This window comes from Methanohalophilus sp. (genome assembly GCF_030156785.1).
Classification (GTDB): Archaea; Halobacteriota; Methanosarcinia; order Methanosarcinales; family Methanosarcinaceae; genus Methanohalophilus.
This window is the reverse complement of the sequence record NZ_JASGLW010000007.1, coordinates 56,253-106,047: the sequence shown is the minus strand read 5'-3', so window position 1 is coordinate 106,047 and position 49,795 is coordinate 56,253. Positions and strand designations below refer to the sequence as shown.

General features: G+C 40.9%; 50 protein-coding genes and 4 tRNA genes (1 of these 54 running past the window's edge). 34 read left to right on the top strand and 20 right to left on the bottom strand.

What is annotated here, in order from left to right:
* Nucleotides 1-12 precede the first annotated feature (12 nt).
* On the top strand, nucleotides 13-177 hold the full coding sequence (locus tag PWQ49_RS08315) for a cation transporting ATPase C-terminal domain-containing protein (RefSeq protein ID WP_363321815.1): 165 nt from the start codon (nucleotides 13-15) through the stop codon (nucleotides 175-177).
* A 204-nt stretch (nucleotides 178-381) separates the two neighbouring features.
* Here PWQ49_RS08315 and PWQ49_RS05490 read toward each other — a convergent pair.
* Nucleotides 382-456: transfer RNA gene (locus tag PWQ49_RS05490), tRNA-Arg, on the bottom strand.
* A gap of 151 nt (nucleotides 457-607) precedes the next feature.
* Here PWQ49_RS05490 and ilvE point away from each other — a divergent pair.
* The 7 genes from ilvE (at nucleotide 608) to PWQ49_RS05455 (ending at nucleotide 6,701) form a co-directional block, all read left to right on the top strand.
* Nucleotides 608-1,483 carry a branched-chain-amino-acid transaminase gene (ilvE, locus tag PWQ49_RS05485; RefSeq protein WP_300608791.1) on the top strand — a complete coding sequence of 292 codons (876 nt, stop codon included), beginning with the start codon at nucleotides 608-610 and terminating at the stop codon, nucleotides 1,481-1,483.
* A 39-nt stretch (nucleotides 1,484-1,522) separates the two neighbouring features.
* Nucleotides 1,523-2,731 (top strand): gephyrin-like molybdotransferase Glp, encoded by a 1,209-nt coding sequence (glp, locus tag PWQ49_RS05480; protein WP_300608789.1) that lies wholly within the window; start codon nucleotides 1,523-1,525, stop codon nucleotides 2,729-2,731.
* Between the two features lie 122 nt (nucleotides 2,732-2,853).
* A complete protein-coding gene (gene modA, locus PWQ49_RS05475) occupies nucleotides 2,854-3,645 on the top strand; it encodes a molybdate ABC transporter substrate-binding protein (protein ID WP_300608787.1) in 792 nt (263 codons plus the stop codon).
* On the top strand, nucleotides 3,645-4,313 hold the full coding sequence (gene modB, locus PWQ49_RS05470; protein ID WP_300608785.1) for a molybdate ABC transporter permease subunit: 669 nt from the start codon (nucleotides 3,645-3,647) through the stop codon (nucleotides 4,311-4,313). Before modA ends, modB begins: the two co-directional genes overlap by 1 nt.
* A 4-nt stretch (nucleotides 4,314-4,317) precedes the next feature.
* Nucleotides 4,318-5,418 carry an ABC transporter ATP-binding protein gene (locus tag PWQ49_RS05465; RefSeq protein ID WP_300608783.1) on the top strand — a complete coding sequence of 367 codons (1,101 nt, stop codon included), beginning with the start codon at nucleotides 4,318-4,320 and terminating at the stop codon, nucleotides 5,416-5,418.
* Nucleotides 5,419-5,476: 58 nt separating this feature from the next.
* Nucleotides 5,477-6,568, top strand: coding sequence for a GTP-binding protein (locus PWQ49_RS05460; RefSeq protein ID WP_300608781.1), 1,092 nt, complete (start codon nucleotides 5,477-5,479; stop codon nucleotides 6,566-6,568).
* 60 nt (nucleotides 6,569-6,628) lie between these two features.
* Nucleotides 6,629-6,701, top strand: a tRNA-Gln gene (locus PWQ49_RS05455).
* Nucleotides 6,702-6,819: 118 nt separating this feature from the next.
* Here PWQ49_RS05455 and PWQ49_RS05450 read toward each other — a convergent pair.
* The 7 genes from PWQ49_RS05450 to PWQ49_RS05420 all read right to left on the bottom strand — a co-directional run bounded on the left by PWQ49_RS05450 (nucleotide 6,820) and on the right by PWQ49_RS05420 (nucleotide 14,065).
* Entirely contained in the window at nucleotides 6,820-8,853 is a 2,034-nt protein-coding gene (locus tag PWQ49_RS05450; protein ID WP_300608779.1) for a phosphoadenosine phosphosulfate reductase family protein, read from the bottom strand.
* 27 nt (nucleotides 8,854-8,880) lie between these two features.
* Entirely contained in the window at nucleotides 8,881-10,272 is a 1,392-nt protein-coding gene (gene gltA, locus PWQ49_RS05445) for an NADPH-dependent glutamate synthase (RefSeq protein ID WP_300608777.1), read from the bottom strand.
* Nucleotides 10,263-11,117, bottom strand: a complete 855-nt coding sequence (locus PWQ49_RS05440) for a sulfide/dihydroorotate dehydrogenase-like FAD/NAD-binding protein (protein ID WP_300608775.1) — start codon at nucleotides 11,115-11,117, stop codon at nucleotides 10,263-10,265. Before PWQ49_RS05440 ends, gltA begins: the two co-directional genes overlap by 10 nt.
* A 372-nt stretch (nucleotides 11,118-11,489) precedes the next feature.
* Nucleotides 11,490-12,563 (bottom strand): DNA primase regulatory subunit PriL, encoded by a 1,074-nt coding sequence (gene priL, locus PWQ49_RS05435; RefSeq protein WP_300608773.1) that lies wholly within the window; start codon nucleotides 12,561-12,563, stop codon nucleotides 11,490-11,492.
* A 4-nt stretch (nucleotides 12,564-12,567) separates the two neighbouring features.
* Nucleotides 12,568-13,305 (bottom strand): DNA polymerase sliding clamp, encoded by a 738-nt coding sequence (locus PWQ49_RS05430; RefSeq protein WP_300608771.1) that lies wholly within the window; start codon nucleotides 13,303-13,305, stop codon nucleotides 12,568-12,570.
* Nucleotides 13,306-13,374: 69 nt separating this feature from the next.
* A complete protein-coding gene (locus PWQ49_RS05425) occupies nucleotides 13,375-13,692 on the bottom strand; it encodes a transcription factor S (protein ID WP_300608769.1) in 318 nt (105 codons plus the stop codon).
* Entirely contained in the window at nucleotides 13,670-14,065 is a 396-nt protein-coding gene (locus PWQ49_RS05420; protein WP_363321814.1) for an NUDIX hydrolase, read from the bottom strand. The genes PWQ49_RS05425 and PWQ49_RS05420 overlap by 23 nt, the downstream gene beginning before the upstream one ends.
* Nucleotides 14,066-14,148: 83 nt before the next feature.
* Here PWQ49_RS05420 and artA point away from each other — a divergent pair, with 83 nt between their 5' ends.
* Genes artA through PWQ49_RS05400 form a run of 4 tightly spaced genes read left to right on the top strand, consistent with a single transcriptional unit; the run spans nucleotide 14,149 to nucleotide 16,279 of the window.
* On the top strand, nucleotides 14,149-14,967 hold the full coding sequence (gene artA / locus PWQ49_RS05415; protein ID WP_300608767.1) for an archaeosortase A: 819 nt from the start codon (nucleotides 14,149-14,151) through the stop codon (nucleotides 14,965-14,967).
* Nucleotides 14,968-15,591 carry a phosphatidylserine decarboxylase gene (locus PWQ49_RS05410; protein ID WP_300608766.1) on the top strand — a complete coding sequence of 208 codons (624 nt, stop codon included), beginning with the start codon at nucleotides 14,968-14,970 and terminating at the stop codon, nucleotides 15,589-15,591. It abuts the gene before it with no gap.
* A 4-nt stretch (nucleotides 15,592-15,595) separates the two neighbouring features.
* Nucleotides 15,596-15,751: a hypothetical protein gene (locus tag PWQ49_RS05405; protein WP_300608764.1), complete on the top strand. Its 156-nt coding sequence runs from the start codon at nucleotides 15,596-15,598 to the stop codon at nucleotides 15,749-15,751.
* 9 nt (nucleotides 15,752-15,760) lie between these two features.
* The gene (locus PWQ49_RS05400; protein ID WP_300608762.1) at nucleotides 15,761-16,279 is read left to right on the top strand and encodes an archaetidylserine synthase; all 519 of its coding nucleotides are present in this window, start codon (nucleotides 15,761-15,763) and stop codon (nucleotides 16,277-16,279) included.
* A 240-nt stretch (nucleotides 16,280-16,519) separates the two neighbouring features.
* Here PWQ49_RS05400 and thiI read toward each other — a convergent pair whose 3' ends face one another.
* The gene (thiI, locus tag PWQ49_RS05395) at nucleotides 16,520-17,698 is read right to left on the bottom strand and encodes a tRNA uracil 4-sulfurtransferase ThiI (protein WP_300608803.1); all 1,179 of its coding nucleotides are present in this window, start codon (nucleotides 17,696-17,698) and stop codon (nucleotides 16,520-16,522) included.
* 179 nt (nucleotides 17,699-17,877) lie between these two features.
* Between thiI and PWQ49_RS05390 the strand changes: the two genes are divergently transcribed.
* The 10 genes from PWQ49_RS05390 to PWQ49_RS05345 all read left to right on the top strand — a co-directional run bounded on the left by PWQ49_RS05390 (nucleotide 17,878) and on the right by PWQ49_RS05345 (nucleotide 29,948).
* Nucleotides 17,878-19,536: an AarF/UbiB family protein gene (locus PWQ49_RS05390; RefSeq protein ID WP_300608760.1), complete on the top strand. Its 1,659-nt coding sequence runs from the start codon at nucleotides 17,878-17,880 to the stop codon at nucleotides 19,534-19,536.
* 406 nt (nucleotides 19,537-19,942) lie between these two features.
* A complete protein-coding gene (locus PWQ49_RS05385; RefSeq protein ID WP_300608758.1) occupies nucleotides 19,943-21,778 on the top strand; it encodes a PAS domain-containing hybrid sensor histidine kinase/response regulator in 1,836 nt (611 codons plus the stop codon).
* A gap of 328 nt (nucleotides 21,779-22,106) precedes the next feature.
* Nucleotides 22,107-22,406, top strand: a complete 300-nt coding sequence (locus PWQ49_RS05380) for a hypothetical protein (protein WP_300608756.1) — start codon at nucleotides 22,107-22,109, stop codon at nucleotides 22,404-22,406.
* A 146-nt stretch (nucleotides 22,407-22,552) separates the two neighbouring features.
* Nucleotides 22,553-23,344: a hydroxyethylthiazole kinase gene (thiM, locus tag PWQ49_RS05375; protein ID WP_300608754.1), complete on the top strand. Its 792-nt coding sequence runs from the start codon at nucleotides 22,553-22,555 to the stop codon at nucleotides 23,342-23,344.
* 20 nt (nucleotides 23,345-23,364) lie between these two features.
* A complete protein-coding gene (gene thiE / locus PWQ49_RS05370) occupies nucleotides 23,365-24,027 on the top strand; it encodes a thiamine phosphate synthase (protein WP_300608752.1) in 663 nt (220 codons plus the stop codon).
* Between the two features lie 480 nt (nucleotides 24,028-24,507).
* Nucleotides 24,508-25,233 carry a sugar phosphate isomerase/epimerase gene (locus PWQ49_RS05365; protein ID WP_300608750.1) on the top strand — a complete coding sequence of 242 codons (726 nt, stop codon included), beginning with the start codon at nucleotides 24,508-24,510 and terminating at the stop codon, nucleotides 25,231-25,233.
* 41 nt (nucleotides 25,234-25,274) lie between these two features.
* Entirely contained in the window at nucleotides 25,275-25,790 is a 516-nt protein-coding gene (locus PWQ49_RS05360; RefSeq protein ID WP_300608748.1) for a metalloregulator ArsR/SmtB family transcription factor, read from the top strand.
* A 71-nt stretch (nucleotides 25,791-25,861) separates the two neighbouring features.
* The gene (locus PWQ49_RS05355) at nucleotides 25,862-26,998 is read left to right on the top strand and encodes a radical SAM protein (protein WP_300608746.1); all 1,137 of its coding nucleotides are present in this window, start codon (nucleotides 25,862-25,864) and stop codon (nucleotides 26,996-26,998) included.
* A complete protein-coding gene (locus tag PWQ49_RS05350) occupies nucleotides 26,995-27,840 on the top strand; it encodes a DUF4130 domain-containing protein (protein WP_300608744.1) in 846 nt (281 codons plus the stop codon). The genes PWQ49_RS05355 and PWQ49_RS05350 overlap by 4 nt, the downstream gene beginning before the upstream one ends.
* Before the next feature lie 11 nt (nucleotides 27,841-27,851).
* Nucleotides 27,852-29,948 (top strand): helix-hairpin-helix domain-containing protein, encoded by a 2,097-nt coding sequence (locus tag PWQ49_RS05345; protein ID WP_300608742.1) that lies wholly within the window; start codon nucleotides 27,852-27,854, stop codon nucleotides 29,946-29,948.
* Here PWQ49_RS05345 and hisB read toward each other — a convergent pair whose 3' ends face one another.
* Genes hisB through hisG form a run of 3 tightly spaced genes read right to left on the bottom strand, consistent with a single transcriptional unit; the run spans nucleotide 29,949 to nucleotide 32,150 of the window.
* On the bottom strand, nucleotides 29,949-30,524 hold the full coding sequence (gene hisB / locus PWQ49_RS05340) for an imidazoleglycerol-phosphate dehydratase HisB (protein WP_300608740.1): 576 nt from the start codon (nucleotides 30,522-30,524) through the stop codon (nucleotides 29,949-29,951).
* Nucleotides 30,525-30,541: 17 nt separating this feature from the next.
* Entirely contained in the window at nucleotides 30,542-31,282 is a 741-nt protein-coding gene (gene hisA / locus PWQ49_RS05335; protein WP_300608738.1) for a 1-(5-phosphoribosyl)-5-[(5-phosphoribosylamino)methylideneamino]imidazole-4-carboxamide isomerase, read from the bottom strand.
* A 13-nt stretch (nucleotides 31,283-31,295) separates the two neighbouring features.
* Complete coding sequence (hisG, locus tag PWQ49_RS05330) at nucleotides 31,296-32,150, bottom strand: ATP phosphoribosyltransferase (protein WP_300608801.1); 855 nt, start codon at nucleotides 32,148-32,150, stop codon at nucleotides 31,296-31,298.
* Between the two features lie 226 nt (nucleotides 32,151-32,376).
* On the opposite strand from hisG, the gene PWQ49_RS05325 reads away from it, so the two are divergent.
* The 4 genes from PWQ49_RS05325 (at nucleotide 32,377) to PWQ49_RS05310 (ending at nucleotide 34,631) form a co-directional block, all read left to right on the top strand.
* Entirely contained in the window at nucleotides 32,377-33,591 is a 1,215-nt protein-coding gene (locus tag PWQ49_RS05325; protein ID WP_300608799.1) for a methionine adenosyltransferase, read from the top strand.
* A gap of 73 nt (nucleotides 33,592-33,664) precedes the next feature.
* Nucleotides 33,665-33,771, top strand: a tRNA-Tyr gene (locus PWQ49_RS05320).
* A gap of 92 nt (nucleotides 33,772-33,863) precedes the next feature.
* Nucleotides 33,864-33,936, top strand: a tRNA-Asp gene (locus PWQ49_RS05315).
* Between the two features lie 281 nt (nucleotides 33,937-34,217).
* Nucleotides 34,218-34,631: a hypothetical protein gene (locus PWQ49_RS05310; protein WP_300608736.1), complete on the top strand. Its 414-nt coding sequence runs from the start codon at nucleotides 34,218-34,220 to the stop codon at nucleotides 34,629-34,631.
* A 78-nt stretch (nucleotides 34,632-34,709) separates the two neighbouring features.
* On the opposite strand, the gene PWQ49_RS05305 is transcribed toward PWQ49_RS05310, so the two are convergent.
* Both PWQ49_RS05305 and PWQ49_RS05300 read right to left on the bottom strand, forming a co-directional pair.
* Nucleotides 34,710-35,216 (bottom strand): hypothetical protein, encoded by a 507-nt coding sequence (locus PWQ49_RS05305; RefSeq protein WP_300608734.1) that lies wholly within the window; start codon nucleotides 35,214-35,216, stop codon nucleotides 34,710-34,712.
* 14 nt (nucleotides 35,217-35,230) lie between these two features.
* Complete coding sequence (locus PWQ49_RS05300) at nucleotides 35,231-35,635, bottom strand: DUF22 domain-containing protein (protein ID WP_300608797.1); 405 nt, start codon at nucleotides 35,633-35,635, stop codon at nucleotides 35,231-35,233.
* Between the two features lie 209 nt (nucleotides 35,636-35,844).
* Here PWQ49_RS05300 and PWQ49_RS05295 point away from each other — a divergent pair, with 209 nt between their 5' ends.
* Entirely contained in the window at nucleotides 35,845-36,009 is a 165-nt protein-coding gene (locus tag PWQ49_RS05295) for a 4Fe-4S binding protein (RefSeq protein WP_300608732.1), read from the top strand.
* The gene (locus tag PWQ49_RS05290; protein WP_300608731.1) at nucleotides 36,006-37,274 is read left to right on the top strand and encodes an NAD(P)/FAD-dependent oxidoreductase; all 1,269 of its coding nucleotides are present in this window, start codon (nucleotides 36,006-36,008) and stop codon (nucleotides 37,272-37,274) included. The genes PWQ49_RS05295 and PWQ49_RS05290 overlap by 4 nt, the downstream gene beginning before the upstream one ends.
* 232 nt (nucleotides 37,275-37,506) lie before the next feature.
* On the opposite strand, the gene PWQ49_RS05285 is transcribed toward PWQ49_RS05290, so the two are convergent.
* Nucleotides 37,507-38,103 carry a Maf family nucleotide pyrophosphatase gene (locus tag PWQ49_RS05285; RefSeq protein WP_300608729.1) on the bottom strand — a complete coding sequence of 199 codons (597 nt, stop codon included), beginning with the start codon at nucleotides 38,101-38,103 and terminating at the stop codon, nucleotides 37,507-37,509.
* A gap of 110 nt (nucleotides 38,104-38,213) precedes the next feature.
* Here PWQ49_RS05285 and cofG point away from each other — a divergent pair, with 110 nt between their 5' ends.
* From cofG to PWQ49_RS05255, 6 genes are all read left to right on the top strand, one after another.
* On the top strand, nucleotides 38,214-39,197 hold the full coding sequence (gene cofG / locus PWQ49_RS05280) for a 7,8-didemethyl-8-hydroxy-5-deazariboflavin synthase subunit CofG (RefSeq protein ID WP_300608727.1): 984 nt from the start codon (nucleotides 38,214-38,216) through the stop codon (nucleotides 39,195-39,197).
* 14 nt (nucleotides 39,198-39,211) lie between these two features.
* Entirely contained in the window at nucleotides 39,212-40,291 is a 1,080-nt protein-coding gene (gene cofH, locus PWQ49_RS05275) for a 5-amino-6-(D-ribitylamino)uracil--L-tyrosine 4-hydroxyphenyl transferase CofH (RefSeq protein ID WP_300608725.1), read from the top strand.
* Complete coding sequence (gene cofH / locus PWQ49_RS05270) at nucleotides 40,288-41,358, top strand: 7,8-didemethyl-8-hydroxy-5-deazariboflavin synthase subunit CofH (protein ID WP_300608723.1); 1,071 nt, start codon at nucleotides 40,288-40,290, stop codon at nucleotides 41,356-41,358. Before cofH (PWQ49_RS05275) ends, cofH (PWQ49_RS05270) begins: the two co-directional genes overlap by 4 nt.
* Nucleotides 41,355-42,011 (top strand): 2-phospho-L-lactate guanylyltransferase, encoded by a 657-nt coding sequence (gene cofC, locus PWQ49_RS05265; protein ID WP_300608721.1) that lies wholly within the window; start codon nucleotides 41,355-41,357, stop codon nucleotides 42,009-42,011. Before cofH (PWQ49_RS05270) ends, cofC begins: the two co-directional genes overlap by 4 nt.
* A gap of 285 nt (nucleotides 42,012-42,296) precedes the next feature.
* On the top strand, nucleotides 42,297-42,470 hold the full coding sequence (locus PWQ49_RS05260) for a 4Fe-4S binding protein (protein WP_300608719.1): 174 nt from the start codon (nucleotides 42,297-42,299) through the stop codon (nucleotides 42,468-42,470).
* Nucleotides 42,467-43,666, top strand: a complete 1,200-nt coding sequence (locus PWQ49_RS05255; protein WP_300608717.1) for an NAD(P)/FAD-dependent oxidoreductase — start codon at nucleotides 42,467-42,469, stop codon at nucleotides 43,664-43,666. The genes PWQ49_RS05260 and PWQ49_RS05255 overlap by 4 nt, the downstream gene beginning before the upstream one ends.
* An 8-nt stretch (nucleotides 43,667-43,674) precedes the next feature.
* On the opposite strand, the gene PWQ49_RS05250 is transcribed toward PWQ49_RS05255, so the two are convergent.
* The 5 genes from PWQ49_RS05250 to PWQ49_RS05230 all read right to left on the bottom strand — a co-directional run.
* Nucleotides 43,675-45,111 carry a TrkH family potassium uptake protein gene (locus tag PWQ49_RS05250; protein WP_300608715.1) on the bottom strand — a complete coding sequence of 479 codons (1,437 nt, stop codon included), beginning with the start codon at nucleotides 45,109-45,111 and terminating at the stop codon, nucleotides 43,675-43,677.
* Nucleotides 45,112-45,126: 15 nt separating this feature from the next.
* A complete protein-coding gene (trkA, locus tag PWQ49_RS05245; RefSeq protein WP_300608713.1) occupies nucleotides 45,127-46,461 on the bottom strand; it encodes a Trk system potassium transporter TrkA in 1,335 nt (444 codons plus the stop codon).
* Nucleotides 46,462-46,699: 238 nt separating this feature from the next.
* Nucleotides 46,700-46,831 carry a hypothetical protein gene (locus PWQ49_RS05240; protein WP_300608711.1) on the bottom strand — a complete coding sequence of 44 codons (132 nt, stop codon included), beginning with the start codon at nucleotides 46,829-46,831 and terminating at the stop codon, nucleotides 46,700-46,702.
* A 12-nt stretch (nucleotides 46,832-46,843) separates the two neighbouring features.
* Complete coding sequence (locus tag PWQ49_RS05235; RefSeq protein WP_300608709.1) at nucleotides 46,844-48,847, bottom strand: cation:proton antiporter; 2,004 nt, start codon at nucleotides 48,845-48,847, stop codon at nucleotides 46,844-46,846.
* Nucleotides 48,848-48,929: 82 nt separating this feature from the next.
* On the bottom strand, nucleotides 48,930-49,795 hold the 3' portion of the coding sequence (locus PWQ49_RS05230; protein ID WP_300608707.1) for a hypothetical protein. The gene runs 268 nt beyond the window's last position; the window shows 866 of its 1,134 coding nt (coding positions 269-1,134); its start codon lies beyond the right edge, outside the window — the gene reads right to left on this strand; the stop codon is at nucleotides 48,930-48,932.

The following is a 49,795-nucleotide window of genomic DNA, read 5'->3' as shown; positions in this document are numbered from 1 at the left end:
GTTTTAGCGACCATCGGTTTGCAGATACTTGCAGTCTACACACCTTTCCTTCAGATGATGCTAAGTACAGTTCCCCTTGCGTTTGGTGACTGGCTTATGCTGTTTGTTATAGGAATGCCGCTGTTGGTTGCAGGCGAAGCGTACAAAAATGTCAAAAAACGATGGTATGAAATTTAATGTTAAATTAGAGTTTTGCGCACAATCGTAAATAAATAAGATTCCTATAGAGTCCTTATAGGAGGGTGGAGAATCATATATGGTTTTTGAAACTCTTCCAACGTTCTAATAAGTATCTAGTAAGGAATCAAAAAAGCAGTATGCTTGAGGGTGTGATTTCAACAAAATGAAGATGTGTAATCACAACTTTTTAAAATAACTTAGCGGACCCGGTGGGAGTTGAACCCACGACCCCCGGGTTAGAAGCCCGGTGCTATATCCTGGCTAAGCCACGGGCCCGCGTCGTGATGTATTATTTGAATCGGGGGTGAAGTAGGACATTGCATTTTATGCATAAAAGCCTTTTGTTAATTAACTAATAACGCATATATATTATAATCACGTCTCATTTGCAGAAACTTGTTATCTTAACAAAAGCGAGGATTTGATTATGACTGAATCACTTGTCTATACTAATGGTAAATTTGTGCCAAAATCCGAAGCAACCACATCGATATTTGATCATGGCTTCCTTTATGGAGATGGAGTTTTTGAAGGGATAAGAGCATATAACGGAAGGGTGTTCAAGTTAGCCGAGCATATTGATAGGTTATATGATTCTGCAAAAGCAATTGCAATGGACATTCCATTGTCTAAGGAAGAGATGACCGAAGCGGTTCTTGAGACCTTGAGACAAAATAATCTTACGGATGCATACATTCGTCCTATTGTTTCACGTGGAATAGGTGATCTGGGTCTTGATCCTCGCAAGTGCTTGAAATGCAATGTTTTCATTATATGCCAAGAGTGGGATGCAATGTATGGTGACCTCTATGAAAAAGGCTTGAAGGCTGTTACTGTTGCAGTTCGCCGCAATGCTCCGGATGCCCTTTCACCAAACATTAAATCCTTGAATTACCTGAACAACATCCTTGCAAAAATCGAGGCAAATGAGAAAGGTGGAGACGAGGCAATTTTCCTTGATAACAACGGTTATATTGCAGAAGGTTCCGGTGACAACATCTTTGTTATCAAGAACGGCAAGATATACACGCCACCCACGATTTCTAACCTTAAGGGAATTACTCGCGCCACAGCCATCGAACTTCTTCACGAGAGAAACTACGAAGTACTCGTGCAGAATATTGCAATGTTTGATCTCTACACAGCCGATGAGATCTTTGTTACAGGTACCGCTGCTGAAGCCGCTCCGATTACGAATGTAGATGGTAGGGTAATTGGTGACGGACAGATAGGTCCTGTGACGAGGGAAATGATAAAAGCATTTGAAGAAATTACCAGTACCACGGGTACTCCTATTTACTGATATTCTTGCACATTTACACATAGCCGGGTGTGTGGCAGGATGAGAAATATACTACGGGACTTGACACCGTTTGAGAGGGCCAGGCAAATTGTGCTTGGTCTCTCAGTTGGTTATAGTATGGAATCCCTGCCAATCTCCGACGCGGATGGGCTTGTGTTGGCAGAAGACATTGTTTCCGACATTAATGTACCACCATTTCCTAAGTCTCTTAAAGATGGCTACGCAGTACGTGCCTCTGACACAAATGATGCCTCTTCTAAGCATGCTAGCCTTATTCTGAAAGATTATATCCCTGCCGGAAGAGGCGACAAACTTTCTGTTAATTTAGGGGAAACTGTTGAGATCTCCACCGGGGCTCCTTTACCTGAAGGTGCTGACGCTGTTGTTATGGTTGAGGACACCGAATTGGAAGGTTCTAAAGTCATTATAAAAAAATCGGTCACTAAAGGGCAGAATGTGATTCCAGCTGGTACTGATATATCTTTAGGAACGCGTGTTTTGCGTGCTGGTCAGAGGTTGTCTCCTGTAAAGTTGGGGGTGCTTGCAGCTATTGGTAGAGATTCTGTTCCGGTCAGGATTCTCAAGGTGGGCATAATCGCAACAGGCGATGAGCTTAGAGAACCCGGGAATCCGCTTGAAGCGGGGAGCATTTACAATACCAATTCCTATACGCTTTCTGCAAGCATCCGGCGTCTGGGAGCAACTCCGGTATCCTATGGAATTGTGAAAGACAATTACATGGAGGTCGAGGATGTTTTCCTTCAGGCATTGGATGAGTGCGATGTTGTCCTGACCACAGGAAGTACTTCTGCTGGTACGGATGATTTCATGTATGATGTCATCGGACAATACGGGCGTATTCTGGTTCACGGGATGAATTTCAAACCCGGAAAACCGGTGATTATTGCGGAAGCTGATGGAATTCCGGTTATAGGTTTGCCGGGGAATCCAACAGCGGCTTTGATGGTTTTTAATGAACTGGTGGCTGTACTGATTTCCAATGGGCTAGGTACATCTCTCCCTATTCGAAAAAAAGTGAAAGGTAAATTAATGGCTGATATCTATTCTGACACTCGCCTTGATTTGTACGCTGTGCGAGTTGATCGGTATCTTGTATATCCTGCCGACAAAACATCTGCTTCCATCACAACTCTTGCTGACGCAGATGGCTTCATATCCATTGGTCCTGAAATTACGTATCTTCCGGCAGGTTCTGAAGTGGAAGTCACTCTTTTTGAAGACGCCTGAAACTTTTACAATAAAAACAAGTCTTTTTAGGATTTCATTAATAGTTCGGAACTTTTTTATAGTAGGATTGCGTTATGTATTGCCGTACATATCATTTAGATGTCTAAATGGAGGTTATTTATTTGAATAAATTTGCAGGTCTGCTCATCACACTAATTTTTCTGTTAATCGTGGTGATTTTTGCAGTTAATATTCCACAAGAAAGTGATTCCAAAACTGAAATTACAGTTTCAGCAGCTTCAAGTCTTACTGAATGCTTTACCGAGATGGAAAAGGAATTTGAGAAAGCAAATCCCGAAATTAATGTTCAGCTGAATCTTGCAAGTTCGGGTTCACTGAGGATGCAAATTGAAGGATTGGCTCCCATAGATGTTTTTGCTTCGGCTTCAAAGAAACATATGGATCTTCTTGAGCAACAAGGCTTAATAGATAACGATTCAAGACGTGACTTTGCTGAGAATTCCCTTGTGATGATCATTCCCACTAGCAGTGAAAACAGCATCATGTCCCCTGAAGATCTCATCAATGAAGCAATTAAGAAGGTGGCTATAGGTGACCCGGAGACGGCACCCGTGGGAAGATACGCAAAAGAAGCACTGGAAGTGGCTAACCTGTGGGATAACATAAGCGACAAGATTGTTTATGCTGAGAGTGTGAAACAGGTTCTTGTTTATGTTGAGAACGGTGAGGTGGAGGCAGGTTTTGTTTATATGACCGATGCAATGTCTGCAGATATGGATAAGATTCAGGTGGTTGCGGAAATTCCTGTAAGTACCCCTATCAGTTATCCAATTGCAGTAATAGCTTCATCAACTGAAAAAGAAGCTGCAGGAAATTTTGTTGATTTTGTCCTATCAGATGAAGGAAAAGCAATACTCAAAAAACACGGGTTTATAGTAGTGGATGAGAATTGATGCTTGAAGATGCCTGGGTACCTCTGTTAATTACATTGAAAGTGGCTAGTTTGTCCACTATTCTTGTAGCTGTGCTGGGGATTGTCATTTCGTATATTCTGGCAAGGAGGGAATTTCGGGGGAAATGGATTGCTGATATCCTGGTAACTCTTCCTCTTGTGCTGCCTCCCACAGTTACGGGTTACTTACTTGTGTTATTGCTGGGAAAAAACGGGATTATCGGGCAATTACTTTATGATATGACCGGATTTGCAGTGCTTTTTACATGGCAGGCTGCGGTAATAGCGGCTTTTGTGGTATCTCTTCCCCTTATGGTTAAAACGACAGCTGCCGCGATCAGCGGGGTTGATCGGGAACTTGAGTATGCAGCATATACTTTAGGTCACAGCGAATTGGAGACCATACTTTTCGTGACACTGCCTCTTGCAAAAAAAGGAATTCTTGCGGGGTTAGTGCTGAGTTTTGCAAGAGCTGTAGGCGAATTCGGTGCTACCCTAATGGTGGCAGGGAACATTCCCGGGCAGACAAATACGATGTCTTTGTCTATCTATACTGCATTCCAGTCTGGCAATGATGCACTTGCGAATATCCTTGTAGCAACTCTTGTTCTGGTTTCACTGCTTGCTATGGGGTTGACTGCAAAACTGGTTGATCGTTGGGGTGTTTGATTTTATGGGTATTGCGGTAAATATATCAAAAGAGTTCCATTCCCGCAGCAGGATGGGTAAGGATCAGGATAGGTTCCTGCTTGATATCAATTTTGAGGTAGGGGATGAGATGGTTGTGCTTTTTGGTCGTTCCGGTTCTGGGAAAACCACTACATTAAGATGCATTGCAGGGTTGGAAACACCGGATAGTGGGCATATCAATGTCAACGGACAGATCTATTACGACAGCAAATCCGGGACAAACCTGCAGCCTCAGTACCGGAGACCGGGTTATGTGTTCCAGAACTATGCTCTTTTTCCTCATATGGATGTGAAACAGAATATTATTTACGGGCTTAGAGGTTGGGACAAAAAAAAGAAAGAAGAAAGGCTATATGAGATGCTTCGGCTCCTTCATATAGAAGGTCTTGATGACAGATATCCTTCACAGCTTTCGGGCGGACAGAAACAAAGGGTTGCTCTTGCCCGTGCTCTTGCTCCCAAACCCGATGTTCTGTTACTGGACGAACCGTTTTCAGCTTTGGATATGGTTGTCAGGATGCGCCTGAGGGAGAGAATAAAAATAATTCAGAAGGAACTTGGTATTCCTGTGATTTTCATAACTCACAGCCCGGATGAGGCTTTTTCCCTTGCTGACAGAATTGTTGTTTTGCATGAGGGGAAAGTCCATCAGTCAGGCAGCCCCAAGGATGTGTTCTATTCACCGGCTGACAGGGCAGTGGCTGAACTTGTGGGAGTCAGTAATATTTTTGACAATGCAAAAGTATCTGGTTCTTCCTCAATGGGGACGGTTCTTGAGGGGAAGGGATTGCAGGTTGTTGCTGCTCAAGTTGTAGATTCTGAGTATGTATCATGGGGTGTCCGACCTGAGAACGTTCACTTGAAATCCTGTAATGAGACCATGTTTTCACAAAAGCCCAATACTTTTGTCGGCAACGTTATTGATGTTACTGATAAAGGAAGTAGTAAACTTTTGGCAGTTGAACTTGATAGTAGTCGTTTCATATTTCTTTGCGAAACCCCATCACGCTTCTCTGACGACATACCTTCTTCAAGATGCGCTGTTGAAATTGCCCCGGAAGATATACTTATTTTTGAGAAATGATTTTCCTGAAGAGTTTTCCGGAAAATCTTTTTTAATATTGAAGTGGTGTTTGATGCCAATGAGCATTGAGGATGAGATTGCAGCAATTGAAAAAGAAATTCGGGATACCCCGTACAATAAGGCTACTTCCCACCATATTGGTAAACTGAAAGCCAAGATTGCAAAACTCCGGGACGAGTTGCAGAAACGTGCTTCAGCAAAGGGTGGTGGAGAGGGTTATTCTGTCAAAAAATCAGGTCATGCCACAGTGACATTAGTTGGTTTTCCATCTGTGGGTAAATCTACGTTGCTCAACCAACTCACAGGTGCCAAATCCGAAATTGGTGCATATGAATTCACAACTCTTGATGTAATTCCCGGCGTTCTGGAGCACAATGGAGCAATCATCCAGATTCTTGATGTTCCGGGACTTGTGAGGGGTGCAGCAAGCGGCAGGGGTCGTGGTAAGGAAGTTATTGCAGTGGTTCGTAACAGCGACCTTGTGGTTTTTGTTTTGGATGTTTTTCAGACCCAGCACTATGAGGTTCTCAAGCAGGAATTGTACGATGCCGGTGTACGGCTTGATGCTACTCCGCCGGATGTTGTTATTAAAAAGAAGGACAGGGGAGGCATCTCTATCAGTGCCACCCAGGATCTTGACATACCCGATAACCTTATAAAAACCATATTGGGTGAATATAAGATTCACAATGCACATGTGCTAATCAGGGATAATATAGGTATTGACGAGCTTATTGATGTTATTATGGGCAACCGTGTGTATATCCCGTCGGTTGTTGTTATTAATAAGGTTGATCTGGCGGATGAGGAAACACTCCGCAAATGCAGGGAGAAATTCCCCGATGCTCTGTTTATAGCGGCCAACGAGGGGAAAAATGTTGAAGCTGTGAAGGATCTCATTTACAATTCTTTGGATTTCATCCGTGTATTCCTCAAACCGCAGGGTGAAGCTGCGGATATGGATGAGCCCCTTATCATAACAAAAGGCAGCACGGTGGGTGATGTTTGTGACCACCTGCACCGTGATTTCAGGGATAAGTTCAGGTATGCACAAATATGGGGCAACTCTGCCAAACATCCCGGGCAGCGTGCGGGGCTCGACCACGTGCTGGTAGATGGGGACATCCTAACTGTCATTATCCAGAAATAAACCGCAAATATCCGACTGGACGATAAAAATAAGTAGGATTATGCAGTTCCAGTTAAACGCAGTCCCGTAGGGTAGTGGTCAATCCTTTCGGCCTTTGGAGCCGAAGACGGTGGTTCGAATCCGCCCGGGACTATTAAAAATTGTTACTATGTTCTACAATTATTGTGGATTCATCTATTTTTTTCAGTAGTTTGCTTATATCCCCATCAGCATGAAAGCCCAATTTCAAATGGAAATTCAAACTGAAAATGTCAGCACCGTTGATGATTACATTTTTTAGAATCCGGGGCAAGATGTCTGGAATAGCGAATCACAACACATGAATCTGTACATTTGCCACAATGTGTACATGAATCAAGAATCTCAATTTTCCCTCCATCACCGATTACAATTGCATCTATCGAACAGGCATGGATACAAACACCGCATCCGGTACATTTTGCAATTCTTAATAACTGCTTCGATGCCCTGTGGTACAGTTTCTCAACATATTTTTTTGAACGCCCTGTAATCTTCACATTTCCAGAATTAAAGAATTTGAGAGTTGCATCTTTTGTTTTCAGCAAGGCAATTCCCAACTCTTCAGCGAGTACAACCTCACCAAGAACCTTCAAAACAGACGCTGCTTCATGTATCGACACTCCAGACACAGTGAGTTCCATGGAATAGCTCCCATTCTTGCATGGGGAATAGCCTGAAGCAACGTCTATGTTGAAATCGTCACCAGCCTCTTTTAAGGACGTTGAAATATTCATTTTTTCTGCAAGAATCCGCATCTTTGCAGGAAGCTCTTTCCACCTCCAAAGACCATATTTTACATAAGATTCAGACAACCCTTTTGATTTTGCCCATTCCTGAAGGTAATTATACCATCTGAAATAAAGATCAGGATGGGTTTCCTTTAACGTTTTAAATTCACTGGCAAGGGAAGAAGGACAAAGATAACATCCAACCCTTTCAAATCCCATGTCATAGAGAGGGTTGTAAGGAAGTTTTTTCCAGTAGATATACAGCCAGACTTCAAAAGCCCTCCAGTTGCGCAATGGAAAAATATTGAGCTGTCCCTGAACAAACGGATTCATTTCAGCGGCTTTTGTCTTTGAACGGGAAAATGATTCATATTGCCTTTTACCGTCGATTGTCAGGCATGTTTGATTCTTGTGACTGCATTTTTTCATCACTGCATTAGCAGGCCCAAGTTTACATACCTTGCAGCACCACCTAAAATCCTTTCCCGGTGGTCCGAATTGATCGACATTTTCCCAGAAGGCATCCTCTGCTTTTTCCTCGGTAAGAGAAATGCCGTGCCGGGTGCAGAAGTCATGTACGAATTCTATGGTTTCCGGGAATTCAAGACCTGTGTTAACAAAAAATGCTCTCAGTTTTTTCGTGGGCAATGCTTGCATGGCAAGGGATAGTGCAACCAAACTGTCCTTGCCACCACTAAAGGAAACATACACAGGAAGTTTACTGTATTTTCCCCTCCCTGCAACATCACGAATATCCCGGATTGCCTCGTTTTCAATATTTTCCAGATACGGGATATTGGCTCGTATAACATCTTCAAGCGAAGCGACTTTAGGGTTTAATTCCACTATTTTGGCCAGACCTTTGACCTTTATGACAGGTGATTTTGAAAACTTGAAGTCACAGGGATTCTTAAGTGCTATTCCCACACCCACTTTTGAACCCATGCATAAAATCACAGGAGAGTCTTTGTGGAAATCATTGGAATACGACTGAACCTCACTTAGCTGAAGTTTCTTTCCCCCAATCCTTTTCTTTGTAGGATATAGATGCACGGATCTTTTTGAAGTATATTTTGATAGGAACGATGCGCCTTCTGGTGTAGGTTCGAATGCATAGTCATTTGCAAGCAAATTAAAATAGAGAAAACCAACACGATATCCATCCACTATTATCTCATCGTTGCGATCGTCTCCTGGAACCTTGTTAAGAAGAATTATCCGTTTTCCAAATGGATCACAGGCATAGTCACGCAACAGTAAGTTACTCAGAACATTCCTTTCATATGGGGAGCAAAATCGGACATCTCCGGGCTTACCAAGCGAAATGTCTTGGCCAATACCACCGCATAAATTACATTTTTTTCCTATTAGGGGAAGATTACAGGTCTTACACCAGTAGATAATGTTTCCAAAATGCTTGCCGGATTTCCTGACATGGGATGGCGTCCTTCGCATTTTTCGATTGTGAGAAAAGTTGGATGGCTTTGAAGATGACGGAACAAGGTTAAATGAACCCTTTTTTGGTTGTTTTACCATTAATATACAATAAAGAAAAGAAGGGATTTAATCCTTTGTGGATTTTCCCTCTGTAATATACTTGTTAATCGTTACAGCAGCCTTTTTTCCGGCACCCATTGCACTTATTACTGTTGCAGCACCGGTTACGGCGTCACCGCCTGCACACACACCATTCACAGATGTCATCATAGTTTCTTCGTCTACTATGATAGTACCCCATGGAGTTATTTCAAGCTCTTTTGAATCTGCGAAAATAACCGGGTTTGGAGATGTGCCTATGGCTATTATAACAATGTCCGCTTCAACGACAAATTCACTTCCTTTAATTGCAACAGGTCTCCTCCTGCCGGAATCATCAGGTTCTCCGAGTTCCATCTTTATGCATTCGACTCCAACTACTTCATTGTTGTCACCACTAAGAATGCGTACAGGATTTGTAAGGAGCCTGAATACAATGCCTTCCTCTCTTGCGTGCTCTATCTCTTCACGGCGGGCAGGCATTTCTTCATCACTTCTGCGATAAACGATTGAAACTTCATCTGCACCAAGCCTCAGAGCACAGCGTGCAGCATCCATAGCAACATTTCCGCCGCCGACTACCACTACGTGATGTCCCTTTTTGATAGGAGTATCATATTCAGGGAACTTGTAGGCTTTCATTAGATTGACTCTTGTAAGAAATTCATTTGCGGAATAAACACCGTTTAGGTTCTCCCCTTCAATTCCCATAAATTTTGGGAGCCCAGCGCCAGTTCCTATGAAGACTGCATCAAACTCTTTTCTGAGGTAATCAAGGGTCTTTATCCTTCCGATTACGTAATTAACTTTAATGTCAACACCAAGGTGCTTGATGTATTCCACTTCTTCCTTTACTATTACTTTTGGAAGACGGAATTCCGGAATACCGTAGACAAGCACACCCCCGATTTCATGGAGTGCCTCAAAAATTGTTACTGCATGGCCTGCTTTTGCAAGGTCTGCAGCTGCAGTTAATCCTGCAGGACCTGATCCAACAACTGCAACTTTCTTGCCAGTGGGAGTGGGTTTTTTAGGGATGGGGACTCCCTTCTCACGTTCATAGTCTGCACAGAAGCGCTCAAGGCGCCCGATTGCAACAGGTTGGTTTTTCTTGCCAAGTACACAACGCTTCTCACACTGCTCTTCCTGTGGACAGACACGGCCGCAGACTGCTGGTAATGCATTGGATTCCTTGAGAACTTTTACAGCTTCATCAAGGTTACCAACCTTAATTTGTGATATGAATCCTGGAATATCAATGTTGACCGGACAGCCCTCCACACATTTGGGTTTTTTGCATTCGAGACATCTGCTAGCCTCGATGGCCGCTTCCTTGGCAGTGTAACCAAGAGCCACTTCATTGAAGTTCTTTATACGTTCTTCAGGCTTTTGTTCGGCCATCTTTTGCCTTACCGGCATTTGCATTCCCCCTCACAACACCTGTGTTCATACTCTTCGGCAGATTTCTTTTCTTCAGAATGGTAAAGAGACAAACGACTCATTAAAAGATCAAAATCAACTTTTGAAGCGTCAAATTCCGGTCCATCAATGCATGCAAACTTTGCTTCTCCACCAACGGAAACACGGCATCCACCACACATTCCTGTCCCGTCAATCATTATCGGATTCAGGCTGACAATAGTTTCAACACCATAAGGTTTGGTAACACCTGCAGCAACCTTCATCATAATAGGTGGCCCTATAACAACAATTCTTGCAATGTCTCTGCCGCTATCAAGAATTTCTTTTACGATATCAGTTACAAAACCATGGTGACCTTTGCTTCCATCATCGGTTGCAACATATAATTCATCACTCACGGCAGCCATTTCATCCTCGAGAATCAACAGATCTGCGCTGCGGGCACCAATGATTGAGATCACATAGTTACCTGCTTCCCTGTATGCTCTTGCCTGCGGATATATTGGAGCAATTCCTACTCCACCGCCAACAAGAATTACAGTGCCCAGTTTTTCAATATCTGAAGGAGTCCCGAGAGGACCTGCAAAGTCCTCAATTGAATCTCCTTCGGACATCTTCGAAAGCTGTTTTGTGGTTTTCCCCATTATCTGGAAAATAATAGTGACATGTCCTTCATTTGGATCATAATCTGCAATTGTAAGAGGAATGCGTTCCCCTCTTTCATCTATGCGAAGGATAATAAATTGTCCCGCTTTTGCAGCCTTTGCTACATCCTGTGCCTCAATTTTCATGAGATATGTATTTGGAACAAGTTCACGCTTCTCGAGTATCCTGTAAGGCATTTAATCACATCTACAGTTTTTGAAATTAAAGAAGTATTACGGGTTAACTACAATGATATCCGCTAATCTCAATCAATTCATGCTATTTGTACCTTATCCATGAGACGGAAAGCTGATTCCCATAAGTCTCATAATAAGATTTAGTCTGTAAAAACTAATTAGAAGGCCGCCATAAATCCCCCTGAACATTGAAATAGCGTTGTAAGCCCACCAATTATACCGTTCTTTTTATGACTTGAACTCTTACACCTAGGCAATTAATGCATTAATCTAAGCTTTTATACCACATAACCATGGTTAATTCCCAAAGACAATATTTTTAAATCCGATTGTTTTTCGAACATTGAGGATTTATACAGAACCAAAATATTATTATTCCGTCTTTTTTTTACTGGAATCCCTCTCCATCCTTTCTTTCCCGGGTTTTCCCTTCCTCTCTTTCATAAACCACATCTTCCGACGATAATAATTCAAAGGATGGTTAATCCGCTTGCAGAGATCATCGGCACCGTGGCAGTTCCCGTAGGTTTTCATCGTACTGCATGATGGAGGTGTATACTGTTCTCCCGAGGAACCTGCAATATGCTCAATCTGATATCTGGTTTTTTCCTCGTCAAAATCAGGTGAAACATTGAACAGATCAATAATTTCATCAATACTCATTCCGGCAGCCAGCAAAAAAGACGTCATTGCAAAACGCATTGAATGGGCAAGGTTGATCCCTCCACGGACATTTGCAATTGCATATTTGATGCAGGGGGGAAACTGTTCAACGCTCACTTCCCCAAATTCATTTCCTTCATAATCTCCTTTTTTCTCCTGCAACACTTTGCGAATCTCGGTGAGCTGTGAAGTGCAGTTTGTGCAAATTTCTTCAGGGACTTTGAGGGGCATAGAACCCAGAATATGTTTTTTCACAGCTTCTTGCAATAAGCGAATAAAGCCTCCTCTGGGAACAAATACCTCTCCGTGTTTTATTCTCTGGTTGATGAGTTTCCATTCGAGGGCTTTCAGGGAAGTGGAATATTTCAGGAAATCCGTAAAATGCATTTTGGCTTCCTCATCCTCAAACTCTGCATGAATATCAAACTCAGCTCCAAATTCGCGGAGGAAGCTATTATCTTCTTTCTTGAGGGTAGAATGAGCAGCTTCTGCTTCTGCCTGAGCGTATTTTCGAGTAAGATAAGGATCATTAAAACAGGATACGAGTATTCGCGCAAAAGGGTAGGAAAGAAGTTCGGTCAGGACTTTACCTTCGTCGGAGCTTGTGAGTGAGGGTTTTTCAATTTTCCCGTTGATTGATTGGATAACTCTTTCCTGGCCTCTTTTCCGTACAGCTTCAAAAGCCCTTGACTCAATTAACCTATCAAGGCTAAACCCCATATCCTGCACATATGTTGCTGCCTGGGGTACAAATGGGTAGAGTGCAAGGGCTGATTTTTTCATAGTTTTAGTCGGATTCAATACGTGGAGCAAGCAGGTATTCAATCTTCCCCTTTCCGCCGGCGATTGAGAATCCGATTTTCACAGGGAAGTCGTTTCCCAGTTGTAGTGTAACTTCACTTGCCTTGGAAGCGGGTTTAACAATATCGGAAAGATAGTCAAGTGAAAACAAAGAACGAGTGGATCCCGGGCGGATGCTTATAAGTTCCTTACGTCCCATTTCCTGTCGCATGCGATCAGTGTCACCTTCAGCTTCCATGAAGAAAGTCTCTCCCTCTATCCCGAGAGATATGTGATCGCTGATTTTCTCGGCGGCTTTGACGGCTTTCATAAGTTCCTTACCGTTGAGCGCAACCTCGGTGGGCAACTCCAGTTGTGGTATTCGTGGTTCTGCACGAATTGTAGAAGGATCGAGAAGGCTGAGTGTATAGGAGATTCCACCAATCTGGATTGCAAGTTTGCGGGATTCTTCATTGATTTGCATTTTTATCTGGTCTGATTTTTCCGCAACACCCAGAATATCTGTCAGTCTGGAAAGATCCAGTCCAATTTCCCCATCTTCAGCAGTGAACTCCTCAAAAGCATCTGCTTCAAGTTCAAAGCTCACCATTGCTACGTTTGCCGGATCAACAGCCCTCGCGGCGATTCCTTCAGGAGAAAGCCTTATCCTGGCTTCATCTACCAGTACAGTAAGTGATTCAATGGAATCCTTCAAAATAGTTGCATCTATCGTTGCCTCAAACATTTTGTTGCTCCGCCTGATTGTTTAGCTGAATTAGATTATGCTAAGGGGCTTATATAGGTTTTCATAATGTTAATCGTATTCTCTCCAAGTAGCTCCACATTTTGTACATTTGAAAAAACGGGTTTCTGATTCATCAGCAGATCTCAGCTGGCGCAACCACCAGTAAGCAAGATTATTCCCACATTCAGGGCACCTTGCTGTAGTGGTTGGGAGTCCCTGATCAAAATTATCTTCAAGAATTGTAACCTCTCTGTCGTCCTGCTTGGCTTTTGACACCATGTCTTCAGTGGCAGCTCCTTGTTCTTTTGTGTACCCACATTTCCTGCATTTTATCTTCCCTTTACCGCCTGGGTACATCATGCTCTTACATTTTGGACAGAATTCCATTAATCTTATCTCCTGCATCTCTTATGATTTTCCCGTGATCAAAGGCCAGTTCGGGCAAATGCTCCAGGGAAAACAAATAGACATCTTGCGCATCAGTACCCGCAGTGGGTTTACCTTCTCCAGTAGCAAGATATACAACTGAAACAGTATGTCCCCTCGGATCCCTCGAAGGATCTGAATATATACCAACAAGATCAATTATTTTGATAGAGATGCCTGTTTCTTCTTTTGCTTCCCTTTTTATTGCTTCCTCAGTGGTTTCTCCAAGTTCAACAAAACCTCCCGGGAGTGCATATCCGCCTTTGTACGGTTCGTTTTTTCTTCTAATAAGTACGAGTTTCCTGTTTAAGATTATTACGGCATCAACTGCCAGTTTTGGTGTTATTGGCTACATATTGATAAAACCTTTATATGATCGGTATTATATTTATGGATACTTATTAAGGTGTTTCCAAAATGATAGAATACGTTTTATGGCTTGCATTGGGAATGATGATTCTTTCTGCCATCATACCAAACTCCCGTTTTTTCAGAAAGCTGATTGGTGCTCTTGGATGGGTGTTTTTTGGCATACATTGGGCATATCAGCCCCTCCATTATCTTGAGATCCATGATTACTTCAATGTAGTTCTCACAATAGTGGTTGCTATTTTCTGTTTCTTCTTTGCATATACGATGGCAGATGAGTACAGGAGGCGTAATTTCGCCCTTGAATCTATCGATGTAACTTCAATGGTGACAGGTGTGGCGGCAATAGGATCACTTTTTTATTTTCCATTCCTGCAAATGGAATCACTAAACTACTGGATCATTTCAACAGTAACTGACAATGTAGTCCAGGTACTTCACATGCTTGGCTATCCGGTTGATTCAACATGGAACACTATATCACTTAATGGTTATTCCGTAGAAATTATTCTTGCATGTACTGCAATTGAGAGTATTGCTTTGTTCATTGGTCTGATTACATCTGTGAAGGCGCCTATGAAAAGGGTTGCATCCTCATTTATGGTATCTGTTCCGGTAATCTATGTCCTGAATATTTTCAGGGATGTATTTGTCGTCATAGCTTATACGCAACAGTGGTTTGGTCCTTCAAGCTTTGAGATTGCCCATCATGTAATTGCAAAATTCGGCTCTATGATTGCTTTATTTGTAATCGGATATGCTGTTTTGAGGATTCTCCCGGAATTATTTGATTTGATAGACGGCGTATATGAACTGGTGACAATCTGGATGAGAAATATCGCCGAAAAATTCTCAGGGATTAGATAAATGCTTGCAAAAGGCTCCTATCCTTGGATTATAAGTCCTGCACTTTGTGCAATGATCCTATTTGCCATTTATCTTTATACTCAGTTTAGTGCTTTGTTCTACTTGGCGGTTTTCTTCACTTTAATCACTGTTTTTTTCATAATATTTTTCAGAGATCCGATTCGAGATATTAAGGTTTGCAATAACTGCCTGTTATCACCAGCAGATGGGAAAGTAATAGACATTAGAGGAGATACAATCTGTATTTTCATGAATATTCATAATGTCCATGTTAACCGTGCTCCGTTTAGCGGGACGATTATTTCGGTGGAACATAAAAACGGAACCTTTTTGCCAGCATTTTCCAAGGATTCTTGGCGAAATGAAAGGACTGAAATATTAATGAGGACTGCGATGGGGGATATTTTTGTCACCCAGATTGCAGGAACACTTGTTAGAAGGATAGTTTCTTATGTAAAGGAGGGTGATGAAGTTATACAGGGTCAGAGAATTGGAATGATCCGTTTTGGTTCAAGAGTGGATGTCAAAGTTCCCGATAACTTTGAAATCACTCGTAAGATTGGTGATAGGGTCCTTGCAGGAAAGAGCCGGATCGCTACGGCAAAAGACTATTCGAAGGAATAAATGAATGAATATTTTCAGGATAATCGGAATACCCGATGTTGCTACAATGATCAATGCTTCGCTGGGCTTGTCTGCAATTTTCATAGCCCATGAGGGTGTCTACCCACTTGCTTTTATCCTGATTCTTATTGCAGCAGTTGCAGACGGTATTGATGGTTAGCTTGCCCGTTTGCAATCCAGTAGCTCAATTGGAGTATATCTTGATTCACTGGCTGACGCGGTTTCATTTGGTGTGGCTCCGGCCTGCATTATCTTTTTTCTCTATTGTAGAGAACTATGTATTCCGACTGCGTTGATCGCGGGAATTTACCTTTTGTGTGGTATCCTAAGACTTGCCCGTTTCAGCACAAAGCAGAAAAGTATTCCTGATTTTGAGGGGCTTCCCATTACCGCTTCGGCAGTGATTATTTCGTCATACATGCTGCTGTTCCCACGTTATGTTTACCCCTATGTACTTTTCGGGATGATGCTACTCCTTGCATACCTTATGATCAGCGAACACCCTTATCCTAAACTCAGAGGTACAAAAGCAATGGTTTTTGCAACAGTCCTTTTCTTTGCAACGATTATTTCATACTTACTGCCTGAGATTTTCTTGCACGTATTTTCTACAGTGCTGTTTCTTTCATTGATGCTGTATCTTGAATCCCCTATCATGAAGATTCCTAGGCAGTATTATGATGAATAAGAGACAGATGTTATTATATCATTGACGAGAGGAAACCAGACTAAGTGATTATTGCTCAAATGTAGCCGATGCGTGCATTTCCATGTCCCTATCTTCGAATATATACGCCTGAGATGCATTCTCGAACAGTTTTCTCGACGAAATCTAAAGAAATGAAGATCTCTCGTATAACTTGACCCCAATACCACGAGGATCCAGTTCTTACTAATTGGAGAGTAGAGCTGCAAGTCCACTGAGGATTTATTCATCTGCCAGGTTGTGTATCTTTGCCTTTGCCATTGATTCGGTCAATATTGAATCGATATCGAGTTTTTCGTCCTCTTCAGCACCAATTGTATAATGGGCGCGCACTTCTGGATGAACAGGAACCGCACCACAACTTGCCACTTTTTTAATGGAAATGTCATAGGTTCCAATTTTTTTCGCTATGTCTATGATATCAGTTTTATCCAGACCGATAAGCGGGTGATATATCGGGAAACCAAGTCCATGGGATTCTGCATACATGTTATAGGTAGTCTGGGAAGCAACCTGTCCCAGCGAAGAACCGGTTATAATTCCTGAAGCCTTCTCTTTATTCATAACTTCAAATCCAAGCCGATACATCATACGTTTGCACATGATGCATGTGTTTTTAACATTACATTTCTTAAGAACAGCTGTAAGATATGGACCATTTGGGACTTCATAAAACTTCATTTTATGACCAGGTGCCCACTTCTGAAGCAGACGTACACAATCCATTGTCCTCTCTTTAGCGGATTCATCGGCAAATGGTGAATTGTTTGCATAAACAGGGACTATTTCGACACCTCTTCGCATCATCATCCAGGCAGCCACCGGGGAATCTATACCACCCGAAATTAAAACTACCATTTTACCCTGTGTCCCGAGAGGTAAGCCACCTACTCCCTCGACAACTTCAGTAAAAACATAGGCTTTAGACTGACGCATCTCAACAAAAATTTCCTTATCTGGATTGGTAAGATTTACGGAAATGGACTTGCCTTGTGAATCCAATCGTTCATAAACCGCATCCCCACAACTTATACCAATATCCGAAGAGTGGAATTCATGATTCCCTGAACGACGAGGACGAATTGCAAATGATTCTCCACTCATAATCAGGTTTTCTGCAACTTTTGCACATGTGCTTGCTGCAGCTTCCAGAGTTGCTTCAACTGTTATTGCCGGGGAAGTTGAAACAACACCAAACACATTTGCAATTGTCTTAGCAGCATTCGGATCGCTTGTCTCTACAAATATGCGTCCCCACTCACGGCGGATGCTGGAATAGTCAATTTTTTCCTGATCCAGCATGGCTTCGATGTTAGAAACGAGTATTTGTTCGAACCTCTTTCTCACACCCGGGCTCTTGAGGGCTAGTTCTCCGTAACGCACAATCACAGTGTTAAACATCATGGGAAGCTCATAGGCTGGATAAATATAAACACTTTGTTGGAGACTATACAACAAAAAGTTCTACTTAATATCATGGATTTAATGTTTCATATTCTGGATTTACATGTCATAAACCCCTGACATTCAAATATAATGTAATACAATTGCTATTATAATAATAGTCGAGGAATCGTTAATTGGCGACTTTAGGGTTTTACAGGAAAATTCGAAGATATCTGGAAATCTTCCGCGTATTCGTAAAATACAACCTATTCAGTCTTCTGTATAAGGAAATCCAGAGAAACTACGTTTCCAACAATAAGGTTACATCATGTTACGCTGACGTGGAAAACCAGAAAAATGCCGAGAAATTACGGCTTGCATTCGAAGAACTGGGACCCACTTTTGTCAAACTTGGACAAATCATGAGCAAACGTCCTGATTTATTGCCACAAAGTTACATTCAGGAACTTTCCCATCTTCAGGATAAGGTAAAGCCTTTGGATTTTACCAGAATGATTGATTCTTTTGAAGGATTCCAGTGCACAATAGGAGGGATGGATGAAAAAAGCTCGAAAAGGTCTGCTGTAGATGTGGACTTCATCACAGGTGTCTTTGATGAATTTAACACAAAACCAATTGCAAGCGCATCTATTGCGCAGGTTTATGAAGCATCCATTGGAGGACAGAAAGTCGCAGTAAAGGTAGCACGTCCCGGCTTGATAGATAAAATAAATATCGACCTCTCAATAATTAATGATCTCAAGCCTATTATAGTCAAGGTTGGAGGCTTTGGAAAAAAGATCAATTTCGATGAGTTTCTTGATGAATTCCGGGAACTTCTGAACAAGGAACTGGATTTCAGGAATGAAGCCCGCAACCTAAAAAGATTCCATGAAAACTTTGCAGATATAGATGAAGTGCGAATACCTGCAGTCTACGAGGATTACTGTACCGAAAGTGTCCTTGTAATGGAATACATGGAGGGAACTCCTGCCAAGGAGCTTTCCAAAATAGATCCTGAGAAAAGATCGCATTATGCACATCTTATCAGTTCAAGTTACCTGAAACAGGTTTACCTTGATGGAGTGTACCATGCTGATCCCCATGCAGGAAATATCCTTATTCAAGAAGACGGAGGAATTGCATACATCGATTTCGGTGCGGTTGGGATTATTGACGGTGAACTGAGGCGCAACATGTTAAACCTCTTTTACGGAATTTACAAACAAAATGTCGATATTGCTTTCGAAGCCTTTCTGAAGATTGCAAACATAAACAAAGAAGAAATCAATGTTAGAAAATTCAAACTTGACCTTGATGATCTTATTGCCAAGCAAAACTATGGCATGGGGGAAAGACAGAACGACAACTATGCAAAGCTTGCCATGAAATACAATTTAGCCCTTCCAAGTGATTTCTCCACTCTTGAGAGAGCACTTGTTTTAATTGAAGGTGTTTGCCTCGAACTTGATCCAAAATTCAGTATTATAGACGATGCGAGACCTATAATTGCCAAAGTCATGTTGCAGCGGTATTCACCATTTAGGGCTGCAGAATACTTCCAGCTTGAAGGAGATAAATATCTCGAAATCTTCAAGAACCTTCCACAGGGAATTAACGATGTTATTGAAACAATCAGGGGATATCGGATAGAAAAAATCGAGGAAAAAAGCAGGCAATTAAGGCGTGCCAGGATAGTGGATTCCACCGCCAAATACGTTTTTGTTTCGATAATAATGGCAGCTTCAGCATACCTTGCAACCCAACCGGAAACCAGCATCTCAAACCTTGGAATTGCAGGATTTATCGTTGCACTTCTGCTTTTTGCCGCCCTGTTTATCAAAAACCAATAATTCATATGTTCTGTAAAAAACTTCATTTGAATAATTAATAAAAAATTATTCTACTTATATTATGAATTAGTGGTTTAAAATTAACTTTTTTACCCGATTTCTGTATTTTCGTGCTCGCAACTTCTTCCCATATTTTCTTTTTGCAATTAAATCTCTGATTTAATGGGAGTTCCAGATTTTTAATCTGGAACAAACACGGCCATCTCCTTGTGTTTTTGTTGGCAAACAGTCACAGGGGGCGACATCTTCTTATATAAAATGTAGTGACTCAGTTGTAGAGAAGAGGATTTTTACAGAGCAAAAAGATATATATATATATATATATATATATATATATATATATAAATAACTCTGCTATGAGTGTTTTTTTAAAGAGACACATCATTGTAGTTGGAAGTGTAATATATTGTCCTCAATTGAAAATAATGAAGATGAGTGTTTCACAAGCGATAATGCTCGATTTTATGAAGCGTTGTTTCAAAACAATTCAAACCCTATTGCGATTATTGATACACAGGGCAATTACATAGAGGCAAATGATGCGTTTTGCAATTTTGTTGAAGTTGCGTTTGAAGATCTTATAACAATGAATATTCGTGATTTCTTACCTCGAAATCAGGAAAATGTGAATTTAGAAGAACATTTTAGGTTATGGGAGACTGGTGGGACCATAGAAACACCATATCTGGTTCATGATGAAATTAAAATTCTTGAACTTACACTTACACCAATAAAATACAGGGGACAGAAATGTGTTATAGGTGTAGGTCATGACATAACTTTACAAAAAAGGGCATATGATAATCTACAAAAAAGTGAAGAAAAATATCGCAATTTGATCGAATCTTCAGATGCCATTTTTTGGGAATATGATATTGTGAAAGATAAGTGGACTTACATTTCTCCTCAAGTAACAACAAAATTGGGATTTCCACCAGAAAAATGGACTAATCTACAATTTTGGATAGATCATTTACATCCAGAAGATCAAGAATGGGCATCTAGATACTGTGCTGAATGTACAGAGCATGGTGAAAATCATATTTTTGAGTATCGTTTTGTAAAAAAGAATGGAGATGTAATCTGGATTCGAGATGTTGTAAATGTTGAAACGAAAAATGGACGCCCCTATTTCCTACGTGGCTTGATGGTAGATATAACGGATTTAAAGAAAAGTGAAGCAAGAAATAAATCCATCAACAAAGCTTTGCCAGATTTGATTTTTGAGATAGATACAAAAGGAAATGTCATAGACTATAATGCACCTGATGATAATGATTTACTGCTATCACCGGATGCTTTTCTAAACAAAAACATAAAGGATCTATTTCCTGATAATATTGCATCTATTACAATGGAAAATATTAAAAAAACCCTTCATGAAAAACGGATTCATATATATGAATATGAGGTTGAGATGAATGGGGTTCAAAAAACATTTGAAGCTCGAATGGTACCAAAAGAAGACACTACCGTATTGGTAATTGTTCGGGATATAACTGAAAGGAAGGAATTAGAGGATTCACTTATTCAACAAAAAATTGCTGCAGAAGAAGCAAATAGGTACAAAAGTCAGTTTCTGGCAACCATGAGTCATGAACTACGTACGCCATTAAATCCAGTAATAGGATATTCCGATTTATTGCTGACTGAAATTAAGGGAGAGCTCAATGATTCGCAGAAAAAATATGTGTCAAATATATCCAAAAGTGGTAGGCATCTTCTTAATCTTATAAATGACATTTTGGATCTTTCGAAGATAGAAACCGGTAAAATAGAACTTGTTTGTGAATATTTCAATCTGGGAGATCTGTTTTCTGAGATCAAAGCTATCATTTTACCACAGGCACAGAGTAAATCCATTGATCTTGAAATACCCAATAACATCGATATAGAAGTCAGGGCTGATAAAATTAAGATCAAGCAGATCGTTTTTAATTTATTGAGCAATGCTATAAAATTCACTGATGATAATGGTAAAATCTCGGTGACTGTCAGAAAAGTTGATCGAGATCGGGTGGAAATAGCGGTTAAAGATGCAGGGATTGGTATTCCGGAAGACAAAATTGACAAAATCTTTGTTCCTTTCGTACAGGCAGATTCTTCTACAACTCGCAAATACGGAGGAACTGGGCTGGGACTTTCCATTTCCAAAAAATATGTGGAGATGCATGGCGGAAAAATCTGGGTTGAGAGTGAGGTTGGAGTTGGCAGTACCTTTACTTTTACAATCCCAATTTAGAATTAAGAAGTCAATTAAGCCCATCAAATAAAATCTTCAAGACTTCTTATCCCAACATTTCTCCGAATTTTGTGGTTTTCACACCGATAAATAGCTACGTCTCTCATGTTTATCCCTCACCCAAGTCTTATCTTGCTCCTGTGTTTTGCATACATGGCATAATCCATGTAAACGGGGTTTGCAAGCAATTCTGCTGACTGTATGATGTCCTTGCCGGCAGAATTCATTTTTTGGTTTTTGTAAAACGCAACCTTTTAATTAATATATCCCAAAATTGAAGTTATGGCTCGTAAACTAGACGAAACAGATATAAATTTACTGAGAAAGCTTGCACCTGAGTGCAGTGATTTTGAATGCAACAGTTCAGGTGTCAATTTCAAATCAATCCTGCCAAGCGGTTGCAAACCATTTTTCCAGAGACATATCTGATTTTTCTCGTCGTCTGAAGTCACTTTTAGAGAAAGAACTGGAATATCCGCTGGATCTGATAAAAGATGGGAGGGAAAGCCTTGGTTGTTTGAGACCTAATTATTTAATGGCTTTTCGGGAAATTGTTGCCAGTAGGGTGGGAGAGGAACAGGCTGGTGAAATTGTCAGGATTTATACTGCTAATAACGTATGTGAATAAATTGTAAAATAGCAATAAAGCTGTAAACTTGGTATTTTGTCTTAATTCTTTTTTAATTCATCAGGCGATGTAAGGTTTATTAAATATTATGCAACATCTATTCACGATTGTGAAAAACATTGATGGGAATTTTACGGAGGAAGACAATGAAGGATGCATTAAAAAAACTGAGAGAAACGAAACCATTGATCCATCATATTACGAACTGGGTTACAATCTATGACTGTGCAAATATAACAAGGGCTTTTGGCGCTCTTCCCGTCATGTCTCATGCTGTAGAAGAATGTGCTGATATGACCAAAATATCCTCTGCCCTTGTACTTAACATCGGAACTCTGACATCTGAACTTATCGAATCTATGATAATTTCTGCAAAGGCTGCAAATGAAAAACAAATTCCTGTGGTACTCGATATCGTAGGAGTGGGTGCAACTCAATTCAGAAATCAAATGGCTGCAAAGATCCTTGACAGTGCTCATGTTGATATCATTAAAGGCAACTATTCTGAGATTGCAAAACTGGCAGGTGAAAATGCCCATACAAAAGGAGTTGAAGCAACTTTTATTGATGCAGATCCCTGCTTGCTTGCAAAGAATTTGGCAAAATCAAGGTCATGTACTGTTGTGATGACCGGTAAAGAAGATATAGTCAGTGATGGTTCAAGGATATTTTCTATTAAAAACGGTCATGCAGAAATGGGTTCAATTGTTGGTACCGGTTGTATGGCGGCTTCAATAATTGGTTCATTTGCAGCTCTGAACGATGATTTCTGTGATGCAGCAATAGATGCTTTGTCTTTCTTTGGTATTGCCGGAGAATTGGCTGCCGCCAAATCAACAGGCAGTGGCAGTTTCAAGATGCATTTGTATGATGAAGTATCCGGGCTTACTGATGAAAAAGCAGCACCTCTGATCAATGTTGAGAGTATTGAAAGCTGAATTTATGGGGGTCTGCATTTATGTCATTATGCAAATCTTTGCTTAAAAATATTGATTTCTACCTTGTGACCGATTCCGGCCTATCCAGAAAAGGTACATTGTCCGATGTGAAATCTGCAGTAGAGGCTGGATGTAAGATTGTTCAGTACCGAGAGAAAGCCAAGAGCACAAAAGAGATGATTGAGGAAGCTATCCTGATCAGGAAAATATGTGGAGATAATGCCATCTTTCTGGTAAATGACCGTATTGATGTAGCTTTGGCTGTGGGAGCTGATGGAGTGCATATTGGACAGGAAGATATGCCGATTGATTTGGCACGAAATATTCTGGGTGAAAATAAGATAATCGGCCTTACAGTCCATAATACAGACGAAGCAATCGAGGCAGAAAGAAAAGGGGCTGATTACGTGGGTTTCAGTCCGATTTTTGACACTACTACTAAAAAGGACGCAGGTATGGGTGTTGGACCAGAAAGGATTCAGGCTGTAAAAACTGCCATTGATATTCCGATTGTTGCTATTGGGGGCATCAATAAAGACAACTGTATATCAGTTATTGAAAATGGAGCCGATAGTTTGGTTGCTATTTCTGCAGTCGTTTGTAGTGATGATGTCAGAAAAGAAACAGAGTATTTCATTGAAACAATCTGCAAAATAAAGCAAAAGCTATCCACTCAAAATTAATGTAAAATGATATGATGTGTATTTAACAGATAATTCTATAGAAATCCATGCTGATAGTGCACTATTAAAAGAAGGATTGAAACTGCTATAAATCCTTTATTTTATATCGCGGCAAGGGAAGGGCTCATAATGGCAGTAGATACAACTATACATTCTGAAGATTCTCTTAAAGAATATAGGATATCCCCTTGCTGCTGAATAGGATATATTCTGTTTCTTCCGTGAATGTCTCCCAGAAGCGATGAATGCAATTGAAATAAGGATATGGCAAGTAAAAAGATGTAGGATTTTCAAAGTATTATTTCTTTGTGTTTATCATTATGGGACAAGATTGTCGTTTGAAAGCTTTGGGATTGTTGTAACACTTATGATCTTATAGGGCATCAGACATTCAACTTAATTTGAAATACTACAATAGTTTTTGAGATAGCTATTTATATGACACAAACAGTAAGTCAGGTAAAGTTGTGGTGAGTTAAAATGATTGGTGTTTCATCCTTTGCATTTCATGAGCTACCCCTCTCAGAAACATTGGAAAAAATAGAATCCATTGCTTCATGTGCGGAAATCTTCTCTGAGGGACAGCACGATCTTCTCAACCATAACATCAGTGAAGTAGCCAACTCTTACAACCTAAAATATACAGTTCACGCTCCGACTTCTGACCTGAATATTGCCAGTATACGAGAACCCATCCGGAAAGCTTCACTTGAGATCCTGAAAGAAATGGCAGATATATGCATGAAGCTTGATAGTGAAATAATGGTTGTACATCCCGGTTATGTTGCTTTCCCGTATGAGAGGGATCGTGCCCTTAAAGCATTTAGCCATTCGATCCCGGTTTTAGAACAGATTCATTCAGAAACGGGAGTTAAGATATGTCTGGAAAACATGCCTATGTGGGAATGTTTTATATTCCGTGAACCGGGGCTTGATCTTGGGGAAAATTTTTTTGCCTTGGATGTTGGTCATGCCCATACCATGGACAATTTAAAGGATTTTTTAGATATGGAAATAGCGCATTTTCATCTGCATGATAACAATGGTATGGGCGATGACCACTCTCCAATAGGATCCGGTAATATTGATTATTCTATTATCTCTCCTCTCCTAAAAGATAGCAATGCTGCAAAAATAATTGAGAATAAATGTGAAAATGATGTTCTGAAAAGTGTGGATGCCATCAAAAAAATGAGTGTTCGCTGAACCCTCCCTAAAAATAAAAGGCATAATTGATTGTGAGACTCATGGAAAAATCGGTTAATAACGTTTTTGTTGCCCTTGGAAGCGAAACTCGTCTAAAAATACTGGAAATTCTGGCAGAGAAAGAGATGCACATCTCTGAATTGGCAAGAGTCCTTAATATTTCAGTTCCGGTAGCATCAAAGCATATTAAGGTTCTTGAAAAAGCTGAGTTGATTGAAAGGAAAATTTTTGGTAAATCTCATGTTCTCTTCCCTAATAAATCTAGAATATTGACTGCTGTTGATTCATTTGCCCCACGAAAAAGCATTGAAGTTGAAAAAGGAGCAACCTTGCTTGATGCTCTCAAAAATGTGGCATCAGTGGAAATAAAGAAAAAAGGTGATCGGGAAATGATTGTTTCCACTGATGGGGATGAAGGACTCTATATCTATGAAGTAAACGGTCAATTAGGCAATAAAGCTGTCAGAAAATACAAACTTGAAGATGATGTTACCGTTGAATGGAAAAAGCTGGAACCGGTTACCAAAATTAAACTGGATATACATGTGAAAAAGTAACCCGGGTTTTTCAGAATACTTTCAGGATGCTTACTTTTTGGTTATATGGGGGGCAGGCTTACAGCTAAACAATGAGCGAACGGTTTTCAGGACACCATTTCTCTCTTACAGAAAGAATGAAATATCTTTCCTCGGGGACAAAATATGACAGTTGTAACCAAAGTGCTATCTGTCATGCTTTTGGTCCTGATGGAAGGTGCATCCAGCTTTACAAAACATTGCTGACAAATTACTGCTCTGGAGAGTGCACATATTGCCCTAACCGTTGCGAAAGAGATGTAACGAGAGTATCTCTATCACCGGATGAAATAACCAAAATCACATGGTCATTTTACCGGAAGAACGCTATTGAGGGGCTTTTTCTCTCATCCGGTGTGATAGGGGAACCTGAAATTACTTCCCAGAAACAACTTGAAGTGGCAACTTTACTGCGACAGCAGGGATTCAAAGGTTATATCCATTTGAGGCTGATGCCTGGAACCCCAAAGTACATTCTTGATCAGATAGCTGAAGTTGCGAACAAGTTCGGAGTAAATGCCGAGACCACGAACAAGTCCAATTATTCGGAAATCTGTCCCAATTTTGATTACCAGAATGATGTTTTGCAAAGACTACACTGGACAGATCGGATTATCCGGAAAAAACGGAAGGAATTCCGGGGAACTAATCGGTTAGTTGGTGCTAATGATACGCAGTTTGTTGTGGGGGCAGTTAACGAACCGGATTCGGAGATCGTGAATACTGTAAGTGAGTTTATGAAAAAATATTCCCTTCGCCGGCCATATTTTATGAGTTTTGATCCGGTGCCAGATACACCGCTTTCAGAAAATCGACCATCTCCGCTGTGGAGGGAACAGCGACTCTACCAGGTTTCGTATCTCCTGAAAGAGTATGGTATAAAGGCAGATGATTTTGATGTGGTGTATGATGAACATGGATTTCTTTCAAACTCGGATCCAAAACTTGAGCTTGCTAAGGCCAACCGTGATATGTTTCCAGTTGACATAAACTCAGCTTCATTTTCTGATCTTATAAGGGTTCCAGGGATTGGTCCCATAAGCGCAGATCGAATCCTGCGTTCAAGGCCCTTGTTTGAGGAAAAAGAGCTTACAAGAATGGGAGTTGTTGTGGGAAGAGCACGTCCGTTTATTTGTATAAATGGTAAATCTCAGGCTTCCCTCAGTGATTTTTTGGAGGCGTGCAGTTGATAATTACCTTTTTTCCGTTTGTTGGAAGCGTCCTGCAGGCATCGTTGTATATTATGAAATACCCATATGCCGAACTTTTATATGGTAGCAACTCGGCAGAAATTGAGATGAAATTGTGCTTTGTCAAAAAAGATGATACTGAAAAAATATTACATGCAGCAAATGTTTGCTCTGATCAGATTCCGGAACTTATGAAGAAGCTTTTTAGCAATAAGTGGCACAAGTTCTCAAAAGCCGATATTCCCCCCGTAAAATACATTGAATGTGTCCTTCGTCATTCCTCGGTAGATCTGGCCGCATTTGTCCGTTTTCTGGCGGGTTGTAATGGAAATATTGATGCCCTCTACAACAAACGATCGCGTGAAGGAAAGAGATATTACACTTACATGAGGGAAGTGACAAAAAGCTACCATTCTCTCTGCATGTTCGCAAGAACAGAAGTTTTTGATAATCTGATAATAAGTGAAATAAACCCTCCTCATTCCATTAGTGATCTTTTCTGCAAATGGCTAGGTCGGCGCAATCCGGATTTACCAGTAGCTGTAATCCAGAATGATATTGCATACATTGCAAATGGAGAATATCTTGGATACAAGCACTTTGATGTCCTTCCAGCATCTGAAATCGAGTCTCTGCGATCCTCAAAACGTGACGAAAAACTCGAAAATTTGTGGGATATGTATTACTGTACACAGATGATTGATAATCGCAGAAATCCTGGGCTGGCAAAGAAAATGCAACCTGCTTACACATCAGGAATAAGCAGGATGGCTGCAAAAGATAGATATCGTGTAGAGAGGGGTATTAGTAATACCACACTTTTTGATTTCACGAGTATTTAGGGTGATGATTAATGGATGGGTTGCAGAGCATTCCAGGAATCGGGGAGAAGATGGCACAGCGATTAATCTCCCATTTCGGAGATGAAGAGAAAGCAATAGCAGCGATAATGGATGCCGATATTGCAGGGATCTCGGAAGTTGAGGGTATCGGGAGGCGATATGCTATCTCACTTGTTCAGGATTTTCATGCAAAAGCAGAAGGTATCGAAGCTAACGCTTTTCTGAAGAATAAGGAAATCACTGATATATACAAAAGGTTGATTGAAATCATTCAATCATTTGCATCCACATCCTATGCAAGGGATAAGATGAACATATTCATTCCCTATCCTGCAAGCAGAAAGGATCTCATTGAAAAAAACAGGAATCTGGTCTCAGGTTACCTTTCAACTTGCTACAAGATTGCAGATAATCACCGGATTTGTGAATTGCTTTCCAAAATTAAACCACTTAATGAAAATATCCATTTGCCAAGGATAAGGGATCGTGTAATCATAGTATCCAATTCTGAAGATTTTACCCTTGCAAAGGAGCGTTTTGGGAATAATATCCCTATTCAAATGGTTGAAAATGAACATGAGTTTGTTGATGTCGCTGGAGGTTATTTACAGGTCATAGCCGTGGGGGAAGAGTTTCTTGAGTATATTCTTCCAGATGAAATAGACCCTGAATTTATTTCCAGCCTGCATGATGTTGACGAATGTTTCATTTTCCCGGAAAGAGAAATTGCCTACTTTGTTTCTAATATGACTGTGATAAATCATGCAATTGAGGTTGCTTTGATACTCAAGGAAGAAGGAATATCATTTATGGAAGATAGCCCCGATCTTGATACTTTGCAGGATTTGCTATCCCAGATAGATCAGGAAGGCGATGTTTTAACAGGAACAGATGAGGAAATTGACAGGCTGTCGGAGATCATTGAATGTCTGGAAACAACAGTAAAAGCATATCTTAAAACGGCAAACCAGCAGATAGATGCATTTCTTGGAAATAGCCGATTGACCCTCAGCGGGAAAGACATGGTCGATATTATCAGAGGTGAAGTCTCCATGAAAGAGATCCTTTCCAAGGAAATGGAGCAGTCATATATGCAAATCCTGAATTCTACCAAAGAGTCCATTGTAGCAGATCTCGGATTAAACTCCATTGAATCCCTCTTACTTGATAGTCTTTTTCCGGAAAGAGTTGATTATCCTCTGCAAATCAATGATTCAAAAATTGAGTTATTAAAATCGGAGATCAGCAGGAAATTGTTCCAGAGACAGATGTGTTTCAAACGTTCTTTTGCAAGGGATCTTCATGCCTATTATCCTTTAATCAGAAAAATGGTAAGAAAATTGCTTGAGTTTGATGTGGGATTTACAATAGCCCGTTTTTCCAGAGCTTTTGATCTGCAGATGCCTGTGCTCATAGAAGGTGGGATTGCATTTAAAGGTGCAAAAAACCTCTTTCTTGCAAATAGTGGTTTTGATGTTGATGCAGTGGATTATTCAGTTGGTGCTACATCACTCGATCCCGATGGAAACAAATCCTCTGTTGTACTACTCAGCGGAGTTAATTCAGGCGGAAAGACTTCTTTGCTTGAATTGATTGCCCAATGCACCATCCTTTCACACATGGGATTCCCGGTTCCTGCGAACTACTTTGAAATAGGGCTTACAGAGGGAATATATTATTACGGTAAATCAAAGGGTACACTTGACGCGGGTGCTTTTGAAAGCACATTGAGAACTTTTTCTTCCCTCAATGATGACACTCCGAAAATGGTGCTTGTTGATGAGCTTGAATCAATAACCGAACCCGGGGCCTCAGCAAAAATAATTGCTGGCATCCTTGAGATGTTGTCAGAGAATAAAAGAAACACAGGAGTATTTGTATCCCATTTATCCGAACTTATTATCGAGAATGTTTCAAGTCCAATTCGTGTTGATGGAATCGAGGCAAAGGGGCTGGATTCAGATCTGAAATTAGTTGTTAACAGGAATCCACAATATAACCATATTGCAAAAAGTACGCCTGAACTTATTGTGGAAAGACTGTTTAAGACCGGAAGCACAGCCGAACAGCAGTTTTACGGCAGACTTCGGAATAAATTCGGAAATTAATCAAAGGCAACCTTTTGTGCTTTTGACACTATCTCCTTCGATACATGTTGCAGCTTTCATGGCATATGCAAAAGCCTTGAACAATGCTTCAATCATATGATGGTCATTGTATCCGGTTACCCTTGAGTGCATGGTAATTCCTGCATTGCGAGTCAGGGAATCAAAAAAGTGCTCCACCATTTGGGTATTGAAATCTCCTACTCTGGGAGATCTGAATTTTGCATCCATCTTATGATAGCTTCTGCCACCGACATCCAATATAACCTCTGCAAGGGCTTCATCCATCGGAACACGCACATCCCCAAAACGAACAATTCCTTTTTTGTCGCCAAGGGCTTCGTCGAGAGCTTTTCCCAGCACTATCCCTACATCCTCTATGAGATGGTGCCCATCGACTATAAGGTCCCCTTTGGCTTTGATTTTAAGATCAAATCCAGAATGCTTTGTAAAAGCCTCCAGCATATGGTCGAAAAAACCAATTCCTGTGTCAATTTCAGCTTTGCCATTCCCGTCAACGTTAATCTCAAGAGATATGTCGGTTTCACGTGTCTTTCTGGATATTGCTGCATTTCGCATGAGAATCGCCCATCACATCAATCTTCTTCACTTATGGTATTTATTGCTTCTGTCAGCGTGAACTTCCCTACATAGAGAGCACTCCCAACTACAACACCAATTGCACCGGTTTTTTTAAGTATCCTTATATCATGGAGTGTGGTTACACCGCCTGATGCAATTACTGGGATATTGACTGATTGAATAAGATCAATGGTAGGCTGTGCATTGATTCCTTCCATGAGACCTTCACTGTCAATATTTGTAAATAAAATACTACCTGCTCCCTTTTCTTCCATGATTTTTCCCAGTTCCGGTGCGGTCTGGTCAGCAAGTTCTGTCCAGCCTTTGATGGACACTTTTCCTTCCTTTGAATCCAGTGCAACATTGATGTGTTCGCTTCCGAAATCCCTGGCAAGTCTTACGACAAGCTCAGGATTCTCAACAGCTGCCGTTCCCAGAATTACTCTATCAACTCCAATTTCAAGCAATTCTGCAGCATCTTCATAGCTGCGGATTCCTCCGCCTACCTGTATCGACACACCTTCTTTCCGGGCAACAGCAACAATTTTTTCTATGAGCTTTTTGTTTTTGCGTTCACCTTCAATAGCACCATCCAGATCAATCAGGTGCAGAGTCCTGGCACCCTGTCTAATCCAGGCCTTGGCTACAGCAATCGGGTCATCCAGCGAAACCCTTTCCTTACCAGGCTGCCCCTGTATCAATTGGACACATTTGCCATCTTTCATATCCACGGCAGGTATTACTTCAAAAACCATTCACTCACACCTTTCAGGGAATTAATCTTTCAATAGGTACCACTAGAATGCCACTGGCGCCTGCTTCCTTCAGCCGGCTAACGGTTTCGAATACAACGTCCGCATCGATTACAGCATGCACAGCCATAGTGTCACTCCTGGATTCCACTTTCATAACCGTAGGCCCTGCAAGGCCGGGAAGTATTTCCTTGATGATATCAAGCTTCTGGTGAGGCACATTCATCATGAGATAACGTTTGTTCTTGGCATGCAGTACGCTTTCAAGAGCTGTTTTGATATGGAGTACTTTCTCATTATCTTCTTTGGTTTTGGAATTGGCAATGAGATATACAGAAGATTTGAATACTTCGGCAATTGGCTTAAGGTGGTTTGTGACAAGTGTCGTGCCGGAGCTTGAAATATCCACAATTGAGTCCGCGATTCCAACATGAGGTGTCATTTCGCAGGCACCACTTACTTTGATAACTTCGATATCAATTCCCAGATTCGTGAAATATTTCTTAGTAATATTTGGGAATTCAGTAGCAACGCGCATCCCTTCAAGTTCATCAGGACTTGCAATGCTGGATTCTTCGGGAACTGCCAGCACAAGGTTTGCTTTTCCGAAATTCAGATCAAGGAGTATTTCAACATTTGATTCGGTTTCCGAAATAAGATCCAGTCCGGTGACACCGACATCAGCAGCTCCATCCTGAACATATTCAGGAATATCTGCAGCACGTGCAAACAGGAATTGGATTTCAGGATCGGATGTTTTAGCAAAGAGCTTCCGGCGAGTTCCTTCAATAACCGGGAGACCTGCTTCCTTAAATAACTGAACTGTCGGGTCATGAAGTCTTCCTTTGTTAGGTATTGCGATACGTATCATTGTATGCCTCATTTTCGGAACAATTTCGCTTCGCACCAAAAAGGGTTTTTCTATAATATAATACTTGGCGATTTTTGCCAGCGTTAATTCAAATATTACTGAAGGTTATTATCATCAATCTTTGTAGTAACTATTATATATAGAAGAAATGTTCATAATGTGCAAATCTTCTCTTGAGATGCTTTTTAGATTTGATACTCCCAACGATGTGTTTTATGAGGGCTTAATTATGCGGAACATAAAGGTAGAAAGGCTCGTACAAACTCCAGTAGAAAAACGTGATATCGAACTTGTGGAAAGAAAAGGTATCGGTCATCCGGATAGTATTTCCGATGGTCTTGCAGAGGCTGTGAGCCGTGCACTCTGCAAAGAATACATAGACAAATGCGGAACTGTCCTCCATCACAACACTGATGAAACACAAATTGTGGCTGGCCGTTCCAAACCTGCTTTTGGTGGTGGAGAAGTAATAAAACCGATCTACACTCTTCTTGTAGGAAGAGCTACAAAAGAATTTGACGGTGTTGAAATTCCTGCGGAATCAATTGCTCTTAATGCATCTCGTAACTACCTGAAAAATACGATTCCGAATCTTGATATGGATCGAGATATTATTGTAGACTGTAAGCTTGGAACCGGTTCTTCAGATCTGAGGGATGTTTTTGCAAGGGAAAAGGTTCCTATTGCCAATGATACATCTTTTGGTGTTGGTCATGCTCCTTTCTCAGAACTTGAACGCATAGTCTACAACACCGAAAGACAGCTTATAACAGATCTCAAAAAGAGAATGCCTGCTGTGGGGGAGGACATAAAGGTCATGGGTCTTCGTGAAAAAGATGACATTACCCTCACTATTTGTTGTGGCATGGTTGGCAAATATGTCGATGATATGGACACTTACGTGAACTTCAAAGATGAGATGGCAGAATACGTGCTTGATCTGGCACAGAAATACACAGATAGGAGTGTATCTGCCCGTATCAATGCTGCAGATGTAATACGTAATTCAGGTTGCTCAGACTCTGGTTCTATATTCCTGACAGTTACGGGTACTTCTGCTGAAATGGGTGACGATGGTTCAGTTGGTCGTGGAAACCGCTGCAATGGGCTGATTACCCCAGGCAGGCCAATGAGCATGGAAGCAACAAGTGGTAAGAACCCGATTAACCATATAGGGAAGATTTATAATCTTCTATCAACTCAAATGGCGAGGGATATTGCACAGGAAGTCCCGCAGATTAAAGAGATATATGTGCAGATTCTTTCCCAGATCGGAAAACCAATTGATCAACCACTGGTTGCCGGTTTACAGGTAATTCCAGAAGAGGATGCTAATTTTGCTGTAATTAAGGATGAAGCTGAAGCTGTTGCAGATGATTGGCTTTCTAACATAACAAAAATCACCGAAATGGTGGTTAACGGGGAACTAGATACTTTCTAACTCCCTTTTTTTACCTTTTCTCCGAAAAGGATAAGTAGGATTGTGCTTATCAGTGTGTCTCGCTGGTGAAAGTCCCGCCTTAACTCAGTGGTAGAGTGCGCGGCTGTAGTATGGTCGATGTGGATATCCACATTCCGCGCAGGCACCGCGATGTCCCCGGTTCGAGTCTGGGAGGCGGGATCATACTTCTTTCAGAAGCATAAGGCTTAAATATTAACACTGATATTAAGGTGCTACTCGCACAAAAACAAAAACGGATTGCCCGAATATTTGTCCGAATAGTGTAGAGGCCTATCATGGAGCCCTGTCGAGGCTCCGACCCGGGTTCGAATCCCGGTTCGGGCGTCCAAAACCGTGAACCCCGAAATTTCTCGGGGTTCTATACTTCTATTCTTCAAAAATAAATGCAAGAAACGATGTTTTTGCTTTATTCCTTCCTTCTAAGGGATTGGGATTTCGTTCAATTGGGCGTTTTTTAGGTGAAAGTCATATTTCTATTCAAAAATGGATTCGAAAAATCTCGATGAAACCCAACATATTTCCACGCATAACTCTCTCTTTTCAGATACAATTAAGTTGTATCATATTCTATTATCCAGCATAGATGAACATGGGGGTTTTTAGTAATGGCTAATGAAAAGGAAGCATTTTTAGAAGGAAATACCTTTGCCGTAGTCACAGATGGTAGCAAACCTGCGATGAAATGGGTTGTGGATGAGTTTATGAAAAGAGGAAAAAAGGTAAGTGTAATAAAGGTCTCAGCTGGAGATGCTGATGTTTCTGGAATTCCAGATTATGTTGAAAAAATTATCATTGGGGTAACGGCCATTGATCCGGCGGATTTAATAATCCCTTTGCGTGAAAGAGGATTTAAAAATTTTTGGATTCACTGGCGCACGGATACTCCGGCCGTACGGGAAATGTGTGATGAAGAAGGTATCACCTGCATAACGGGAAAATGCCCGATGATGTATCTGGGTAAGGATCTCAGTATCCATGGATTGCACAGGGCAATTGCAAAATTAACTGGCAATTATTGAAGGGTTGAAGCTCTGTCCACCGTTCAGACTTTGGTTTTAGTAGTAGTTTGCTCCACACCCTCCAAAACTTTTTAACACTCAGGCAGTTTTTTGGGAGTAATATTTTTTAATCTCCTCACCGCATTTTGAACAGGTGATAATAAGCCAATCTCCGACTTCTTCCTTTGAGTAACTATCAAAAATAGATGAACCACAACTCGGGCAAACATAGTATTTTTTGAAATAGTAGTGGTAGAAATCAATATTTTCTGACAGCCACTTGAGAACAGATTGCATACGTTCAAAATAGCGTTGTCGTGAAGGAGATTCAGTATTTTCAAGCTTAATGCCAGCCTTCTCAAGGGTGGTATTCACGTATTTTTTTGAATTTTGAGTAATTTTCTTGTAATCGGAAATATATTTAGAAGTACTGCTCAGATACTTAAGATAACCTTCATGAGATTTTGGTTTTGATTTGTTGTGTATTGTACGAAGAAAATATTCGCCCATCACGTCTTCCATCACATCCGCACATGTGGTGCAGATATTGTAGCCACTGTATATCTTGTAATCTTGTGGTTCCCCACAAATAATGCACTTATCCAATCAGTATGGCCCCCTTATTTGAGTATAACAGGCTCAACTGCATCTCGTGTGAACATTATTGGGAATATGTTGAGTACGCCAATCAACTCTCCTTCACGGACTTTGCCTGTTTCCTGAGCAAAAACGTATGCATAGTGAATATGCCGTGGTTTTTCAATGACAGAAGTTCCCTCTTTTAAACCTACTTTAACAGTGGACACTACATTGTGATAAGTGAATGCGCATGGAATAACAAGAGTTTCGGGACCAAGTGTTATTTCTTGAACTCTGATCTTTCGATACTCGCCCGCATGTATCTCAATGTCTTCATCAGAAATAATCATTTCCCACTTGGCACGGGTAGCTATAGTAAATTCGTAAGGAGAAGCTCTTACTTTTTTCGAAACAACTTTGCCGTTTTGGCGTGAAACTACATATATATATCTTTTGTAGACATTTTATCACCATTGAGATATGTTGGTAGTTGCCATATATAACTATTATCATCATTTATAATTAACAATATGTTCTGTAAATTGTGTTACCAATTGAATGTAGAAAATATTAATAGGGATGCTAAATGTTCAATACCCATAATATGCTCCATCAAAAGAGAGTATTTTGAACTCCACAATGAAGAGGGAACCAAGTGAAAGTTACTGAAAAGTGTGTAGGATGTGGACAATGCACAGCAGTATGCAAGCAGAATGCTATTGTGATGGCAGGGGGTAGAGCTCATATTACAGATGCCTGCACCAACTGTAAGATTTGCATGCTTTACTGTCCAATGAAAGCTATCGAGGATGGAGAATGAAAGTTGCAATCGTAGGAGCGGGATTGGGGGGGCTTTTAACCGGCGCCTCTCTTGTTAGGGATAACCATGAAGTAGACATTTTTGAACGCCTTCCAATATATGGCGGACGTTTTACAAACATCGATTGCAAAGGTTTCAAATTGTCCACGGGTGCACTTCACATGGTCCCGCATGGTCCGGGTGGCCCTCTGGCAAAGCTCCTACGGGACGTGGGAGCGGATGTTGAAATAGTACGCTGTAATCCAATGGCGGTTATTAGGGTTCCAGCAAGCCGCAAAGATGACAATTATTACAAAGGATACAAAGACATTCCCTTCAACAATTTCGGAACACAGTTTTCGTTGTGGAACAGGATTAAGTTGTTTTTCCTTCTCGCAACGACAAAACGAAATCCACCAACTGGAGTTACATTTGAAGAATGGATTAACCGAAATTTGAATGAAAGCAATGCCCGTAAAATTGCAGATTCTTTTTGTGGCTGGGCGCTTAGCCTGAGAAGCAAGGACGTTCCTGTGGAAGAAGCATTTTCCATTGTCAGGAATTTGTACCAATATGGCGGAACCGGCGTTCCAATCGGTGGATGCAAGGGTATCTCGGATGCGCTGGCAGATGTCATTCGTGAAAACGGAGGAAAGCTTCACCTTAAATCCGAAGTTGAAGAAATTCTTGTAGAGAACGGCACTGCAACCGGCGTTATTGTTGATGGCAAAGAATACCTTGCCGACCTCGTGATAAGCGATATCGGTCACCTACAAACCTCTCAGCTCTGCAAAAATAGCGACCTTAATGAGGATTACGTCAAAAATGTAAAAGACATCAAATCCTCTGCAGGCGTCAAAATATGTCTTGGAGCAAATGAACCGCTTATAGGACATAGTGGAGTGCTTCTTACGCCATTCTGCCGGCGTGTGAACGGAATCAATGAAGTTACAAATATTGATCCCGGGCTTGCTCCTCCGGGAAAACATCTTGTCATGGCGCATCAGTGCGTAAGCTGGGATCGTCTTGGGAATCTCGAAGAAGAAATCAATATGGGATTAAAGGATCTGGAGGAACTGTTTGCAGGAAAGGATTACGAAGTCTTGCTCGTTCAGTCCTATCATAACGGCTGGCCTGTAAATCGGGCTGCTTCAGGCTCTGATCCAGGAAATAAGACTCCTGTGGAGAACCTCTTTGTCGTAGGCGATGGTGCAAAGGAGGAAGGCGGAATTGAGATAGAAGGCATTGCACTTGGCGTTATGAACACTTTAAAACTCCTGCAATGATCTTACCGATTCAAAGCAAAAGAACATCTTTGTAGAATACATTCCAAAATTGGCGAAATCGTCATGAAGAAACTTCTCTCGGAAATGGGGCTTATCCTTCAATGATCGTGTGAATAATTATCCTTTTCATACCGAATCGCTCTTCCGATTGTTGAAATGATGGATTTACTGGATTTCCATATCTGATATACTACATATACGGGAAATGGATTATAAGGGACAAAACAGACCGTTACTCCAGCGGAGTCGGACCCAGAACATTGATCCCGATTTGCATGAGCATTTCAGAAAGGGTAAATAAAGGCAATCCGACTACATTAAAGTAGTCTCCTTCAATACGTTCAACTATGGCAGCTCCTTTGCCCTGTATGGCAAATGCACCAGCCTTGTCTATAGGCTCCTCTGAAGTCACATAACTGGCAATCTCGTCATCGGATAATTGCTTGATAAAAACGAGAGTTGAAACCGTGTCCTTCAATTCTTTTCCGTTATTCACATCAATCAAAACAAGCCCTGTAATAACCTGCACTATCTGACCATTAATTAGCTTCAACATCTGTTGTGCCTGCAAATTCGAATTCGGCTTTCCGAGAAGCTTACCCTCGCATAAAACCATACTATCTGCGGAAATTACTACTCCTTTCTGTAACTTTTTAGCAACATCGTGTCCTTTTTGGACAGCATGATGCAATACGAGTGATTCAGGATCCATATCCTCAATTTCGGATTCTTCATATGAGGGTACAACTACTTCGAATGAATCTCCGATTAATTGGGACAATAGTTCCTTCCGGCGAGGAGATCCTGATGCGAGAATTATACATCGCATACTATGCAAAAATCTCTCCTCATATAATAATGGTATATCGGGAAAATAAAATTCTCCGACGAAACTTGCATTAAACTTATGTACAAAAGCTTTCAATTCACATTCAATCCATGCCAGAACATGTCACATTCGCACGTAACGTTTTCATTCCGGTGACAAATATTTGTAGGAACAGGTGTGGCTATTGCACATTCCGCAGGGATCCGAATCACCCTGAGGCGTGCCTTATGGCAGAAGATGAAGTCAGATCAATACTGCAAAGCGGTGTAAGTGCCGGATGTACCGAAGCACTTTTTGTTTTTGGGGAGTACGCCGAAGAGGTTCCAGAGTACCGGCAGATGCTTGCGGAACTGGGCTATAGTTCCACTGTGGATTATGTTTACAATCTTTGTGAAATGGCAATAGAAATCGGCATGCTTCCCCACACCAATGCAGGCATTCTTTCCTATCAGGAACTTGAAAAACTAAAACCTGTTAACGCCAGCATGGGGCTTATGCTTGAAACCGTGTCGACTCTGAAGGCTCATGCAAATTCCCCGGGAAAAAAACCCGACATCCGGATACGCATGATTGAAGATGCAGGGAAATTAAAAATTCCGTTTACTACAGGCATTCTTGTGGGAATCGGTGAGACGAAAGACGACAGGATAGCATCTTTGCAAAAGATTGCGGAAATCCATGAAAAGTACGATCACATACAGGAAGTAATTATCCAGAATTTTATGCCTAAACCTGGGACTGAAATGGAAAATAATGCACCTCCAACAAAGAAAGAAATGATGGAAACAGTCAGGTTTGCAAGGAAAATTCTTCCTCCGGATGTGGAAGTGCAGGTAGCCCCAAACCTGATAGATCCTTACAGTCTTGTGAAATGCGGAGCAGGTGATCTGGGAGGTATATCTCCTACAACTATAGACTGGATTAATCCTGAAGCAGAGTGGCCTGATGTGGAAAAACTCAGGAAAATGTTAAAAGGTCTACCATTAAGGGAAAGATTATCAATATACCCTAAATTTATAAAGAAGGAATGGTATGGGGAAAAATTGGATGTCCTCATAAGATCTCTTGCGGATAATGAAGGCTACAGAGCTTAAAAGGAAGGAAAATAATGGAACAAACTATCCCCCAGGATATAATTGAAAGGGCATACTCAGGTACTGCAACCAAAGAGGATGCCATGAAGCTGCTTGAAGTACCTCTATTTGAGTTGCTTTCCTTTGCCGATGAGTTGAGACAAATTGCTGTCGGTGATAAAGTCTCATATGTTGTAAACCGCAATATCAATTTTACAGACAAATGCTTAGGAAATTGTGGATTCTGCGCATTTAAACATCAAGAGAATTACTTCCTAGGGGTGGAAGAGATCCTGAACAAAACAAAGGAAGCAAATGATGCAGGTGCAACTGAAGTTTGTATTCAGGGTGGCTTGCTTGAGAAACCGGATATTGGTTTTTATCAGAAAATCCTTAGTTCCATCAAATCCAACTTTCCGGACATGCACATCCACGCATACTCTCCTATGGAAGTATATCATCTTTCAAAAGCCAGTAACCTTTCTGTTGAGAATACTCTAAAGCGACTCAAAAATAGCGGTCTTGATACAATGCCCGGAACCGCAGCAGAAATTCTCTCGGACAGGGTTCGCAAGATAATTTGTCCTTCCAAGCTTCCCACCCGAAAATGGATTGATGTTGTCACAACCGCCCATAATCTTGGAATACCGACTACTGCAACAATGATGTACGGGCATGTGGAGACATGGGAAGAGCGTATTGATCATATTCTTATAATCAGGGATATACAGCAAACAACCGGCGGATTTACAGAATTTGTGCCCTTGCCTTTTATGCCATACAATAATCCCATAGGGGAGCAGATGATAGCAAAGGGGGAATATGCAACAGGAGGTATTACGGATCTCCAGATCTATGCCCTGTCCAGAATCCTCCTGAACACACATATCCCGAACATACAGGCAAGTTGGGTGAAACTCGGCAAGAAGCTCGCACAGGTTGCACTGAACTGTGGTGCCAACGATCTTGGCGGAACACTGATGGAAGAAAAAATATCCAAATCCGCAGGTGCAACTAACGGGGAAAGCATCTCAGTTGTGGAACTTGAATGGATTATTAACACTGCTGGCAGAAATCCTGTCCAGAGAAACACATTATATGAGAGTGTCATATGATTGATGATGAAATAAAAGAGCGTGCTTATGCCGGTAAAGCCACAAAAAAAGATGCTTTTGAAATTCTGGAATTGAATCCCTTTGAGATATTTAATTTTGCAGACGAATTGCGAAAAAAAGAGGTTGGAGACACTGTAACTTATGTTATAAATCGTAATATCTATCTTACTAACATGTGCACGGCAAAGTGTAAATTCTGTTCTTTTAATCAGGATAAAGGGTATTTAATGAATATCCCGAATATCCTAAAACAAATTGAAGAATCTCAGGATTTGGGAGTTATTGAGGTTTGTATTCAGGGTGGTTTTCTTCCAGATATTGATCTTGAATATTATATCGACATAGTTGGTTCAGTAAAAGAAAGGTTCCCGGAGATAACCATTCATGCTTTTTCACCCATGGAAATATACAATGCAGCCCGTATTTCGGGACTGTCATTAAATGAGGCATTCCAAAAACTTAAGGATGCCGGCCTTGATACCCTTACTGGAACCTCTGCAGAAGTCCTTTCCGACAGGGTAAGAAAAATAATCTGTCCTTCAAAAATAACCACTGAACAATGGATAGAAACCATAATGAAAGCCCATGAAACCGGACTTTCAACAAATTCTACAATTATGTATGGGCATGTGGAAACCTGGGAAGAACGCATTGATCATATTCTGATTATAAGAGATATTCAGCAAAAGACAGGACGTTTTACCGAATTCGTACCATTACCATTCCTGCCATATAATAACCGAATAGGTGAGGAGATGATGGACAAGGGAAAGTATGCAACAGGTGGAATCGAGGATTTGAAATTATATGCTATTTCACGAATATTGCTTCATACACATATTCCAAATATTCAGGCAAGCTGGGTAAAATTGGGTAAAAAACTCGCGCAGGTAGCACTTAACTGCGGGGCCAATGATTTGGGTGGAACCCTGATTGAAGATCAAATAACCATGGCTTCCGGCGGTACAAATGGGCAATGGCTACCTCCGGAAGAGATCGAATGGCTTATTAATCAGATTGGCAGGACCCCTACAAAACGTGACACCTTATACAGGGAATTCAAATGAGAGCGGTTATTCCATACAAGAAAAAAAATGCCAAATCCCGGCTTTCAAATGTTATGACAAAAATCCAGAGGGAAACATTTGTTGAGCTTATGCTAAAGGATGTCATTGGATCTATGAAAGAAGCTGGCATTACAAACATTGATATACTCACGCCGTCTCCGGAAGAAGTTGAAGACGGACTTGGAGTATCTGTAATCGAGGATGAAGCCGACCTTAATGAAGCTCTCAATAGCTACCTCGTTTGTCAAAATGAACCGGTTTTAATAATTATGGCAGATCTGCCTCTTGTCAGGCCAAAACACATCAGGGAAATAATTTCAAGTGATGAAGAGATTGTTATTGTTCCGGGAAAGGGAGGAGGTACCAATATTCTTTATATTAGGAGACCTGACATATTCCGAGTCAAGTACTATAATTCAAGTTTCGAGAATCATTGTAATATTGCCAGCCAGCTGGGACTTTCCCTTGCAAAATACGATTCATTTCTGGCCAGTACCGATATTGATGAACCCAATGATATTGTTGAATTGATATTACACGGTAAAGGGCTTGCCAGGGAATATGCCAAAAATAATTTTGTAAAGAAGGAAGGTGGCAACGGAAGAGTAAAGTATTATCCCTTGCAGCATTCACAGAAGTTCTTATCCAGTTAATGTGATTCTTTTCCCCTATTATCTTCCAGTAAACAATTGCAGTTAAATCATAAGGCAGCAGAAGATCTAAATCTGTATCCTTCACATCTTGGAATCGATTATCGTCTTCAAAGTACCTATAAATATTTGAGGAAATATCTTATAAATCGTCAGTGCGTAAGAAGGCAAAGAAACTGTCCTATCTGCCGTATATGATAGCGGTGCCAAAACGATATATATATGAATCTTGAAGTACATTAGGACTTAGTTACACCTCAGTTTTTAGAGATTGGACATGGTGATTGGATGAGCATTAGCATAAATAGGTACAAATGCGGCTATTGTGGTGCATGTGTTGGAGTATGTCCTTCAGGATCACTTGAACTTGTAGAGACATGGATAGAAGTTGGTAAATCTTGTACCAGTTGTGGAATATGTGCAAAGATATGTCCGGTTGGCGCTATTGAGGTGAAACGTTGAAAGACTATTATGACATGGTTGTTGTAGGTGCAGGTCCCGGCGGATCCATGGCTGCAAAATATGCCGCAGAAATGGGATTGGATGTCCTTCTCATTGAAAAAAGGCAGGAAATAGGTGACCCTGTCCGATGTGCTGAGGGTGTTGCAAAAATTGCACTCAAGAATCATATTGAGCCAGATCCCCGATGGATTTGTGCAGATGTAATTGGATCCCGTATATTTTCACCGGACATGACGATGGTGGAAATGAACGAAGAGATGTCCGGCGGAGAAGTCGGTTATGTACTTGAAAGAAAAGTCTTTGATCGAGCACTTGTAGATGCCAGCGCAATGGCTGGAGCTGAAGTCATGGTCAAGACACGGGCCACTGATCTAATAATCGAAAATGACACTGTCTGTGGCGTAAAGGTAATGCATCTGGGAGAAGAATACAAAATCAGGTGCAAGATTGTTGTTGGTGCTGATGGAATGGAATCCAAGGTTGGCAGGTGGGCTGGAATTAATACTGCCTGCAAGCCATCAGACATGGAAACATGCGTACAATATCTTGTCACAAACATTGATATTGACCAGAATTTCTGCTATTTTTATCTGGGAAATGAAATAGCTCCTGCAGGATATGTTTGGGTATTCCCTAAAGGTAATGGCACAGCCAACCTAGGTGTTGGAATTCTGGGAAGTCGTTCAGAGAAGAAAAAAGCTATTGATTATCTCAATGAATTCAAGGAGAAACATTTTCCTGAAAGCAAGATAATTGAGATGGTGTATGGAGGGGTGCCGGTTAGCGGACCCATCGAACGGACAATTGCAAACGGTCTGATGTTGGTAGGAGATGCTGCAAGGCAATCTGATCCAATAACTGGCGGCGGAATAATTAATGCAATGGATGCTGGTAAGATTGCGGCAGAAGTTGCAGCCGAAGCCATTAAGAAAGGAGATTGTTCCATAGCTAGTCTGCAGGAATATGAAAAGAGATGGCGTGCAACAATTGGTGAAGATATAGCCTTTAGCTTGAAAGTGAAGAATACGTTCATAAATTTCAGTGATGATGACCTTAATTCACTTGCACGGTCAATTGAAGGAATTGCCATCCATAAAATAACAATCAAAGAGCTTCTGACTGCTCTTTTCAAAGCAAATAAGAAATTGCTCTGGAATCTGCGCGGTCTGATTAAGGAAACAAAACAGAAGAAATAACTAATGCTTTATTTGTTCCAGAATGCCGGTGTGAAAACTACAAGAACCGTAAATACCTCAAGTCTTCCTATCCACATATTGGTAATCAGGATACACTTTCCAAAGGCTGGGATTATGTCAAAATTTTGCATAGGTCCAACTAGTGCAAATCCTGGGCCGATATTTCCCAGCGTTGCGATGGAAGCACTCATTGAAGTTACAAAATCCAGTCCCATTAGAGACAGGAGAATCGAGCTGATAAAGAATATAGAAAAATAGAATATCATGAAAGATATAGTTGCCTGCATTACATCATCGGGTACGACTTTGTTGTTAAAACGAATAGGTTTTACAGCCTTTGGATGAATTACCTTAAAAAGCTCTTTTTGTGCATACTTGAACAAAAGAAGGAATCTGACAACTTTCACACCACCTGCTGTTGATCCTGCACATCCACCAATAAACATCAGGGTAAATAACACAATTTTAGCAGAATCTGGCCACTGGTTGAAATCAACAGTTGCAAAACCAGTAGTTGTCATTATTGAAACTACCTGAAAAATGCCATACCTAAAAGAATCTGAAATTGAATATACTCCAGTGGAAAACAACATATATGCCAGAATGAGAAATGCACACACAATCAAAAAGAAATAAAACCTGAACTCCTGATCTTTCAAAAGGCTTTTTCGATCAATATAGAGTGATTTGTAATGGAGCGCAAAATTAGCACCTGCAAAAAACATGAAGAGAGTAATAATACCTTCAACCAAAGGATCTCCAAATGCAGCCACACTTTCCCCTTTTGGTGAAAACCCTCCACATGCCATCGTTGAAAAGGTATGGGTGATGGCATCGTAAGGGTGTAACCCCACAATCGTCAGGGACGCAAATTCCATAAGGGTCATTACAAGATAAACCATCCAAAGGATCTTTGCTGTTTCACGGATCCTTGGTTTTAGCTGGTCCTCCTTTGGACCCGGGACTTCAGCACGGAAAAGCTGTCTTCCTGCAATTCCCAAGTTCGGAAGGATAGCAATGAAAAGCATAATAATTCCCATGCCGCCCAGCCATTGGGTCAGACTTCTCCAGAATAAGAGCCCCTTGCTATGACTTTCAATATCTGTAAAAACAGTAGCTCCAGTGGTTGTAAATCCAGACATGGATTCAAAGAAAGCATTTAATGGAGGCAAACCCTCAAAAATATATGGAAGCGACCCAAATGCTGCCGCGAGAAGCCATCCAAAAGCAACTATTAAAAAACCTTCGCGTAAGTCCCATTCATCATTCTCCCTTTCCAAAAAGATAGTCAAACAGAAAGCCGTCAATATCGTTATCATAATAGGAAGTGCAAAGGTGTTCGGTGATTCGTGGTAGTAAAACGATACCATCAGTGGGATGGCCATGAAAGCGCCTAATATCCAAAGAATGAATCCTAATGCTCCAAGAACTACCTTATACTTCAAATCAATCACTTCATTTCATTTGAAGAGTTTTTCAACCTCATGGAGGACAGAGGGAAGAGAAAAAATCAATACATGATCACCGGCTTTAATAACATAATCTCCTCTGGGGACATGTGTTTCATTCCCTTTCACTACCATGCTTACAATGGCACCACGCGGGAACTGGACATCCTTGAGAGGAGTGCCCTCAATTCTTGAATTGGGAGAGACTGTATACTCTATAATTTCAACTTTCTCACCCTCAAGTGTAGTGAGTGCCGCAATTCCTGTACCCATTGTCAGTTTTAAGACTTCGTTAACAGTAGCTTCCTTTGGACTTGCAGCTCTGTCAACACCCACCATTTCAAAGAGAGGAACATAATCGTAATGATCTGCACGCACGATTACTTTTTTTGCGCCAAGTTGTTTTGCTAGAAGGGCACATAATAAATTTTTTTCATCACTACCAGTGACAGAGATTACAACATCCATGTCTCCGATCCCCTCTTCCTTAAGAAGGTTTAGATCTGTCCCATCTCCTCTTAAAACAAGTATGTTCGAAAGTTCTTCCGCGATATATTCAGAGCGCTCTTTGTCCTTCTCTATAAGCTTAACTTTCAAGTGTGTATGCTCCAGAAGTTTAGCAAGATAGAAGCCAACTACACCTCCTCCAATGATCATAATTCGGCTTTTTTTCCTTCCGATTTCGCCAAAGAGTGCTGGGATCTCCATCATTGAGTTGGATTTTCCCATTATAACCATGTGGTCTCCTGCAAGGATTACATCATCCCCATGAGGAATTATTAATTCAGAGTCACGGAACAGGGCACTTAAAATACAACCTTCCGGAAGATCGAGGTCTTTGACTTTTTTTCTTACAAGTTCGTTGTCTTTTTTCACAACAAACTCCATCATCATAACTTTACCATCAGCAAATCGTTCTGTGTCAATTGCTGCAGGAATAGAGAGGATATCTGCAATCTCAGATGCAAGGGATAATTCGGGACAAACCATTACATCAATACCAAGCTGGGTCCTTTTTGCAACAGGACTGTCGATATAATCAGGGTTACTGACCCTTGCCATTGTCTTAAAATTTGGATTTGACTGCATGATCAGTTTGGAAGCCATACATGATACGATATTAACTTCGTCTGACCCAGTGACTGCTACAAGGAGATTAGTATTAGGAAGGATTTTCCTGAGAATTGCAGCATTTGCACCATTCCCACGAATTACCTGCACATCCAATTCATCAATTCTAAGGCAGGCATCTTCATCATTTTCAATGACTACAATATCGTTATTCTGGTAGAGTGAACTGGCAATATGATAGCCAACCTCACCGCCACCAATGATAATGATTTTCATACGACTTCCTCAATCCAACCTTGGATAATATTATAAACACATTGTTAAAGGTTACCGTAGCATAAAGCAGCAGAAAGCTATAATTTGAAAGAACTGATCGCGGATTTACGACAATTAAAGGAATGTATAATTGTGGTAAAATACCATCGGAAAAGCTAATGAAGTAATGGTAGATCACTTTAAGAAAAAGATTGCAAAAATGCAGTTTGATAAGAGATCTACGATTCTTCCATGAGTTTCATGAAGATGCCCTATTTGAGGATTTTAAGGTTGTGGTGTCCGTATAGAGTAAAGTAATCTGCCGTGACGTCAGAACCTTAGCCTCTTTGCGATCCAGTTTTTCTATTATCGTATTTAATGAACGTTCCATAACCAAACCCCTTTAGTTGTCATCCACATTCACAAAAAGATCCCCAAATTGTTCCAGCTTTTCATGTTTTCCCATTAGCACAAGAATATCTCCTTCGAGCAACTTTGTATCACCGTCAGGACTGGTTATAACATCAAGTCCCCGCCTTATCGCAAGCACGGTAACTCCAAATTTATGTCGCAAATCCAGATCTTTTAAGGTCTTACCAACAACCTCTGATCCCAGCGGAACTCGTAGGGAAACAATGTCAACATTAGGTATATCAAATTGCATATCAGCCAAAGATATAGGTTCTGAGGATAGACTACGCAACATTTCGTAACTGTCTGACCTTACATCAGCTATAAATTGCTTGATTTGGTCTTCTGGAATAAGATAGCGACGAAGTAACCTTACGAATATTTCCACGGAAGTTTCAAACTCTTCTGGAATAACCTCGTTTGCACCGAGTTCGTAAAGCGGCTCAACTTCCTGAAGATAACGGGTTCTTGCAATAATGTGAATGTTAGGGTTCATAGAACGTGCCATCCATGTTATTCTTCTTGTAGCAGGAGCATCCGAGATTCCAATTACCATAACCTTTGCGGTGTTGATTGAAGCATGCTCAAGTACCGATTCCTGTGATGCATCACCATAGAATATACGATGTCCTGCTTCAAGTCCATCCCTTACGCTCTGCGGATTACTCTCAATAACGACGTATGGGATGCCCGCAGCTTTGGCAGCTTTTGCTACTGTCCTTCCGTTAAATCCAAATCCTACAATAATCAGGTGACCCTTGAGCTGAACATTTTTATCCGGTAGAAACGACAGTTTGTTCGACGACAGACCATTTTTAAGAATTGGGGGAATCGGTAATTTCGCCACAAGGTCCGCAACACGCGGGGAAATTGCAATTGCAACCGATGTTGCTGCCATTGTAAATATTGAAATATCCAGAAAGATCTGATAAGTATGTACGTCAAGAAGTCCGGCATCAAGGCCGAATTTTGACAGGATAAATGAAAATTCCCCTACCTGCGAAAGGGCAATACCTGTAAGAACAGACGTTCGCATAGGGTATCCCATCATTGATGATACAAAACCTGCGATGAAAGATTTAGCCAGCATTACGAGTATTGCTACAAATATAATCAAAAAAGGTCTCTCCAGAAAGAAACCCACATCTAGCAACATTCCTACTGATACAAAGAAAAAACTCAGGAAAATATCTCGAAATGGCAAGATGTTGCCGAGAGCCTGATGACTGTACTCGGATTCGGAAATAATCAGCCCAGCAAGAAAGGCACCTAGTGCAAGGGACAGGCCAATACTCGCAGTGAGTAATGCAACAGAGAGACAAATTACAATAATGCTTAGCATAAAAAGTTCAGGGTTTCGTGTTTTTGTGATCTGGAAAAGGAGATATGGGACAATCCATCGTGAAGCAACTATGACCAGTAAGATGATGGCAAATGCCATTGCCAGTATCTGAAGAATTGCTCCAATTCCTGTTTCTCCCGTTCCTGCAAGAATGGGTGTTACAACAATCATTGCAACCACAATTACATCCTGGAAAAGTAAAATTGAAAGAATATTCTTCCCGTGAAGAGAGTGTAATTCAGCACGGGTTTGCAATATTTTGAGTACAATTGCAGTACTGCTCAGTGATATCAGGAATCCAAGGAATACTGCTTCGTTATACGAATATCCAAGTTCTAGTGACGCTATAGACGTGACTGCGGCAGTAATTGCGACCTGAAGGAAGCCACCAAGGAAAACCACTCTCTTCATTTTCCATAAATCCTTGATAGAAAGTTCTACACCAATGCTGAAAAGAAGGAAAATTATACCGATCTCTGCAAGGAGTTCAACTTCCTCAACCGCATCAATCAACCCCAATCCATAGGGACCAACAAGAACACCGGTAAAAAGAAAACCTACAATTATTGAAAGGTTAAGCTTGTGGCATACATACAAAGTTGCAATTGACAATCCGAATATTATTAATATATCATTTAGAAGAGGCGCTTCCATAAATAAATCCTTAACTCAAATATACAGAAACAATCTCAAATAAGTTTGCATTAGCTGCAGCATTCGCCTTATATCCCGTCGTTTATTTCAGACCAAGAACGCTTGCAATTTCAAGTCCTTCACTACCAAGTTCGGAGAGTTCTTCGAAAACTTCTGCCTTTGAGAGGTACTTTTCGGTACGTGTACCATCCTGTTGCTCCATCTTTATGGTAATTTCTCCCTCAACATAACCACGCTGGAGACACTCCCTGATTATATCAGAATATTGTTCAGCAACCAGTTTCAGGCAATCAAATACCTCTGTGTTTAGAATAGCATCTTCCCCATTGAGAAGAAGGGATGTTAGCCTCTGGGATTTAATGTGGGACTTTACATAATCTACTGTGGAAGTCAGAAGACCATTTATTTCTTCAAATTTGATTGAGCGAACAAGCATACTGTCAGCAGTAATCTCGACATCATCGAGGAAAACGCGGAGTTCATCTCCCTCATGTAATATTTTCAGGACTTTATCGGATTTCTTGCTCTTAAAAGTAGTTTCTATCCGTGATTTTCCATCGTAATCGAATGTGGAAAGTAAGAAATCCGACACGTCTTCCATTTTCACTTTTGCTTCTTTGTAAATAATGCCTGATTTCGACCATTTGGGAAGGAACAAAGAACCCATTAGGTATTTTAGTGTAACAAATGGGCGATCAAAAGTAAGATCACACTGGTACTCCATGGGTCCAAGATCAGCTGTCATGACTCCTTTCATACCATCAATCGATTGCATCGCAGAATATCTTTTTTCTGCTCCGTAAATACCACCTTCAAACAGGGGATTGAGCATGGAAAGGATTTGTCTTTTGATAACTGCCATTTCATCGTCAAGTTCTTTTGAAACATTGTCCAGCATTGATTTTAAATCATTTTTGCCCTTTTCGGCACAAGCATCACAGGTTTTGA

Excerpts from the sequence above, each read along its gene's own strand:
- ilvE (WP_300608791.1), top strand. The coding sequence starts at position 608 with ATGACTGAATCACTTGTCTATACTAATGGTAAATTTGTGCCAAAATCC.
- glp (WP_300608789.1), top strand. The coding sequence starts at position 1,523 with ATGAGAAATATACTACGGGACTTGACACCGTTTGAGAGGGCCAGGCAA.
- modB (WP_300608785.1), top strand. The coding sequence starts at position 3,645 with ATGCTTGAAGATGCCTGGGTACCTCTGTTAATTACATTGAAAGTGGCT.
- PWQ49_RS05465 (WP_300608783.1), top strand. The coding sequence starts at position 4,318 with ATGGGTATTGCGGTAAATATATCAAAAGAGTTCCATTCCCGCAGCAGG.
- PWQ49_RS05460 (WP_300608781.1), top strand. The coding sequence starts at position 5,477 with ATGAGCATTGAGGATGAGATTGCAGCAATTGAAAAAGAAATTCGGGAT.
- PWQ49_RS05450 (WP_300608779.1), bottom strand. The coding sequence starts at position 8,853 with ATGGTAAAACAACCAAAAAAGGGTTCATTTAACCTTGTTCCGTCATCT.
- gltA (WP_300608777.1), bottom strand. The coding sequence starts at position 10,272 with ATGCCGGTAAGGCAAAAGATGGCCGAACAAAAGCCTGAAGAACGTATA.
- PWQ49_RS05440 (WP_300608775.1), bottom strand. The coding sequence starts at position 11,117 with ATGCCTTACAGGATACTCGAGAAGCGTGAACTTGTTCCAAATACATAT.
- priL (WP_300608773.1), bottom strand. The coding sequence starts at position 12,563 with ATGAAAAAATCAGCCCTTGCACTCTACCCATTTGTACCCCAGGCAGCA.
- PWQ49_RS05430 (WP_300608771.1), bottom strand. The coding sequence starts at position 13,305 with ATGTTTGAGGCAACGATAGATGCAACTATTTTGAAGGATTCCATTGAA.
- PWQ49_RS05425 (WP_300608769.1), bottom strand. The coding sequence starts at position 13,692 with ATGGAATTCTGTCCAAAATGTAAGAGCATGATGTACCCAGGCGGTAAA.
- artA (WP_300608767.1), top strand. The coding sequence starts at position 14,149 with ATGATAGAATACGTTTTATGGCTTGCATTGGGAATGATGATTCTTTCT.
- PWQ49_RS05410 (WP_300608766.1), top strand. The coding sequence starts at position 14,968 with ATGCTTGCAAAAGGCTCCTATCCTTGGATTATAAGTCCTGCACTTTGT.
- PWQ49_RS05405 (WP_300608764.1), top strand. The coding sequence starts at position 15,596 with ATGAATATTTTCAGGATAATCGGAATACCCGATGTTGCTACAATGATC.
- thiI (WP_300608803.1), bottom strand. The coding sequence starts at position 17,698 with ATGTTTAACACTGTGATTGTGCGTTACGGAGAACTAGCCCTCAAGAGC.
- thiM (WP_300608754.1), top strand. The coding sequence starts at position 22,553 with ATGAAGGATGCATTAAAAAAACTGAGAGAAACGAAACCATTGATCCAT.
- thiE (WP_300608752.1), top strand. The coding sequence starts at position 23,365 with ATGTCATTATGCAAATCTTTGCTTAAAAATATTGATTTCTACCTTGTG.
- PWQ49_RS05365 (WP_300608750.1), top strand. The coding sequence starts at position 24,508 with ATGATTGGTGTTTCATCCTTTGCATTTCATGAGCTACCCCTCTCAGAA.
- PWQ49_RS05360 (WP_300608748.1), top strand. The coding sequence starts at position 25,275 with ATGGAAAAATCGGTTAATAACGTTTTTGTTGCCCTTGGAAGCGAAACT.
- PWQ49_RS05355 (WP_300608746.1), top strand. The coding sequence starts at position 25,862 with ATGAGCGAACGGTTTTCAGGACACCATTTCTCTCTTACAGAAAGAATG.
- PWQ49_RS05345 (WP_300608742.1), top strand. The coding sequence starts at position 27,852 with ATGGATGGGTTGCAGAGCATTCCAGGAATCGGGGAGAAGATGGCACAG.
- hisB (WP_300608740.1), bottom strand. The coding sequence starts at position 30,524 with ATGCGAAATGCAGCAATATCCAGAAAGACACGTGAAACCGACATATCT.
- hisA (WP_300608738.1), bottom strand. The coding sequence starts at position 31,282 with ATGGTTTTTGAAGTAATACCTGCCGTGGATATGAAAGATGGCAAATGT.
- hisG (WP_300608801.1), bottom strand. The coding sequence starts at position 32,150 with ATGATACGTATCGCAATACCTAACAAAGGAAGACTTCATGACCCGACA.
- PWQ49_RS05310 (WP_300608736.1), top strand. The coding sequence starts at position 34,218 with ATGGCTAATGAAAAGGAAGCATTTTTAGAAGGAAATACCTTTGCCGTA.
- PWQ49_RS05290 (WP_300608731.1), top strand. The coding sequence starts at position 36,006 with ATGAAAGTTGCAATCGTAGGAGCGGGATTGGGGGGGCTTTTAACCGGC.
- PWQ49_RS05285 (WP_300608729.1), bottom strand. The coding sequence starts at position 38,103 with ATGCGATGTATAATTCTCGCATCAGGATCTCCTCGCCGGAAGGAACTA.
- cofG (WP_300608727.1), top strand. The coding sequence starts at position 38,214 with ATGCCAGAACATGTCACATTCGCACGTAACGTTTTCATTCCGGTGACA.
- cofH (WP_300608725.1), top strand. The coding sequence starts at position 39,212 with ATGGAACAAACTATCCCCCAGGATATAATTGAAAGGGCATACTCAGGT.
- cofH (WP_300608723.1), top strand. The coding sequence starts at position 40,288 with ATGATTGATGATGAAATAAAAGAGCGTGCTTATGCCGGTAAAGCCACA.
- cofC (WP_300608721.1), top strand. The coding sequence starts at position 41,355 with ATGAGAGCGGTTATTCCATACAAGAAAAAAAATGCCAAATCCCGGCTT.
- PWQ49_RS05260 (WP_300608719.1), top strand. The coding sequence starts at position 42,297 with ATGAGCATTAGCATAAATAGGTACAAATGCGGCTATTGTGGTGCATGT.
- trkA (WP_300608713.1), bottom strand. The coding sequence starts at position 46,461 with ATGAAAATCATTATCATTGGTGGCGGTGAGGTTGGCTATCATATTGCC.
- PWQ49_RS05240 (WP_300608711.1), bottom strand. The coding sequence starts at position 46,831 with ATGGAACGTTCATTAAATACGATAATAGAAAAACTGGATCGCAAAGAG.
- PWQ49_RS05235 (WP_300608709.1), bottom strand. The coding sequence starts at position 48,847 with ATGGAAGCGCCTCTTCTAAATGATATATTAATAATATTCGGATTGTCA.